Origin of the sequence: Spirosoma radiotolerans (assembly GCF_000974425.1) — a bacterium.
GTDB lineage: Bacteria > Bacteroidota > Bacteroidia > Cytophagales > Spirosomataceae > Spirosoma > Spirosoma radiotolerans.
The window spans coordinates 1,326,443-1,384,113 of the sequence record NZ_CP010429.1 but is presented as its reverse complement, the minus strand read 5'-3'; the positions used below and the strand labels follow the sequence as shown (position 1 = coordinate 1,384,113).

The following is a 57,671-nucleotide window of genomic DNA, read 5'->3' as shown; positions in this document are numbered from 1 at the left end:
GTTAAACGTCAGGTTTTCATTCCGTAAACGAAACCCTAGACCATAGCCCTGGTAGAGCGGCCCACTGAACAAAGGCCGATCAGGGAAACTAGTCAAGCCGAGATTAACGAACGTGATAAAGGCAACCCGGAAGCCAACCAGGTTCAGCCGGGAGAACAGGATATTTTCGTAATTGATGAGCCAGCGTTTAGTCCCTCGCAACGCATCACTATTAATACCTATGCCGTCGGTATTAAGGCCGCTACCGCTACTGCCTAACGTAATGTATTCGTTCGTAAATCGATTGATACCCGTTGTAAAACGGGTATTGAAAAAATGACGCATGTTTCCCCATTTCGTTTTCGACAGCTGACTAAAATAGTTCGATTCAAACGAAAAGACACCCTGTTCAATGTGGTTATTGCGAATGTAGCCGCCGATATTGACCAACCCATACAGGTACCCCAGGTGCCTGACGTACCTTCCCTGCGAAAAATTCAGGCCTATATACATTCGCCTACCCAATTCGGCATTATCATAGCCCGCAATGCCAGCCACGGTTTCTCCAATTGGCACGTCTTCCGTGCGGCCGAAGCCATAAATTAATACATCGCGCACGTATTTACGTCTGGAATAACCCACACTGAACAGAGTTGTGCGGCTATCCTGATAGATCTGATTCGTATCGGCGGTTACATCGGGGCGACGACTGTACGTATAGCGCGTATTGCGCAGGGCTACAATAAGGCGCGAACGCCCCTTTTCGTCTGACTCACGCTGTTTGTAAAATAAGCGAAACGAACGGCCAATCCAGACATCGGAATAATCATAACTAAGCGGCACCAGTAACACACTATCGTTGCGGGTAACCAGCCGATTGTTGATCTGTGTGTGGTTCAGTTCGATGGCTCCGGCATACTTCATGTCGGGCGTCAGGAAAGGACGATATAGTTTTATAGCTACCTGTTTCAGATCACGCAGGTACAACAAATCGGCTTCGGCCGTCAGGAAGGTTTTGCCGATAAAGGGAACCGTGTAGCGGGACTGGTATTCCAGTTTTTGTCGGGGATCAGTGCCCGAATAAGCCACCTGCGCAAAAAGATGGTGCCCCAGCCCCCGGAAATTAAGCTGATCGAACCCAACACTGAAATTAGTTAACCCACCAAAGCCACCGTTGGGCAACAGCGACCAGACATCCTGCGTAATGACGTAAACATCCACAAACTGCTTGCTATTCGGACGCGGCAGGACCAGAATACGCGCATCGTGGAAGATCGACGTAGTCCGTAGCAGTCGTTCGTTATCCCGTAACACGTTCGGGTCAAGTATATCGCCCTGCCGGAAAAGCAGATAGGAGTTTCGAATAACGTGCTCTCGGGTGTTAAAGTGCAGGCGATTCCCCGTTCGCTCGACCCAGTTGGCCGGTTTACGCAGGGTGTCATACACAGTCTGGCCAAATACGCCAAGCCGCCTGATGTAGATGTCGCCAATAATCTTGCCTTCAAATATTCGGAAGGGATTCACTTCAATCTGATTCACCTCCCCCGTTGCTGTCCGGCTGTTGTAAACATCCTGAAATATAGCATCGTACAGTTGCCGGGTTAGCCGGTGCTTGTACATTTTGGTTTTCAGGCGGCTATAAAAAACGCTGTCGCGCAGCATCAGTACACTATCTGCCTTTACTGAGTGTATAATGGCTAATGAATCCGGATAGCCCTGTTGAATTGGTTTGGGCGCTAGGGTGTCTACCTTAATCTGACCGGCTGGTGTGAGCGTTCCCTGCTTCGGACTTAGGTTCCGCTGACTACTATCGGGCTGAGCGACCACGCTGGCGGAGTATCCGACAATGCATATCAACCACACCATAGAATGGCGCAGGAACGATACATACATAGACAGATACTGCTTATTCATTACTTCATACAGATGCCTTATGCCATGTTTAGTTAACCACTACCTGGCAATAGTACTAATAAACTTACTTACCGCCTATACGATACTGCCTATACGACTCATTACTTGTTAATTTTACTTACGTATTCATACGGGCGGCAGTTAGAGCGAAACAGGAATCAATAGTTTAATCAACACCGTCGACAGTATAGGTCCGTTAGGCATCTAACTGTTTTTCAAGCCATAAGTCCCGTTGCCGTTCGGAGCCAAACTGAAAATAATGAAAGCCAAAGGGCTTAAAGCCCATCTTTTCGTAAAATGCTCTCGCCCGATAATTTCGCTCCCACACCCCCAGCCACACGGCCTTATAGCCCTGCATTCTGGCCCAGTCAGTACAATATTGTAATAACGTTCGACCCTGCCCCTGCCCTATCTGCGACTGCAATAAATAAATTCGCTGAATCTCTATAGCATTACGTTGTTTCATGCGTCTTGGTGGCGTATGCTTCCTTAATTTTGCATAACCAATCGGTATGCCATCGGGCAAAACCATCATAAAAAAAGTTGACCGGGCATCCAGCAGCTCAGCCTCCAGAATCGGTTGCGTAATGGACGAAGCAATGTATTCATCAACCAGTTCAGCCGGGTTATGGGGTGGACCGAAGGCCTCACGCATGGTGATGGCTGATAAGTCTGTAAGCACGGCCGCATCAGCAAGGGTAGCAGATCGGATAATCAAGTGCATGTGTGTTAACGGTGAATGATAAATTATAAATGATGAATCACGAATATAGCTTGAAATTTACCCGGTGCATGACTACGTCTGTGACCCAGTCATCCATTATAGTTCATAATTAATCGTTTGTTTACTCGTGTTAACCTTACGTTATCCTTTAATTCTAGCGTCGGGATCGCCCCGCCGAAAACAACTCATGACGGATGCGGGCTTTTCATTTACCATCGAAACGCGCCCTACCGATGAGCTATTCCCGGCAACGATGCCTGTCGATGAAGTTGCCGAATACCTCGCCCGGCAGAAGGCAGAGCAGTTTCTGACCGACACAACAGACAACCAGTTCCCGGCCCGAATTGTCCTTTGTGCCGACACGGTTGTCATCCTGGGCAATCAGATTCTGAATAAACCGCAGGATGAGGCCGACGCCCACCGAATGCTGCGCGCCCTGTCCGGAAACACACACCGCGTTCGTACAGGCGTTGCTATTCTGGCGCCCGATAACAACGGTGGCCCGCAAGTATACTCATTTACGGACGAAACCGTCGTACAGTTTTCCCCCCTCACCGACGATGAGATTTCGTACTATATCCGGGAATGTAAACCGTTCGATAAAGCCGGCTCGTACGGCGCTCAGGATTTTGTCGGCCTGGTTGGTATCGAACGGCTCGAAGGCTCCTTTTACACCGTGATGGGACTGCCGACTCATCGTGTATATCAGGCCTTAAAAGCCTACGCCGTGTACGCATAAAGCGAAGCGATATACGCTGGTGAAAAGTGTGCTGATTTACGTACATACACAACTCCCGCAAACTCATCAGCGACTTTCTCCGTTTGGTAGAAACTAGCAATCCTTCATTGAATGCAATCTGATTTTTCGAACATTACCACCTCACCGGCCAGCGCATCGGTCAACCCTGCATCCGTCAACCAACTCCGTACAGGCCGTTCGGGGGTTCATTACGAGATTTTCGTTCGTTCCTTTGCCGACTCCAATGGGGACGGCATCGGGGATCTGAACGGCGTTACGAGCAAGCTTGATTATTTAAAAGACCTCGGCGTTTCGGCCATCTGGCTCATGCCCATCAGCCCCTCGCCGACCTACCATAAATACGACGTTACAGACTATTATGGCATCGATCCGGAATACGGCACCATGGACGATTTCAGAAGGCTTATTACGGAAGCTCATCAGCGGGACATAGCCGTTATTATCGACTTGGTTCTGCACCACACCAGCATCCGCCATCCCTGGTTTCAGGAAGCAGCTAAAGGCCCTGACAACCCTTACTGGCACTACTATAAGTGGTTACGTCCCGACGAGATTAAACGGCGTAAGCTAGCCACCCGCGACATCACGGCCGATTCGGGCGAGAAGAACCCGTGGCACTCGGTGAAAGGAGCGAGCTACCCGGAGCAATATTATGGGATGTTTTGGAGCGGTATGCCCGACCTGAACTTCGACTACCGCCCGCTGCGTGAAGAGGTTTTTTCCATTGCCCGTTTCTGGCTTACCAATGTGGGTGTCGATGGCTTCCGGCTCGATGCCGCCCGGCACCTCTACCGTGAATCGGAAGAGCCCAAAAACCATGAATTCTGGCAGGAGTTCGGGCGCGTGGTCGAAGCAGCTAAACCAGGTGCCTACACAGTGGGGGAAGTATGGACCCGCCCCGAACGCATCGCACCGTATTTTCGAGGATTGAAAGCCAACTTCAATTTTGACCTTCAGTTGATGGTTGCCGAAATCGTTCGGCAGGAAGACGACACGGAGGATCTGGTTGAATTTCTGACGTATGTCCACAAAACATTCAGCAATGTCAACCCAGAATTTATCGACGCGCTGCTGTTGTCTAACCACGATCAGAACCGCATTGGCAGTATGCTGAAAGGCAACATTGCCCAGCTAAAAGTAGCGGCTAATCTGTTGCTTACCCTACCCGGCCTGCCGTATCTCTACTACGGTGAAGAAATTGGTATGCTGGGCGTAAAGCCCGACGAGAACATCCGCGAACCGTTTTTGTGGGACATCCGCGCCAATGATACGCAGCGTACCCGCTGGCGACGGGGTACGTACAGCACCAGCCAGACCGTACGACCACTAGCGCAGCAACAAGCCAATCCGGATTCCCTTTTCTCGCACTACAAACGCCTGATCGCCTACCGGAACAGCCATCCGGTTTTAACGGATAACCTCAGCCGGCTTTTCCCTACCGGTATTCGACAGAAAGGGATCGTCGCGTTCATTCGGCAGGCATCGACGGGAGACGCTCCCCTCGTACTGGTTGTTCATAACCTGACAAGAAAGCCCATTGAGGTCGTCTTTTCGCCGGATGAGTCCTGGTGTCGCTGCGTTGTTTTTGAGACCCTGCCGGGCAGTTCGTTCAACGATGACCGGGTAACTGTACCGGCCTATGGGTGCGTGGTGATAGAGTAAGAGCCGTTGTTAATCTATACGGATGATTGTAGTTTTTTTAAAACTCCAGATTGTGCTGACTCGTATTACTATTGATCCGAATATCTGCCACGGCAAGCCTACAATTTGAGGATCGCGGTTGCTAATTACGACTGCTCTAGAATTACTGGCGAGCGGAAAGACTTGGGATGAAATTCTGAATGACTACCCAGGTTTGGTACCAGACGATATTCAAGAGTGTCTGAATTATGCCGTACAACTGGCTCATTTTAGTACACCACCACTAACTGCATAAAGTTTCTTGTAGATGATCAATTACCTTATTTGCTACCAGATTGGCTACCAGAAAAGGAGTATGATGCTGTTCACGTCACCTCCCTTTTAACAGATGAGCGAATCCAAGATGGCTATAGCTGCGAGAGGAGCATGGTTGACTAGCGAGTAGTTATCACTAAAGATACTGACCTTTTCAATACATATCTAATTAAGCATCAGCCTTATAAGCTCATATACATAACAGCTGGCAACTTAAAAAAATCGTCAGTTACTTGATTTGTTCAGAGCCAGTTTGGATCAGTGAGTTGCTACGTTGAAAGCTACTCAAGTTATTGACGTTAATCAGCTAGCCATAAAAGTCTGCTTTTGATTTGTATCAATCCATCTTGTGACTTAAGCCATCTTTCTAAATGGTAGTCATCGCGATTCGTCTACCCAAATCAGCGTCCCCTAGTAATACGTGTTGCCTGTCATGCTGTTATCCAATATCTGACACGATAGGGGCACATTGTAAAAACTGATTAAACATATAGATAATCATTCATTAGAGGGGCCATAAGGCTTAGGGCCTCGTTAATCAATTAGGCTAAAGCCAACGCGCCTGATTTTCTGTGTTTGTCCCTACAAATCAGACATGTTTGCTCTAGGAAAGGAGTAATTCATAAAAAATGGTATCAATAAGCCGTATAACTTCCTCTTTGTGGCCTTTGGTAGTATAGAGTTCCCAATGCTTCCTCAACAATATGACTAGAACTATCGTATGCTTACTGCTTTTCATTTCCTGCCGGATACAGGCGCAAGCGCCCAAAGCCATCCGCCCAAACATCATCTTTATTTTGGCCGATGATCTGGGCTTTGGTGATGTGGGTATCAATGGGCAAAATCTGATTAAAACACCCACCCTCGACCGCATGGCGGCCGAAGGTATTCAGTTCAGGCAGTTCTACGCAGGCACGTCGGTTTGTGCGCCTTCCCGGTCGTCGCTCATGACCGGGCAACACACGGGCCACACGTATATAAGAGGCAACAAAGAGGTGCAGCCTGAAGGCCAGCAACCCCTTGCCGACTCGGTGGTAACCATGGCAGAGCTGCTGAAAAAAGCTGGATATGCAACGGCGGCATTTGGCAAGTGGGGTTTGGGGCCTGTCGGTTCGGAAGGCGACCCTACGAAACAGGGTTTCGACCAGTTTTACGGCTACAACTGCCAGGCGCTGGCGCACCGTTACTACCCCGATCACCTCTGGGATAATGACAAAAAGGTTGTGCTGGCGAACAACAAAAATTTGACGCAAACGAACGAGTTTGCGCCCGACATAATCCAGAAAAAAGCCTTAAAATACCTGGATACCCGTAAAAGTCAGCAGCCATTTTTCCTGTTTTTGCCGTACACCCTGCCGCACGCAGAGCTGGTTCCGCCTACCGATAGCCTGTTTGCCTATTACAAAGGAAAATTTGCCGAAACTCCATATACGGGTGCCAATTACGGCCCCAACGCAAAAACGGGCGGCTATGCTTCGCAAACCCATCCACATGCCGCTTATGCGGCCATGGTAGCCCGTCTGGACAGGTATGTGGGGCAAATTCTGGCCAAGTTGAAAGCAAAAGGGCTGGACAAAAACACGCTCGTTATCTTTTCGAGTGATAACGGCCCGCATAAAGAAGGCGGTGGCGATCCTGTTTTTTTCAATAGTAGTGGCGGCTTTCGCGGGGTTAAACGGGACCTCTATGAAGGAGGCATTCGGGAGCCATTTATTGCTCGTTGGCCCGGAGTCATCAAGTCCGCTACACAAAGCGATTTTGTAGGCGCCTTCTGGGATTTGCTGCCCACCTTTGCCGAACTGGCTGGGGCCAAAACACCCGCTAAAATTGACGGCATCTCGTTTGTGCCCTCCTTAATAGGAAAAGGGCAGCAGAAAACGCACGATTACCTCTACTGGGAATTTCATGAGGGCGGTGGCAAACAGGCGGTCCGACAGGGCAACTGGAAAGCTGTGCGGTTGCAGGCATCCAGCGATCCCAATGGCCCTATCGAACTCTACGACCTCTCGAAAGACCCCGCCGAAACGCACGACATAGCGGCCAAATATCCCGACAAGGTCAGATACCTCAGCAAGCTCATGGCCCAATCCCATACAGAATCGGCCTTGTTTCCCTTTGCCAAACGATAGAGCGCTCGCAGACGCTGAAGTAAGTTATTCACTAATTGCCAAATGGTTAGTAGATAACTATGCGCTCTTTACCCAGTAAGCCATTCGAGAAAGCCTATAAATTCTGATGGAATCGATAACCGACTAGTGTCGATCTTTCTATCTTTGCCCAATTTATAGGTATACTGCTCTCATGGCCCCATCGACCCATCGAACTTCCCTAAGTGTCCGCCATTTGGTGGGTATCAAAGACCTGACCGAGTCGGACATTCAATTAATTCTGGATACGGCCGCGCAATTTAAAGAAGTTATCAACCGCCCCATCAAGAAAGTCCCCTCGCTGCGTGATGTGACCATTGCCAACGTTTTTTTTGAAAATTCGACTCGCACCCGGTTATCGTTCGAACTGGCCGAAAAGCGCTTGTCAGCCGATGTCGTTAACTTTTCGGCATCAGGAAGCTCAGTCAAAAAAGGCGAAACCCTGCTGGACACGGTCAACAATATTCTGGCCATGAAGGTCGATATGGTTGTGATGCGCCACAGCAGTCCCGGCGCTCCTCATTACCTCACCAAACACATCAAGGCCAATGTCGTCAATGCGGGCGACGGCACCCATGAGCACCCTACCCAGGCCCTCCTGGACTCTTTCTCCATTCGCGAAAAATTGGGTGATGTGGCCGGAAAACGGGTGGCCATCATTGGCGATATTACCCACTCTCGCGTGGCCTTATCCAATATTTTTTGTTTGCAAAAACAGGGCGCAGAGGTCATGGTTTGCGGCCCCAAGACCCTCATTCCTAAATACATTGAAGCCCTTGGTGTGAAAGTAGGGCACGATGTCCGTCAGGCACTGGCCTGGTGCGATGTAGCCAACGTCCTGCGGATTCAGCTTGAGCGGCAACAGATAAAGTATTTCCCGTCGTTGCGCGAATACTCGCTTTACTTCGGCATTTCCAAGCAGATGCTCGACGAGCTGGATCGCCCTATCGTGCTCATGCACCCTGGCCCCATTAATCGGGGCGTTGAACTCACATCGGATGCCGCCGATTCGTCGCATTCCATTATTCTGGATCAGGTCGAAAATGGAGTTGCCGTGCGCATGGCGGTGCTGTATCTGCTTGCGCAACTGTAGGGCTATCTATCTGCGTGCCCTTCAGCCAACGAAAAGCCTACTACTGCCACCAATGGTGAGCGCAGCAGTAGGCTGATGACCAACAAGTTAACTTATTTATTTCAGAAAAATCTCGTCGTTATCCGTCACAAACATCCGCGTGCTTTCTGTATAGGTGCCACCCGTTGGCGCTTTATAGGTCAGGTCGACGTAAAATGCCCGGTAGCCCGATGCCGGATATACTTCATTGACAGAAAACGCAGCTTTGTTCTTGATGCCCAGGCTTTTGCCTTCCCATTTTTCATCCTGAAATATCATGTCCGTCGAATTCGCTGACCAGACCGTAACATTTTCGAGTTTATCAGGAGTTGCTTTCACCGTGATATCCACGCCTTTCTTGGTAGTCGACACATGCCATTGACAGGCTGGGTAAGGTTGCCGGGCTAAGGTGTTTCCGAAAAAGGCGTTCAGCGCTTCCAACGCCTGCCGCTTATCGCCCAGGTCATGACCAACGTTGGGAACATAATGAATGTAATTCTCGCCCGGAATCTGACCGATATAATGCTTGACGGCATCGACAGTCCAATACTCATCATTCGTGCCCATGAAAAGCATTTTGGGCATCGTTAATTTTTTACGGTACGAATAAGGATCAATCATTTCGTTGATGGCAGCGCCCTCTTTGGTATGCGCACTCTGCGGAATACCAATTTTTACATAATCATCAATCTGTTCGCTGTACTTGTTCCATACCTTCATTTGATAATCCAGATTGACGGGCATATTCAGGATATCAATTACCATCGGTGCAATGGCCGTAACCCGTTTATCGCTCGCTCCCGTTAGCCAGGTGGTCCAGCCGCGCTTAGAGGCCCCCGAGACAACAAAACGACTCACCTCTTTATGAAGCGTTTCGTTGGCAAATGCCTGAACCGCATCCATCGCCCGAACGGCACTTTTCACCATCGGAAACAGCAGCGGCCAGGAGTAGTCTCCGTCTTGTTTAAACTGGTGTAACGTATATGAAATCAGGGCATCTTCGGTTAAATTTCCGTATAACGGCTGGTTGGGCGTTTGACGCAGCACGGCTGCAATGGCGTTGTTCTTGGTAGCCAGCGTACTGATTGCCCGGTTAAAGCCGTCCTCCCGTTTGTTCCAGTTAGGTTCACCTTCTTTAAGGGATCCACCCGTAATAAACAGCAGCGCCCCATCGTGTTTGATTTCCTTCGGAACGAGTACCGTAAGCTGGTGCTTCCAGGTATGCTCCCGCCATTTCTGGGAAGTCAACAGGACTTCGTAGGCCGTAATGTCGCCATAGGTGTAGGTGTCTTTCACCTCCCACTTAAACGTCTTATCGCCATTGTGCAGGTAGCTTTCCAATGCCGTTGAGGGTGTAATGCCATCGGTTGGTTTTAAGGCATTAAATGAAAAAAGCGTGCCGACACTGATAAGGCCAAGAAAGGCAAGGGTTTTCAGGAAATAGGATTTCATGTTGTATCAGGGGTTAAATTCATATGTAGCGCGGGCAGCTTGCCCGCGCTACGTTAAGCCTATTCATCCGTTTGGGGTATTCGATAACCCGCTTTGTGCCGGTCGGCGGTGTTTTGACCGACACGCGTGCGGCTTACAGACAATCGGCTTGAACCGATTGTCAGGTTGCGCTAAAGCGGACAGCCAACCTAAAACCGAATACTAGAAACCAACGATAATTCATCTACCAGGGCTTACCGGTACCCTGAACCAGCCATGGTTTCGACCAGGCGCTGTTTTTACCATCAGACTGCGAGTTGGCCGTCACCTCCAGTTTGTCTAGGGCCGCAGTCGAATTGGTCTTGTTGAGGTTCAATTCATCCCGCATGTAATAGAACCGAAGCGGCAAGGCTTTCCGTTTAGCCGCGTAACCGGTTGCTAAGGCCGGCAAACCTGTCCGGCGATAATCGAACCAGGCTTCGGTAGCGTTCGTCCAGCTCGCAATCCACTTCTGGCCAATAAGTTGCGCCAGCGTTGCGTCGTAAGCGACCCCTTTCTGTGCCATAAACGCGGTATAGCTACTGGCCAGTCCCCAAGCCGTGAGCGAGGCTTTGACGGCCGCTTCGTAATGCGTTTTGGCATCTCCCGCTGCCCATCCCTTCTGGGCGGCCTCGGCCAGAATAAAATGTACTTCAGCGGCCGACACCAGCCGGGCTTTCAGCAAGGGTCCTTTAGCCTGCATGTAGATTTCATTCAGGTAGGAAACGTGCGGATTGTAGGATGTCTGGCCCGGCGTTGGGTTGAAGTTATAGCTGGACGGAAGCTGAGACACACTGGGCGGCAGACCAACATAATTGGGGTCTGTATCAATTTGAGTCGTTCCTACTTTATCCGGCGATAAATACCGAACACCGTTTACGATTTTATCCGTACCCGTCGGCAGCGTTGCATCGACAGCCAGGGGAACCTCCACTTTTTTGGCCCAGAGTGCCAACCGCGGATCGCTGGTGGCCTGCATGGGTTTGAGCAGTGTAGAACACATTTTGATCCGGCGGTAGTTGCTGCCACTGATGTCGAATACCGTATTGGACGGCCAGGAGTCGCCCGAGTTATTACCCACAAAAGCCATCGTTGCATCGGCAGACGCATCGTCGATGATAGGATACTGCGTCGGATTCGCTACAATTTTCTCAATGCCTGCCTTAGCCACTTCGGGTTGTTTGGCCGAAATGCGCATGTAATACCGAAGCTTGAGTGAATTGGCCAGCTTTTGCCATTTGGCCGGATCACCGGCGTAATACACATCCGCACTTTCAATAATACTGCCGTACGATGCTTTCGGTTTCGAGAGTAAGGTGCTGGCCTTATCCAGGTCAGCCAGAATACCGGCATAAATAACATCCTGGCTATCATATTTCGGTGCAATACCGCCCGACTCTCCTTTTAAGGCTTCGGTATAAGGCGCATCGCCCCATAAGTCGGTTATCAGGCCGAAGATCATCGACTTCATCACCAACGCCACACCTTGCTGAAACTGCATATCCAGCGCAACCGCACGCTGGTAGAGCAGGTCGTTGTTGCGGAGCAGATCATAATAAGTCGTCCAGCTCTGATCGCCCCCCCAGTCATAGTCGTTGTGCTCACTAAACCAGGCGTCTTTCTGCGTATGTTGCACCACACCAGCAATATTCTGAAAACCCAGGTTGACAAAGGCTTTGCCCGTTTCGGTCAATACAGTGGGCAGAACCAGGTTCGGGTTTACCGTTTCGGGCTGAACCCCATTGGGGTTTACGTTCAGATCGGTGAGGTCTTTACAGGAAAACAAGAGCGAGAGAAACAGAATGGGAAGGACCGTATTTTTTTTGAAAATAGTCATGGCTGCGTGTGTTTTGTCGTGCTTAGAACGTGAGACCTAGTTTAAAACCAACCGGGATAGTCCAGGGCGTTACGTTGTAGCGCTCGATACCTTGCTTAAACTGCGTACCTGCTTGTGGGCTTGACTGTGGCTGAAAGGCCATTTCGGGATCGACATTGATTTTGGCCGCTGTCCACAGAATGATGTTACGGCTATAGACCGAGAATGTAGCATTCTGTAAACCAATCGATTTGACAAATCTCGCGGGTATATCATAGCCCAGCGAAATTTCCCGCAGCTTAACGAACGACGCATCGAATGTAGCCGCCCGCGTGAAGCTCCAGGGGTAGTTATCACCGTAAGGAACGATTTTGGTGCCCGCTCCTCCCAGGTTTTCTGTGTAGCCGGTTATATTGCCCTGCGCATCATACTGGGCAATAACGCCTGGGTTGAATACACCATAGGCATAGGTCTTTCCGCCGAATTCAAAGGGGAACCCGCCATAAGCAGCCGTTGGCCCACCCACGATCGGAAAGAAATTATCATGAATTTTGATGTACTGATCCTGATTCTCGACCAGCCAGTTACGGAGCGCATCACCAGTCCGCCCGCCAGGGTTGATCAGGTTATCTAGGAACCGTTGCGAACGCAGATCGGATTCCATGTACCGGTAGGTTTGCGATACAAAATCGCCACCAGCCCGCCAATCGAGAGACACGTTCAGCGTGAAGCCTTTGTAGGATAGGGAGCTCTGAGCGCCCAGCATGAAGTTTGGGTTGAAGTTACCGATTTTATTCTTTGTATTGGTCGCGCTGGTGCTCTGCCAGGAGCCATCGTTGTCTAGAATTGGATACCCGTAATACGGTGATTTGGGGTCGGTTACGGTGACAACGGCTGCATCATAAATATCACCGACTTTATCGCCTACGTAGGTCCAGGCGCCCCCTTTGGCATCGGTCCACAAGGTGTAGTACGGTATCCCCTCGGCCAGTTCCTTGATGCGCGTCGTGTTCTTGGTAAAGTTGGTTGTCAAGTCCCAGCGCAGGCCGCCTTTGTCAATGATGGTACCACCCAGCGAGAGCTCCACACCCCGGCTTTCGAGCAGACCCGCATTGATATTTTTGGTTGTAAAGCCCGAAGACGGAGCAATTTGCGAGGGAAGAATCTGGTTGCGGTTGTCCGACATATAGTACGTTCCCGAAAAGCGGAACCGGTTCCGGAACATGTTGTAGTCGATGCCCACCTCATAGGAGGTTGCAATTTCAGGCTTCAGATTAGGCAGCAGAATACCGCCTGATTTATTCAGGCGTGTTACGCCATTCCAGGCACCGGCATCACCCAGTGTCGGATAGAGGCTGTACGGGTTAGCATCATTACCTACCTGCGCTACCCCGGCCCGTATTTTAAACAGATCGACAGCACGAGGCATATGGATCATTTCGTTGACCAACACGCTCAGGGAAGCCGACGGATAGAAATAAGACCGATTGTTGACCGGTAGTGTACTTGACCAGTCATTCCGAGCTGTCAGGTCCAGGTAAACCATGTCTTTAAATCCGAAATTCGCCGTTCCGTAGACGCTGTAAATCGCCTTCTTGTATAAATAATTGTTGTACTGGAGGTTGTTGGGGGCAATATTCTGAATGGTATAGAGACCAGGAATAATCAGTCCTGCGCCATTTTTGCTGCTGGTGCTTATATCCGTCGACTGCGAGTAGCGATTGTTTCCCCCGGCCGATACGACTACGCTCAGCGCGTTGAATCGCTTGGTATACGTAGCCAGGAAGTCAGCATTGCGCTCATAGCGTTTCAGGTTAATCAGCCCATAGGCCCCGTTGGGTTCGCCAGTATAGCTTTTGGCAATTTTCGTTTCCCGTTGTTCAGAATACGTATCCAGTGCATAGCGGCCCATCAATTTGATCTCCGGTGTGATCTGCCATTCGGCCCGCATGTTGCCAAATACCCGGTCCCGTACATAACTGTTGTTTACTTCATAGGCCAGGAAGTACGGGTTGTTATAGTTGCCGATACTTTGAGACCGCTGTTGCAGGCCCTCTTTACCCGGAACCCAGTAGTCCCGCAGTTCATTGATGTCGATATGTGATCCAACGGCGTAGGCCCATTGTAATGGGTTTGTTCCTCGTTCGCCAGCAGGCCGGTTGTTGGAATTGTTCCGACTAAAATCCAGGTTTGTGCTCAGTGTAAATTTGCTGTTTATCCGGGCCGTCGTGCTGATGGCCAAGGTGTTTTTGAACAAATCTGAATTGGGAACAATACCCCGGCTGCTCATATTGGAATAGGAAAGCCGGTAGGTGATTTTATCGGAGTTATTCGCAATCGATACACCGTTGGTGCTAGTAATGCCCGTTCGCACAAAATCCCGGATATTGTTCGGGTGCGAAACAAGGGGCGTTGGTATTGGCTTGCCATCCGGCCCGATCGGGCTGTTCCATTGAATGGCGTTATAGCCTTTGTCCAGTTCAGGGCCAACACCACCCGACGAGCTTTCATCGATTTGCAGAATGCCGCCCGGATACGGGTTGTTGTCGGGTGTAAAGGGCAGAATCCCCGTAGCAAACTTACTCGACATTTTCAGGTACTTGTAAGGCTGATCAAATACCGTATTTGATGTCACCGAGACTGTCATTTTCTGCGATTTCGAGCCACTTTTTGTGGTGATCAGCACCACGCCATTCCCCGCCCGTGAGCCATATAAGGCAGCCGCACTAGGCCCTTTCAGAATAGATATGTTCTCCACATCATCGGGGTTGATATCCGAAATGGCGTTACCGTAATCGACACGGTTGTCGTTACCAATCTGGCTTACGTTGTTCAGCGAGTTGGCTATCGGAACACCATCGACCACAAATAAGGGCTGGTTATCCGTGTTCAACGATTTAGCACCTCGAATGATCATGCTCACCGACGAGCCGGACGGCCCTGTCGAGCTGATCTGAACCCCTGGCACACGACCAGCCAGCGAATTCAGGACGTTTTCCTGCGCTACCCGGCTCAGGTCTTTTCCCTGAACTTCGCCCACCGCGTAACCGAGCGAGCGAGCTTCCCGCTTGATACCCAGTGCGGTAACGACAACTTCGCCCAGTACTTCGTTATTTTCAACTAACTCAACATTAATCACGGACTGATTACCAACCGTAATTTCCTGCGTTTTATGCCCGATAAACGAGAACACAAGAATCGCCGTGTTGCTGTTTACAGAAATCGAGTAGTTCCCCTTCTGATCGGTAACCGATCCGGTCTGTGTGCCTTTGATCAGGATGTTGGCCCCGGCAATCGGCTGATTATTAATGGCCAGCGTAACCGTCCCGGTTATGATTTTGGCCGGGCTACGCAGGGGCGTTCCTTTGGCCAACGCGTGCGAAAAACATAGACTAACCACGATAGCGATGGTCAGCGAATGCTTCAGAATCAACTGAAAAGTAGAAATTGGTTTCATGCGTGTTCAGTTATGAGATGGTCATTCAATCAAATACAAAGGTTAATCAGTAGGCCCTACACGGGCGTGGAGTTGGGCAGAGATGGTTTACTCCGGTTGTTTACCAGGTTCTGGCTGATATTCGTGTTGATTCAGTAATTCGGTGAAATAGGCTTCGAGTATGTCGGAGTAGGCCTGTCTCATTGCCGGATAATGCAGACTAGCCAACAATTCGTCAAATTCTTCTTTTGACAGCTTCTGGCGGATTAATTGCTCAATAAGATAGGTGATGCCTTGCCTTTCCATTCTCCTTGTGTTCAGGCAGTTTACACATAGTACTGGCAAGGCTAAAAAAGAGACTATTCGTCTATCTTATTTTATTTAAATCAGGACATAAACGACCACTGCTTAGCCAGCGAGATCGACCCGTTCCCGAAGCAGCTGCTTTGCCTTAACAAGCTGGTTTTTAACGGTATTCTTGGAAATCCGTAATGACTCCGCTATTTCCTGATAGGACTTCCCGCCTTCTACATTAAGCAGGAGGATCAGTTTACGTTTTTCAGATAGTGCATTGATGGCTGCCTGCAGAACCCGGCTGCGGATTTCAATTGCCTCCTGATCCTCCTCGGTAGCTCGCTCCATCCGTTCCATATACCGTTGCCGAAGTAACTGGCTCTTTTCCAGCTGCTTCAGGTAATCGAATATCATGTTCCGAAGGCAGGTGAACAGATAGGAACTGAAGTTAAGGTCAGGGTTGATAAGGGACCGTTTATCCCAGATTTTTATAAATACGTCATGGACCATATTTTCAGCCTCCTCTGTGTCCTTCAGGAGCGCGATACTGAATTTAAGGGCGGGCGTACGATAATGCTGATATACTTTAGCAAAAGCGATCTTATCGCCCTGGATGGCCTGGTGAATAATGGTTTCGGAGAGATTAGCCATGCGTATAGAGAAGTTAAGGTGAAAAGCTGGGCAGGAAAGAGGGCAATAACCAGTACGCGCACTACCAGGCCGTTTGATTAGACCCCGTATGGTTCGTTTTCTATATGGATTTATAAAAAGTTGAAAATTGAATTAATCTCAAAATTTTTATAAACTAATCCAGAAAATAACAGAATAGGCTTCTAAACTTGTAAAACGAAATTATTTTCCGTCAACTAACCAGGTTAGTTATCATTTAGTCTATGGGAGTGCTTTATCCGAAATAATATTTCGTTTATATCCGGTAGACTCAACAAATATAGACGAGTCGACCTCATTTCATTTTCGCTTATTGCGTAAAATTGCCTTCAATTTGCGCAAATCATTCAAATTTCATTTAGGGGTAATATTCCGGAAGGAGTCGGCATCGTTACGGCCACACTATCAGTCGTTTATGAAAAACCGTCTGTGTTGGCCAGAAGCGGCATAACGTTGGGTTAACGTACCCCAGATCGTCCGGAAACACCCCGCCGACAGGCTCCAGGTTGTCCTTGTTCAAGAAATTTACCAATCCCCGAATAGCCCGATACACCATCCGCAGCGTATATCAGAAACACGCTGCACACGCGGTTTAACCAGAAGGTTACCTGGGCAGCAGGGCGGATAGCCCTATTCCTAGTGCATAGATGTGCCCTTTATTGGCCCACCCGTGCCGGATAGGCGTCCGGTCAATGAGCTATCCCTTGTCACTATACGTACACCCTTGTACGCTGGCCTGAGAACCTACAAGCCGATACAGATACATGGCTGAAGTTAACTAAAACGTACCCAAAATTCTGATGATATGACCCACGTACTGATTCTACTTGTCCTTCTTTGCGGCACTATCGGCCACATAAATGCCCAGACCTATGCCGAGAAATTAGGCTGGCCGAAAGGATCGAAAGTGGTCATTTTCCACGTAGACGATGCTGGTATGTCGTATCCTTCTAATCAGGGAGCCATCAAATCGCTGGAGCAGGGAACAGCCACCTCCACGAGTATCATGATGCCCTGCCCCTGGTCGGCGAGTTTTGTGAACTACGCCCTGAAAACAGGCATCGACGCAGGCATTCATCTAACCTTAACTTCCGAATGGAAAAACTACCGCTGGAGTCCGCTGGCAGGTAGCAAACAGGTGCCCGGCCTGACAGACCCGGAAGGTGCTTTCTGGCCCGACGTACCTGATGTTATCAGGCACGCTACCGCCGACGAGGTCGAACTGGAAATGAAAGCGCAGATCGACCGGGCCATAGCGATGGGGCTGAAACCTACTCACCTCGACTCGCACATGGGAACACTCTTTGCCAACGAGTCCTACCTCGAACGCTACATCAGGGTGGGAATCGCCTATGGCATTCCGGTGATGTTTCCGGGTGGCAACAATAAGCTACTGATCGAATGCACAAATTACCCCCTCGTTGAACAACTAAAGGCTGAAGGCAAGTGGAAAGAGGGCACCCAATTACCCTTGCCGGAAAACCTGAAAAAAGCAAAAGCGGTAGGTGACATGATCTGGAAATCAGGCTTGCCCGTGCTCGATGATCTGCACACAATCAGTGGAAACTGGAAGCCCGCCACCACCGGCGTAACACCAGAAGCCTGGGGAACGTACAAAACCGCGCAGTTCAAAGACGCCCTGACCCGAATGGAGCCTGGCCTCGCCATGTTCATCATCCATAGTACAGATGCGTCCGGGGAATTCCATCAAATATCATCGTCGGGTGGCTCCCGCTATGCCGATATGCTTTCCATGACGGACCCCGACTTGAAAACCTATCTCCGCAAAGAAGGCATCATTCTTACCACCTGGCGAGAGGTCATGACGCGAAGAAAACAGGCTAAATAGGGCATCATGTCTATGGACATCTTATGAAGTAAACACCAATGAAAAAATCCGTTCTTCTGCTTGTAGCCCTTCTTCTGGTCACGAGAGCCCTTGTCGCGCAGGTATCCAATGCCGCCATTGTCCGCGAAATGCTCATTTTCCCGGCTCAGGAAAAACACGTACACGGCAGTAGTCTTGTTAGCCTGCCCAATGGTGATTTTCTGGCCGTCTGGTTTTATGGTAGTGGCGAACGCACTGCCGATGATGTCAAAATCATGGGAGCCCGTTTACAAAAAGGGCAAAAAGCCTGGAGCGAACCGTTCCTGATGGCCGACACGCCCGCCATTCCCGATTGCAATCCCGTCATTTTCCTGAATAGCCAGGGTAAGCTATTTCTGGTCTGGATTGCCGTTCAGGCCAACCAGTGGGAATATTCCATACTTCGTTATAAGACCTCAACCGATTATACTAAAAGTGGGCCACCCGTCTGGAACTGGCAGGACAATATCTTGCTCAAACCCGGTGACGGTTTTGCGCAGGAAGTAGCGGCAAAGTTTAAAGATCTACCACCCAGCACCGTTGGCTGGGCAGGTTATGCGCCCAAATACGACGACCTGATTTTGCAGGCCAGTCGTGATGCCAGCAAACGTAGCCTAGGCTGGATGACCCGCATCAAACCCCTGTTACTCGAAAAAGGCCGTATCCTTCTTCCTCTCTATTCCGATGGCTTCAATTTCTCGCTTATGGCCATTTCAGATGATGACGGCGCTAGCTGGCGACCCAGTCTGCCCGTAGTCGGCAGGGGCCCGATTCAACCGGCGCTGGCTCGCCGGAAAGACGGGACGATTGTCGCCCTTATGCGCGACAGTGGCGACCAACCCACTCGTGTGCATATCAGCCAGTCGACCGATGAGGGCGAAAGCTGGGCAGCCACGGCAAAAACAGACATCCCCAATACGGCCAGTGTTGAACTGCTGGTGCTGAAGGATGGCCGATGGGCCTTTCTGGGTAATGATCTGGCTGATGGTCGTTACCGGCTAAGTTTGTTTTTATCCGATGATGAAGGGAAAACCTGGAAATGGAAAACCCGCATCGAAGCACATCAGCCGGGGCAGGGCAATTATTCCTATCCCTCTCTCATTCAAACGTCCGATGGCTTGCTGCACATGACGTACTCGCATCATGGTGTCGGGAAAACGGATAAGTCAATCAAGTATGTTGTCGTGGATCCGCAACGCCTTACCAAATAAAGATAACCCAGCGACACCCGCGTTTTACCCCCTATATAACCTGTTCTCATTCATGATCATCCCCATTCGTTATATCCGATTAGCTGGTAGTCTACTGGCTTTCCTCTCGCTGGGTAACCAGTGGCTCAGCGCCCAAACCGTTTATCAGGATAAACCGTTCCAGCAGGACTACAGCGTCAAATACTACATCGATAAACCCACAATCAGCCTTACGGGCGTGGCCTGCGACCGCAATGGAATCATTCAGGTGGCTTCGTCCGAAGGGCTGCTACACCCCGCCAACGGCGAATTTCTGCATCCGGGCACCTTATTACCCGATCAGACGTACCGGTTCATGAAAGACATGAAGCTACAGGCAATCGGCTCCCAGAATCAGCAACTCGTTTATCTGAGTCAAAAGGCCATATTAAGTAATGCCTGGGCGGGGAAATTATATGCGGAACACGAGCTTCCGCAGGCAACGATCTTTACCGGAACACCCGACCACACCTTTCTCGTTTCCGATGGTCGTGCTGTACAACTTGTCAAGGATAGCAAGCTGCTTTGGAAAGGATCGCTCCCATCCGATGAAGTGATAGGTGCGCATTTCCAACCTGCCACCAACGTGTTCTGGATACTCGGCAGGAAGTCGCTATATACACTCTCGGGAGCCGATTTTACCCTGGCCAAAGTGCTTGGCGGTTCGGGATTCACCGCTTTTGCCCTGACACCCGATCAAAAGGTATTGATTGGCACCAACGATGGGTATATTGAAGTCGATGCGGTGAGCAAAAAGCAACTCGGCCCCATTCATCAGAAGCTCCCCTGGACTGACATCACCGCCGTGGCTGTCGTGTACGGCAAAACTTGGTTTGGTACCACAAAAGGAGCCTTTTCGCTGCGCCCTGATGGCAAATACGATTATTATTATGGCGAACGCTGGCTACCAGGCAATCAGGTAACAGCCATCTCGGAAGGGCCGAAAAACTCGGTTTTGATCCTGACCACGGCGGGCCTGGGCAAAATCTGTTTTAAGTCGATGACACTCTACGACAAAGCGATTTTCTATGAAGATCAGGTTCGAAGCCGGCACATTCGAAACGGCTTCAATGCCTCGCTGGATCGTATGGAAAAAGGCAATCTGGCTACGGGCTATATGGCTGATTCTGACAACGATGGCCTTTGGACATCCATGTATCTGGGCGGAGAAATTTTCCGCTATGCGGTCACCAAAGACAAGGAAGCGCTCCAAAATTGCCGTGAATCGCTCGATGCCATGGAGCGACTATACACCATCAATCCCGTAGCGGGCTTCCCTGCCCGCTCCTTCGAGCGAGCGGGTTACATCAATCAGTTGTCGGACCCGGAGCGCTGGCAGCATTCGCCACAGGCTGGCTGGGACTGGAAATCCACCACCAGCAGCGACGAAATTATTGGCCATATTTTCGCGTTCGGTGCGATGGCGGAATTGGTCGACGACAAAACCCTTCAACGCCGGGCCATTACGCTCATCGATACGGTCATGAGCCATATCCTGTCGCACAACCTGTACCTGATCGACTTTGACGGCAAGCCGACGATGTGGGGCAAATGGAATCCGGACTACGTAAATGCCTTTCCCATCAACGTGGGCGACCGGAAGCTGAATTCCTCGAACCTGACGGCCATGCTGCAAACGGCCTATCATTTCACCAAAAAAGAAAAGTATAAAAAGAAGGCGTTCGAATTACTCCAAAAACAAGGTTATCTCGAGAACCTGATGCGGCCGATGAGTATCATCGGGAAAGCACCTGACGATGCCGATGAGCATAGCAAACACATGTCGGATGGCTGGAATCACTCTGACGATGAGATGTATTTCGTTGGCTACTGGGGCCTATACCGCTACGCGTTCGATGAGGCCTTAAAGGCCAAATACAAAGCGGCCATTCTAGACCATTGGCAGGCTGAGCGGCCGGAAAAAGACGGGGCCTGGAATATATTCGCGGCAATGACCGGCGCCAAAAACGTCGACCTTCCCGAAGCGGTCTGGTATTTGCAGGAATATCCGCTCGATATGATCGACTGGTCCATCATGAACAGTCACCGGAAAGACATTACGACCATTGCTCCGAATTTCCGGAATCAAACCATTAAAGACGTACTTCCGCCCGACGAAACGCCCATTCAGCGCCACAACGGCAATCGATTTACGCTGGATCGTTCCAATGGTAGCAGTGGCACTTCCGAACACAGCGCGGGCGACATCTGGCTCCTGCCCTATTGGCTGGGCCGCTATCTGGGCGTGATCAGTGCCCCGGTCGGGAAGTGATTTGGCTGGTCTCCGAACTAAAGCGCGGCCCTACTAGCCTGAATCTCGCCTACGCCGTACTAGAATGACCTCAACCGAAAACGCTTCACATAAATGACGAACAGACAACCGGTACAAACCTGGTCGCTTGGCCTTCTGTTTTGGGGGCTAATCACCTCGAACCTGGTCATTGGCCAATCAACGGACAAGTTGGGTTCCGTAGCCGACTCCATCAAAAAGTACCGTACGCTTATGGCAGCTCGCTACCCTACAGGCGTTTCTGCCCATCGGGGAAATTCACAGCTCGCGCCCGAAAACACGCTTGCGACCTTTCGGGAAGTACTGAAGATGCAAGTCGACTACATTGAAATCGATGTTCGGACAACGCAGGATGGCCAGTTGATTATTTTGCATGATGGCAGCTTAAACCGCACATCGACGGGCACAGGTCCGGTCAGCGATCAGCCTCTGTCGGCCCTTAAAACACTATCGGCGGGCAAGGGCTTTGCCGATCGTTTTCAGACCGAACGAATCCCGACCCTGGCCGAAGTTTGTCAGCTGGTTGCTCACTGGAACGCAACTCATCCGACTCCCACAAACCTGTACGTCGATTGCAAAGCGGTAGCTCCAGCGCCTTTAGTGGAGACGTTGCAAACGTATGGGCTGCTAAAAAATGCGGTTTTTTATGGCTCCGACGACGCTTTGCTGGCCCTGAAACAGGTAGCGCCAACGGCCCGGCTGATGCCTTCGCTACGGAAGGCGGAAGAAATGCCCGATAAGATCAACAAGCTTAATCCGTACGCCTTCGATCTGAACTGGCTGGCAGTCAACGAAACGCTCATCCAACAAATTCATCAGCAGGGAGTCAAGGCATTTTCTGATTTGTTAGGCCCGCTGGATTCGCCCGAACAGTACCGAAAAGCGGCTCACATAGGCATCGATGTTATCCAGACCGATTATGTCATCTCTGTGTACCAAACCCTGGCTCAGTCCACAAAATAATGCCCAATGCGTTTTGACCGTATGAAACAACTTTTCTTTTTTCTTTTTGCTGCCCTAACCAGCTTATCTGCCAAAGCGCAGCTCCACAAACCATACCCTGCCACCCGTTATCCCGACCGGCTCATACTGGGTTGGCAGGGCGAGCCAGCCACCTCGCAGTCAGTTAACTGGCGCACCGATTCGACGGTTACGAACGCCGTTGGCGCCATTGCGGAAGCGGACCCATCCCCTGATTTCGTCAGAAATGCAACCCTCGTTCCGGCCACAAGTGAAACGATAGTGATGGATGGGAAACAGGTACGTTACCATTCCGTCCATTTCAAAAACCTAAAACCCGGCACGCAGTACAGTTACCGCGTGGGTGATGGCACTTACTGGAGTGAATGGTTTCAGTTCAAAACCGCTCAGGACAAACCCGCTCCGTTTTCTTTTTTGTATTTCGGTGATGCCCAGAATGACATTCGCTCGCTCTGGTCACGGGCCATACGGGGCGCTTACTCGACATTGCCTACGGTGAGTCTGATGGTTCATGCGGGCGATTTAATTACTACTTCAAATGCCGACTGGCAATGGGCCGAGTGGTTCGAAGCAGGCGGCTGGATCAATGGTATGGTGCCCACGCTGGCCACACCCGGCAATCACGAATATTTTAAGGATGAACAGGGCAAAGGTCGAGTGTCGAAGCACTGGCGGCCCTCTTTCGTATTACCCGAAAACGGGCCGAAGGGCCTCGAAGAAACGGCGTATTTCTTCGACTATCAGGGAACACGGTTTATTTCCCTGGATTCACAAGCCGCCCTGCTCGACTCGGCCGTTTTAACCACCCAGGCAGACTGGCTCGTTCGGGTGTTGGGCCAGAACCCAAACCGCTGGACGATCGTCGTTCATCATCACCCGATTTATTCAACCAAGCAGGGCCGCGACAACAATGAATGGCGGCTAAAAATGGAGCCCATTTACAAAAAATACGGCGTCGACCTGGTCTTGCAGGGGCATGATCATACCTATGGCCGTGGCCTGAACATGCCCCTGGGAAAGAGTCGAAAACATCCAGACGGCCCTATCTATGTGGTATCGGTGAGCGGCCCTAAAATGTATGATATTGGTTTGCAGGATTGGATGGATCGGGCGGGCTCAAACACGCAGCTCTATCAAACCGTGTCAATCGATGGCGACAAATTAGCATATCAGTCCTTTACCGTAACCGGGCAGAAATATGACTCATTCAGCCTGACAAAGAACAGAAATGGGCAGAATACCCTGGTCGATCAGGCACCGGCACTCCTGCCTGAGCGGCTGGATTTACCCGCCGAGTACCAGCAAAAGATGAAGCCTGAACAACTACAGGAATACCGGAACCGCTTTCAGGAGTATAAGGCCCGGAAACAACAGGCCAAGCCGTAGACATGAATTCTACAGAATTAACAGTAGTCATAGGTACTACAGAAATGGCTTGTATCCAAACACGGCTATAGCCCTCATTTTAAATTATATCGATTCATACGCCTGCTAATCCAAAATCTATGGCTATACGATCTACATCATCAGTCGAACCTGCTGTACTCCAGCCTGTCCCCGTTAAGCGCCTTCTCTCGCTCGATACCTTGCGGGGATTCGATATGTTCTGGATTATGGGTGGTGAAGAGATTTTTCAGGTTCTGGCCAAAACAACTGGCTGGGCCTGGGCTGTGCTCATCGCCGATCAGTTTACCCACCCCGACTGGAATGGCTTCCGGGCCTATGATCTGATTTTCCCGTTGTTTGTGTTTTTGGCGGGCGTATCCACGCCGTTTTCAATAGGATCGCGGTTAGAAAAAGGCGATGAAAAGGCGCAGATTGCCCGCAAGATTATTTCCCGTGGGCTTGTGCTGGTTTTGTTAGGCATCATTTATAACAATGGGCTATTTGTCAAAGCAATTCAGGATACCCGTTTCCCGAGTGTTCTGGGGCGTATCGGGCTGGCGGGCATGTCTGCTCAGTTGATTTTTCTGTATGTCAGACCGCGCACCCAATACCGCGTGTTTGTCGGGATTTTAATGGGTTACTGGGCCGCTCTGGCGCTGATACCTGTGCCGGGTTGCGGAGCGGGTGTGCTAACCATGGACTGTAATCTGGCCAGCTATATTGATCGCATGGTGGTACCGGGCCATCTCTACAAAACGATCCATGATCCGGAAGGCCTGTTCTCGACCATCCCTGCCATTGGCAACGCGCTGCTGGGCATTTTTGCCGGTTCATTTCTAAAAACGAACCATGAAACAGGTCGTCAGAAAGCGCTATACCTGCTCGGCGCGGGTGCCCTCTTTGTCCTGCTTGGCGTACTCTGGAATTTTATCTTCCCGATCAACAAAAACCTGTGGACCAGCTCGTTTGTGCTGGTTACCGGCGGTCTGAGCCTGAGTTTACTCAGTATCTTTTACTGGATCATCGACGTCAAGGGCATCAAAGGCTGGACGTTTTTCTTTACGGTTATCGGCATGAACTCCATCCTGATCTATGTGGCCGACGAGTTCATTGACTTCGCCTACGCATCCCACTTCTTCTTTGGCGGATTGATCAATCGTCTTTCATCAGGATGGGTAGCAGGCGTTCTGGGCGTGTTGGGCTACCTGGCCGTAAAGTGGGCGTTCCTCTACTTTCTATACAAGAAAAAGACATTTTTACGGGTTTGAGCCAGTTCACGTACAGCGAGCGGGAGCCCGGTTGCGTCAGCATCAGCATGCAAAAAAGCCTCTTTTGGCAATGGTATCTTTACTACTAATTTAAGTAATAAAGAAGGATACTTAACCTAAGGATTTATGCGATCTGCTTTTTTCACCATCCTCATCCTGTCGATCGGCGTTTGTATGAATGGCTGTCGATCAGGCAGCACACCCACTACGGAGGAAGCCAAACAGATCGCCGTTGGCTGGGAACTCGTCAGCAATTTCACAAAAATAGACACGGGCTTCGAAGCCCGCTTCAGCCTCACCAATGGCAGTAGCACCCCACTGACCGATGCCAATTGGGCCTTGTTTTTCAACATGTCTCCCCGGCCGCTCATTCCACCTCTGACCCCTCAGCCTGCCACCGTCCACCATATCAATGGCGACTGGTATAAACTCACCCCTAACCCAGGATTTACCCTGAAACCAGGTGCGACTATCCAAATTCGGTATGAAGGAACAGAAGCCGTCAATAAGCTGACGGATGCGCCAATGGGGCTATATTTCGTCTTTTACACGAAAGATGGCCGGGAAGAGCGTATCGTACAGGTAGCCAACTATAGCGTTACACCCTTTACCCGACGAGAGCAAATGCTGCGGGGCAAAATCGATAGCGAGCCGCTGTTTACGCCCGAACATACGTATCGGACCAATCTGACAGCTTCTTTGCTTCCCGCCGACAAACTTCAACAAATCATTCCATCGCCGGTCAAACTGACGCCGGGTAGGGGTACCTTGACACTCGATTCGTCATTACCGATTTACGCCGATAAAGGCCTCGAACGTGAAGCGGATTACCTGAGCCGGAAACTAAAAACTCTGACGGGCAGCAACTTTTCTGTAAGCACCGGAGCGCCAAAAGGACCCTGTATAGCCCTGAAAAAGGGTAACGTCAGCGTGAATGGCGTTGTCAACGAAGCATATCGATTAGGCATCGACGAAAACGGGGTGATCATTACCGGCAACGATGCCGCGGGGGTTTTCTATGGCGTTCAGAGTTTGCTGGCTCTCCTTCCGACTACAAGCTACTTGAAGCCTGCGGCTACTGTTGCCGTACGCTATGTACAGATCGAGGATGCCCCCCGCTTTGCCTTCCGGGGAATGCATCTGGATGTTAGCCGGAATTTTCAGACGAAAGAAACCATCCTGCGACTACTCGATCTGCTGGCATTTTATAAAGTCAATACGTTCCTGTTCTACACGACCGAAGACGAGGGCTGGCGACTCGAAATCGATGGATTGCCCGAGCTGACTCAAGTGGGGGCACAACGCGTGCATACGTCGGGAAAAGAAACGCCTGTGCTGCATCCGGCTTATGGCTCAGGGCCCAGGGCGTATGACGAAGGCAAATACGGCAGTGGGTATTATACAAAAGCGGATTTTATCGATATCCTGCAGTACGCCACTGAACGCCATATTAAAGTAATTCCTGAAATCAATTTACCGGGCCACGCCCGAGCGGCCATCAAAGCCATGGAGGCCCGCTACGAACGGTTGATGAAGGAAGGAAAAGAGAAAGAAGCCAGGGAATACCGGCTGATCGATCCCGATGACAAATCGGTGTACCTGTCGGCGCAGGGCTATACCGATAATGTGGTGAGCGTTGGCCAGGAGTCCACGTATCATTTTTGCGAAAAGGTGGTCGATGAGCTGACGAAGATGTATAAAGCAGCCGGTTTACCGATGGATGTCCTGCATACGGGTGGGGATGAAGTGCCCGAAGGTGCCTGGACAAAATCGCCCGTAGCGGCCAGGGTGTTAAGCAACAATCCAACGATCAAAGACCCCAAAAATCTGCAGACCTATTTCTTCCGGAACCTCGTCAAGCGGCTCAAAAAGCGTAACCTGGAAATACACGGTTGGGAAGAAGCGGTATTGGCCAAAGCTACTGACGGAAAATTAGTGTTAAATCCTGAATTTGTTGGCCAGGGCGTGGTTCCCTATGTATGGAACAATCTGTTCGACATGGATCTGGGTAATCGAATGGCGAATGCGGGCTATCCGGTGGTGCTGTGCAACGTATCGAATTTTTATTTCGATATGGCTTATACCAACGATCCGCAGGAGCCGGGTTTGTATTGGGCAGGCTATGTCGATACGAAAAATAACTGGGCATTTGCGCCTTTCGATATGGTCAAGACAACCAACAAAACGTCGATGGGCAAGCCATTAAAGTATGCAGGCCTGGAAAAAATGAAGCTCAGTGCCCGCAAAAACATCCGGGGTGTAGAAGCCCAGCTCTGGAGTGAAACGATTAAAGGCCGCGCCATGGCTGAGTACGCCATGCTGCCTAAACTGCTGGGCTTCGCCGAAAGTGCCTGGGCACCGGAACGACCCTGGGAAACCATCGAGAATAAGCAGGCGCGCGAAGCGTCAATGCGAATAGGCTGGAATGTTTTTGCCAATACCTTGGCTCAGAAAGACTTACCCCGACTGTCGACAATCAATGGCGGTTATACCTATCGGTTACCGCTGCCCGGTGCCCTTATCGAAAAGGGTATGCTCAAGGCGAATGTAGAACTTCCCGGTCTGGCCATTCGGTACACGACGAATGGAACGGAACCCACGGCTCAGTCCGCGTTGTATGCAGGTCCGGTGAAAGCCGCAGGTACATTAACATTAAAAAGCTTCGATGCATCGGGTAGATCGAGCAGGTCGGTTGTCCTTAAGGTACCATAATATTCCTGGCGAAGCTTAGTACATACACCAGGCGAACACACTAACAAACTGAATGCAACAAATGACTATTGGGGTCGACTTAGGAGGGACGAACGTGCGGGCCGGGCTTGTGCAGAATGGATTAATTGTCCACCAGAAGAGTGGTCTGTTACACCAAAAAGAATCACTTTCCGCTACTTTATCACAACTGATTGGGCTGATTCGTCCCCTGGCCGACTCGTCTGTCAGTAGTATCGGCATTGGCGTGCCATCGGTGGTCGATGTGGGCCGGGGCATCGTTTACAATGTTGCCAATATTCCCTCCTGGAAAGAGGTGGCTCTGCGCGACATTCTGGAGGCAGAGTTCGCCGTTCCTGTATTTGTCAACAATGATGTGAATTGTTTCACCCTGGGCGAGCATCAGTTTGGGCAGGCGAAATCCTACCATTCGGTGGTTGGCATGTCTATTGGCACCGGACTCGGCTCGGGAATTATCATGAACAATCAACTTTTTGCGGGCTCAAATTGTGGCGCGGGCGAAATCGGCTTACTGCCTTACCGGGACAAAAATTTCGAGTATTATGCCTCTGCTGAGTTTTTCAAAGCGGTTCACGGAACAACGGCCCTGGAAGCCAGCCAGGCGGCTCAACTGGGTGAAGAAAAGGCACTACAACTATGGGTCGAATTTGGCCGTCACTTTGGTTGGGCCATCAAAGCAGTCCTGTATGCCTATGATCCGGAAGTCATTGTATTGGGGGGTTCCATCGCCAAAGCGTATCCTTTCTTTAAAGCCGGGATGCTCGAGAGCATGCAGGATTTTGCCTATCCAATGACCCTGAAACGGCTGAAGATTTTCCAATCAGAAAAAGAAGGCATTGCGCTCTTGGGCGCTGCGGCTCTGGTCGAGCAACGCGAGCACCTTTAAGGAGATTTTACAGAACTGCTTACGTATGAAAAACGCATTCCTTTGTTTTACTCCTAAGCACTAACTATGAACCGTAACACCCTGATTGTTGGCCTGATTCTACTTATTTTCTTTGTCATTTCGTTCCTGACTAACATTCTGGGGCCTATCATTCCCGATCTGGTCGACAGTTTTCAGTTGAGCATCGGCCTGGCGGGTTTTCTGCCGTTTGCTTTTTTTGTCGCCTACGCCGTGTCGGTACCGGCGGGCTTACTAGTCGAAAAACACCGGGAAAAGCGGGTGTTGCTTGGGGCTTTTTTTCTGGCGTTTCTGGGTGCGCTGCTGGTTGCGCTGCTTCCCCGTTTTTCGGTCGCGCTGGTCTCCCTCTTCTCCATTGGTGTAGGGATGGCTATATTACAGGTTGTCATCAATCCGCTGTTGCGGGTGGCGGGTGGCGAAGCCCATTTCGCCTTCAACTCAGTACTGGCTCAACTTTTCTCCGGAGCCGCTTCGTTTATCAGTCCTTTTTTATACAGTTATTTTGTCCTTAACCTTCACACAACGAACACCAGCCTTCCCATTGCCCTGCTCAACCGGCTGGTTCCTGTTCATCTCGAATGGGTATCATTATACTGGGTGTTCGCCCTCACGACACTCCTGATGATTGTGGTGGTGGCTCTGATCAACTTTCCGACCGTGGAGCTTAAGGATGACGAAAAGATAGAAGTGGGCACCACGCTGACGGAATTAGTGAACAATAAAACCGTACTTCTCTTTTTCGCGGGAATCTTTGCGTATGTCGGTACAGAACAGGGCATTGCCAACTGGATCTCAACGTTTCTCCAACTCTATCATGGTATTGATCCAGCCACTACCGGGGCTCAAGTGGTGGCTGCCTTCTGGGGACTGATGACGGTAGGCTGCGTTCTGGGCCTTGTTCTGTTAAAGCTGGCAGACAGCCGCTATGTGCTTATCCTGTTCACATTAGGTGCCATCATTGCCTTACTGGCTGGGCTGTTTGGCACGAAAGACGTGGCCCTGTATGCATTTCCGGCCACTGGCTTTTTTGCCTCCGTAATGTGGTCGATTATCTTCTCACTCGCCCTTAACTCAATCCCTCGGCATCACGGTACGTTTTCGGGCATCCTGTGTACGGGCATCGTTGGTGGAGCACTGGTACCGCTGATCATTGGCGGCCTGGCCGAACTAGTCGGCCTTCGCTGGGCGATGCTGGTTTTGTTACTTACTTTAAGCTATATTTTTAGCATCGGCCTCTGGGCTAAACCGCTGATTACAAATGCAACACTTAAATTAAAGAAGGAACGAGTGAATGAACGAGAGCGCGAACAAGCAGCCTGACGCGATAGCGCAACTTCGCCGTAGTTTTCACTCATTCACTCTCACTCGTTCTCTATGCACAAGATTATTCTGTTGATCGACTTCGCGGAGGATTACAGCAAGAGCCTCTTGAAAGGCATCACGAAATACTCGCGCGAACATGGTCCCTGGATTTTTTGTCGGATGCCGCTTTTTCACCGGGAAACGATGGGCATTGATGGCATTCTGAACTGGGCCCTCGAATGGGAAGCCGACGGCATTATCGGACAACTCTATAACGATGAGAACATCGGAAAAATCGTGCAGGCAGGCATTCCGCTCATTGCGCAGGACTTTAAGGAACGGTTCACCGAAATTCCTAACATAACGGGAGCTCACCACGAAACAGGTGCCATTGCCGCTGACTATTTCCTGAAAAAGGGCTTCAAAAACTTTGCCTTTTATGGGTTCTCCGACATCGTCTGGTCTCGGGAACGAGCGGAAGGATTCGAGGAAAGCATTTCCAGAGCGGGTTATGAAGTTCATTATTTCGAGAATAGAAATGCTGCACGTGCCAATGAATCGGAATTGTGGTATTATAAGCCTAGCTCGCTGAGCCAGTGGCTTCTATCCTTGCCCAGACCGGTTGCCATCATGGCTTGCGATGACCGCCTGGGGCAGCACATTACCGAAGCCTGCCGGCATTCGGGAATTCGCATCCCCGAAGAGGTGGCCGTGTTAGGGGTCGATAACGATGAAATGATTTGTGAGCTGTCGGACCCTCCCCTGTCAAGCATTGCGCAGGATGCCGAGAAGGGCGGCTATGATGCGGCCCGCCTGCTTGACCGTATGATCCGGAAAGAAACGGCCTCTTTTTATGACATCATCGTCAAGCCTACGCAGGTCATTACCCGCCAGTCGACCGACATTTATGCTACTCACGACGATTTCATTGCCGCTTCGCTGAAGTACATTCATCAGAACATCGACAAAAATCTCCAGGTCGATGCGCTGGTCAAACAAGTACCTTTATCGAGACGGTCGCTGGAGATGCGGTTTCAGCACGAGATCGGTTACCCCATCTATAAGTATATTCAGAATCTACGTATTGAGAAATTCTCAAAAAAACTGCTGGAAACAGACTTGACAGTTTTTGAGATTGCCCTGGAGCTCGGCCTGAACGACAGCAAAAACATTGCCCGGCAATTTAGGCAGGTAAAAGGCTGTACCCCACTCGAATACCGAAATCGGTACCTGGCAGGCAAGTAGTTTTTTACCCACCGAGACCCCTCATTTTTAAACCGGACTCCGTCAACCACTGACGGCCATTTGAATTTTCTGAATCGCCCGGACAAACGACTCCATATCGGCTCGGGTACCCAACATGGCCTGTTGAAAAATCCACACGGCTTCGTGGAGGCAGGCTTGCTCGGCTTCCGGGCAATATACCTGTGTATAATCGACCGACTCAGGAATAGCGTAGCACATAAAGTTTTTTTGCTGAAACACAGGCTGCTTATACAACGGATGCGGATACCCCGCCGAACAGGGGACCCCTTCGGCCAAGAGCATAGCAATAAATTCATTCTTGGGTAGCTGCCCAAATTTGGTTTTGTCGTACTTGACGATATAGAGGTGATAGCAATGCCGAACCGCGACTGCTCCCCGGCTCAAGGGCGTAATTCCGTCAACATCGGCCAGCAAGCTATCGAGATACAGGCCATTTTCGTTGCGGATAATGGTCTGCTCGTCCAGCCGTTTTAACTGCTCAGAAAGAAGCACTGCCTGGAGTTGCGTTATCCGGTAATTGCAGCCAGGATTGAAGTGGTCATACCACTGCCCACTGGGTAAACGACCTACATTTCGGAGCGAATTCATCGTTTCGTACAAGGCATCATCGTTGGTGATCACGATACCTCCTTCGCCACTGGTAAGGTTTTTGGAAGACTGGAAACTGAAGCTACCCGCGTCGCCGATTGAACCAAGTTTACGGCCTTTATACTCGGCCCCATGTGCATGGGCCGCATCTTCGATTACCCGCAGGTTGTACCGTTTGGCGATGTCCAGAATAGCTGCCATGTCGCAGGCTAAACCAGCAAAATGAACAGGAATGATTGCCCTTGTCTTCTCTGTAATCACAGCCTCGATCCGCTCAGGATCAAGATTATAGGTTCTCGGATCAATATCAACGAAGACGGGCACGCAGTTTATTTCCAGTACGACTGAGGCCGTTGCTATGAACGTGTAAGGCGGCACGATGACTTCATCGCCGGGCCGTAAGCCAGCGGCAATTAAAGCCAGCCGTAGCGATACCGACCCGTTTACACAGGTTACGGCATATTTGCTATCGCAATAGGCAGCAAACTCCTGCTCGAAGCGGGCTACTTCATCGGCACAGTCGGGATTGCCCCATTGGCCACTCCGCACCACGCTGGCCACGGCCTGTACGTCGGTTTCGTCGTAGATAGGCCAGGGGAAAATCTTTTCCACGGATTTTGGCCCGCCCACTATCGCCAATCGTTTTTTATTTATATCCATCATTCTGTACGGTCTTTTGGGACTATTCGTTTAACAAGCTGAACCCAATGCCAATATAGTACATGGATGAACCGGTTTCAGGCTATCGAACTACGTATTGACGTTGCCTTATAAGCTAGTCTGAACAGACCGAACAAATCCGCGAAACGCGCTGTTCTGACAATAGGTCGACGGCTTACGTCTAAACGACGCAGGGCATGACCATAGCAGCGAAAAAACACCAACCCAGGCATTCCAGGCCGTTCACCCGATAGCAAACCACTTTACCTATGAAAGGCTTTCAGTTTTCTGATTACGTACCACCCGAACAAAAAGAAGGCAGCAAGTTTGACCAGTTGCTGAATATTTTCCAGCAGCTGCTGCTCTTAACCTCCGGGGATGTTGAACAAGCCATGTCCTGGATGAGCCAGCTCGACCGCCAATATGGCCTCACCGATGACAAATATGGCATTGGTAATTTCTTCGATGATTTGAAAGAAAAAGGGTACCTGACAGAAGATAATCAGGAGGGTAAAATCGTGATGACGCCGAAGAGCGAGCAGACGATTCGCCGGAGCGCCCTCGAAGAAATATTTGGCAAACTTGAGCGATCCAAGTCCGGTGGCAATCACCAGACGCCGTATACCGGCACCGGCGACGAACTGAGCAGCGACATTCGCACGTATCAGTTTGGCGACTCGCTGGAACAAATCTCGATGACCGAATCCATACGCAACGCCCAGATCAACAGCGGTGTAGAGGATTTTACGCTTATGGAGCGTGACCTGGAAGTGACGCAAAAAGAGCAGAAAACGCAGACATCTACGGTGCTCATGATCGACATTAGTCACTCCATGATTCTGTATGGCGAAGACCGCATTACACCCGCGAAAAAAGTGGCGCTTGCGCTGGTTGAACTGATCAAGATCAAGTACCCCAAAGATACACTCGATATTGTGGTGTTCGGCAACGATGCCTGGCAGATTCAGGCCAAAGACCTGCCTTATCTGGAAGTTGGTCCCTATCATACCAATACGGTAGCGGGGTTGGAACTGGCGATGGATTTGCTGCGTCGGCGCAAGAATAAGAACAAGCAGATCTTCATGATCACTGACGGCAAACCGACTTGTTTGAAAGAAGGCATCAAATACTACAAGAACTCGTTCGGACTTGACCGCAAGGTGGTTAGCAAAACGCTGACCCTGGCCGCGCAGGCCCGCCGATTGGAGATTCCGATCACGACCTTTATGATTGCCTCTGACCCCTACCTGAAACAGTTTGTGCAAGAGTTTACGAAAGTTAACAATGGCCGGGCTTATTACAGCGGTTTGCAGGGATTAGGCAACATGATGTTCGAAGATTTTCAGCGGAACCGTCGCAAAAATATCAAGTAATGAATCTCCAATATCCCGTGTCCTCACAGACACGGGATATTGTTGTGTTGCCAGTTTTAAGAAACTGACAGCACTATGAGACGAGCTTAACATGAGGGCTGTGGTGAAGACACAGAATACATCAATAGAAAATCATTACATTCCCTTATCTAGTTCGAAAATACCAAACGAATGGGGTAAGTTCGTTAGTCTGTTGTACATACCCTTCCCCTGAATGACTACCTTCGCCAGTAAAGCTATTGCTTACTACAATGCCCTGGCAGCGCCTGCCAACCTCCCACCCGATATTGGTGTTTTGAATCCTTATCCACAACCGGCGGTTCAGGCCATTGTCAACGAGTTTTACACCAATTTCTTTAGCGACACAGCCCCACGCGTTTTTGTGCTGGGTATCAATCCAGGCCGGTTTGGGGCGGGCGTAACGGGAATTTCGTTTACAACACCCCAGAACCTGCGTCGATACTGCGGCATTGCCAATGACCTGCGCGATACGCCCGAACTGTCGAGTCGGTTTATCTACCAGGTTGTCGAAGCGTTTGGCGGGGCGAAGGCCTTTTATAGCCAGTTTTTTCTGACATCGCTGTTTCCACTGGCCCTCACCAAAAATGGTCCGGCCCGCAATGGCAAATCAGGCGGCCCTAAAAACTATAATTTCTACGACGACCGCGTAACCACCGAAGCACTGTGGCCCGCCATCACCGAAACAGTTCGTACACAGATTGACTTTGGTTGCAATAGAAGCGTAGCGGTGTGTCTGGGCCGTAAAAACGAAACATATTTGCGTCGGCTCAATGAGCAGCAGGGTTTCTTCGATCGCATTCTCACCCTCGACCATCCACGTTATATTTTGCAGTACAAGTCAAAAGACATAGCCATGTATCTTGACCGCTACATGGCTACATTACATGAGTGTGTGGAAAGCGCATAAAAAACGACTCGCCGTCGAGCAAGTCGTTTTTTATAAAGTATTTATGCTTTATTAGCCCTAGACCTTCGTCAGTTCCAGCGTAACGGTGTAGGCTTCTTCTTTGCCGTCACCGTCATAATCCTCCATTTCTTTGCCAGAAAGCTTCAGGGTGTTACCACTGATTACGGTATCATAGACAGTCACATCCGTTCCACTGGTCAGTGTCAATTTATTCCCATCTAATTTCCAGCTTGAATTTTCCTCAACGGGGTTCATGTCCGTTGTGGTCGAGCATTTAGAGCCTGCTGTTCCGCTAACTTTCCCATTGGCATTGAACGTAATCACGGAAGTGGTCAGGCACTCCACGGCATCATTTCCAATCCCTCCAGGTAATGACCGTAAATAGGCCAGCAAATCGTTGCTTTTTTGACCATTCCCCATAAAATCAACGCCGGGGTCAATCTTATAACCGGATATTTTCCAGCTGCCCTGTACGGATGACGTTGTTGGCGTTACAGCGTCATCACTACCTTTTTTACAGCTTCCGAACCACAGTGGCATGGCTACTACTAATGCCCAGGCCATGATCCGAGCGACATTCATCGTTTTCATAAAAGTATCCAATTGATTTGTTTTTAACGTGCTGCAAATCTATTGGGACCATTAAGCCGGATAAGTAACATACTGTGTGAACGGTCATATTTACTTAGTGAAGTGTATTTGTTAGCCAATGAATTGATTTCAGCGTTGTATGGCTAGTTCATAAAAAAACCGGCTCACGAATGAGCCGGCTGGTAAGAAGCATTGGTTCAAGTCCTTATTGCTTCTTCAGTTCCATAGTATATGTGTACATGGTTGAACTGGGTGTAGGGTAGTTCAACGTACCCTGCCACTGCAGTTTCAGGATAGCGCCTGTCCCTAAAACCGTATACGCCGTTTTAGTCCCATCTCCTTTTGTAACCGTCAGTTGATTTCCGCTCAGGCTCCACTTACTGGTGGCATCGATGCCGGTAAACGTACTGACCGGAACAGGAATACTTTGACAGGACATAGGGTTATCGGTCGTCGCATCCCCACCGGTCTTAAAGGTTATGGTAATGTCGTTCAAACAGGTGGTATTGTTAAAGAACAGTTTAGAGCCAGCTATTAAGTCGCTGTACAAGCCCAGCGCTTTCGGATCAATGGTTAACGTACTGATTTTGTAGTTTCCTTCAACTGTAGGCGTATCGACAATGGTTGGGTTATCATCTTTTGAACAACTGCCAAACCAGAGCGGAAGGGCGATAAGTAATGTCCAGGCGAATAAGCGGGATAAACGGAGGTCTTTCATCTGTTTCTGGTTGTAAAAGTTGATTAATTAGGTCATACCATACATTGGCTTACAAATAAAGACAGTTCTTCGATACAATGGTACGCGATCTACTCAACGGTGGTCAAGGATTATAAGTAAGCCCCTTACTTAAAAAGTAATAACCTTCCAGGCCTTGCAGTATGAATCGGGAGAAGCATGTAGTTCAGGGACCTAAAAATAAGTACCGGCGCTAAAATGTCATCTGATGCCTGTCGAAACGAACAACTGTATAACTTTACAACAGCAAGGGCCGAACAGGCTGTCACCTTACAATTTCTCCTTATGCTCGTAACGACTACTTCTAACATTGAAGGCAAACATATCATTAAATATGTAGGCCTGGTCAATGGTGAGGCCATTATCGGCGCCAATCTCGTTAAAGATTTTTTTACTACTATCAAGGATGTCGTCGGCGGTCATTCGGGAGCCTATGTACAGGCTCTGCGCGAAGCAAAAAGCATAGCCCTGAAAGAAATGATTGAGCAGGCTACTCGCCTGGGCGCTACGGCCATCATTGGTGTTGATCTGGATTACCAAACCATTGGCGGCAACGGCGCCATGCTCATGGTCAGCGCCAACGGCACAGCGGTCGTTGTCGAGTAAAGGCTAGTATTTATCAATAATGGGCTGTCATTTTCTGCTACGATAGCAGATTCACCAGCCCGTTAAAATACCAGGCTATTTATCTGCTTCTGATTGACAAAATCAAACTGGTAGGTACTTAGTTTCTGATCGGCCGACTCCACAATTCGATAGCCACTATACGGCGTACCCCAACTGCTGCCGAAATGTGCATCGAATAACAAGGCTGCTCCCTGGTAGATAATACTCTGATCTTTCGTATGATCATGCCCATGAAACACGGCCCGAACAGCCGGAAAATCAGCTAAAACGGCGACAATGGCGCTGCATACGTCCGTTCCCAGTAGGTTATGGATAAACGGAATATGCATAAACAGGAAAACGGGCACTGTAGTACGTACTGTTTTCAGCGTTTGCCGGAGCCACACGTCATCTCCGCACAATGTATCACCTGCTTCATTGGATGTATCAAGCAGAATAAGAGTTGCATTGTCACGCTCCACAACATGATTGGTGCCATATCCCCAAAGCTGCTGCCAGACATCCACGCTTACCCGGTCATGATTACCACGGGTTACATAGTAGGGAACGGGTAAGGTATCGAGATACGCTTTTGCCCTGGGCAGCAATCCATCGTTACCCTCGTGAATCAAATCACCATTAATGACAACGAACTGCAGTGGAGCTTTTTTATGGGCATCGGTCAGCGCTGCCAGCAAATCCGTATAGAATTGGTCCGAATCGGTAGACGGTTCGCCCAGATGCCCATCAGAAGCCACGGCAAATCGGAGGGGCGCTGGCGTTATGACAGTAGCCGTCTTAGTTTCTTTGCAGGAAGCCAGCAGCACTGATGACATACTACTCAGGGTAGCCTGTAAAAACAATCGACGATTGAGAGCGCTCATCGTAATACTAAGTCAATCCAAAGCCGTTAATTAAGTCTGGTCAAAGGACGCCTTTTCGCTCCCGAACAACATTAAGCCCTTGTTAAACTTTATTTACTGAGCAGAGTAGGCATAAAAAAAGGTGTTCGATGAACACCTTTTTTTATGCTAGTTAATAGTTTCACCGGTCTAGAACCGATCGTCGTCATCCTCTTCCTCCTCTTCACCAAAGCTGGTGCCGGGGTTAAACATCGAACCAAGCAGGTCTTTGAACGTCAGACCCGTGTCCATTGCTTTTTTGCCCACCAACGAGTGTTCGGCCAGGCCATGCAGAGCAAACTCCATCATGAATAGCTTTTCCGTTTTACTCAGGCGCGGATGAAACTGGTCAACCAGATCGTCGAGGCCATCGATGGTACGTAGCCGGGCTTCGTAATCCCGGTTGGTTAGTTCATTGAGGAAGTCCATGACGTTGCCATCACCAAACCAATCCGTAATTTTCTTGTACGGATTACCACGTTTGTCTTTTTTAGCTTTTTCAGGATTCGGGAAATAAGCCAGGAATTGATTCCGAATGGCTTTGCCGATCAGATTCTGGGCCACAATAACCGGTCCTTCTACCTCACCTTCATAAACCAGTTCTACCTTGCCACAAATGGCTGGTACTACGCCATATAGGTCGGCAATACGCACATAGGTATCTTTTTCGCCGTTGATCAGCGCCCGCCGTTCGGCCGAGGAAAGCAGGTTTTCGTAAGCCGAAATTGTCATCCGGGCCGATACACCACTTTTCGAATCGACGTATTCACTCTCGCGCGCTTCCAGGGCAATCTGCTCAATCAGGTCAGCAATCAGGTCATTGGTTTTCACCATGCCTTTCTGCTCGGTTTTCACGACCGCTTCCTGCATCGTAATTTTTTTCCCAATTTCGATTGATTTCGGATAGTGGGTCACAATCTGGGAGTCGATACGGTCTTTCAGGGGCGTCACGATACTGCCGCGGTTGGTGTAATCTTCCGGGTTGGCGGTAAAGACGAATTGAATATCCAGCGGCAACCGAAGCTTGAACCCACGAATCTGAATGTCGCCCTCCTGTAAGATATTGAACAGCGACACCTGAATACGGGCCTGAAGATCAGGCAACTCGTTGATGACGAAAATACAGCGGTGCGACCGAGGAATCAACCCATAGTGAATCGTCCGTTCGTCCGAGTAAGGCAGTTTAAGCGTAGCGGCTTTGATCGGGTCCACGTCCCCAATCAGGTCGGCGACCGATACATCGGGGGTGGCGAGCTTTTCAGTATAGCGGTCATTCCGGTGCAACCAGGTGATGGGCGTCTGATCGCCTTTCTCAGCAATCAGGTCGACGGCAAAACGGGACAGCGGCATGAGCGGATCATCGTTCAGTTCGGACCCGGCCACCACCGGAATATACTCATCCAACAGATTGACCATCAGGCGGGCAATACGCGTCTTGGCCTGCCCACGCAACCCTAATAAATTAATATGGTGCATGGAGAGGATGGCCCGTTCCACATCTGGAATAACCGTATCTTCATAGCCCCATATACCCGGAAAAACCACTTCCTTTTCCTTGATTCGGTCGATTAAATTGTCCCGCAGTTCCTGTTTGATTGAGCGGGTTTCATACCCGGCGGCTTTGAGTTCGCCAAGCGTAGAGATTGCCAGTAATTTAGATGCTTTCAGGCTGCGGTAGCTCATTTGTATTACGAATGGATGATAGTAATGAATAATGAGTTAGTCTTCATTTTGCATTATTCATCGTACACTGTTCTAACAGGCTTTCGAGAGAAATGGTTTTTAGACAGGCAAATTGACTAATTTTACCAATTATGCTCAGGAGTACAAACTCCGGTTGCCGTTTATGAAATCATTAGGATTACTTTTCTTTTTACTTAGTACGCTGATTGGTGTAACCAGTTGCCGCGTTCAGCACAGCCCGCCAGAACTAATCAAATTATCGGCATCCAAGGCTTATGTCGACCAGAGCCTGACCCTGACGGGCTACCAGTTTGGTAGTGAGCCAACGGTTATGTTTGGTGTAGGAGCCGGTGCTCTGTCGGCCCCTATGGGTAGTCATGACGAAACAACAATTCAGGTAACGGTCCCTCGTGTGGCACCCGGCAACACGCAGGTTAGGGTCCAGACGCAGGAGGGCACTTCTGATCCACTGCCCTTTACCGTTCTGCAACCCGCTCCAATTATAACGACGATTACGCCAGCCAATGGCCTTCAAGGACAGTCAATTACCGTAACCGGCGATTACCTCAATCAGCTCCAGCGGGTCCGCTTCAATGACATTGATGCCGTAGTGCAGGACAGCTCTGCTAAAAAAATTACCTTTCTTATACCCGCTACCGTACCCCGCGGTCCTCAGGCGCTGGCTATCGCAACCATCGGGGGCGAAGTTGTCAATCGATTTATTGTAGCCGGAACGCCCCAAATCACGAGCGTAAGTCCGGTGAACACAAAACCCGGTGCCGAACTGGTCATTCAGGGAAAAAATTTCACCGATGGTATTGTGAGCATCAATGGTCTGACGACTGATAAAACCTTAACAACGATCAAGGATACCGAAATTCGCACCATCATTCCAGCTACGGCAACATCGGGGCGGGTAACGGTGCAGGTTTTTGAAACATTAGTCGCCACCAGCACGGATACGGTAAAGATCTTCCAGCCACCATTCATTACTCACCTGCTTGCTCAGGATGGCATTGCCGGCGACAAGCTGGTCATAGAAGGTCGTAATATGAGCCAGATAACGTCGGTATCGATCGGGAACGCACCCGCTACATTCCGTATCCTCAGCGACACGCAGATAGAGGCCGTTGTACCGGCCTTACCCGCGTCGGCCCAAGTGTCGGTATCGGCAAGTGGGATTGGCGGAAATACAACGGCCACCGATCCGTTCTTTTTTTACCTGGGGCCATCCAACCTTGTCCTAAACCCAGCGCGGCAGCTTCGGGGAAAAACGCTTACGATTTCAGGCAAAAATCTTTACCGCATCACCGCCGTCAGCATCAGTGGAATTCCAGTGCCCATAACCAGCCGAAACGAAGGTATTGACCTACTGGTTGGCGTCCCAACAACAGCGGTTAGTGGTTCTGTTACGGTTACCAGCCGCGCGGGCACAGCATCGGCTCCCCTGGTTATTGTTCAGAAAGCGATTGTTTCGGATGTTATCCCGCTGACCGCCCGGCCTGGCGAACGGGTGGTTTTACGGGGCGACTATCTGAAGGACGCCCAGATTTTCTTCACTGGTTCCGCTGCGGCTGCAGTCGATGGTGGTAAAAATGAAGATACCGAACGCTGGGTAACCGTTCCTGCCGATGCCCAAACGGGACCGTTGCGCGTGACCAACCTCACCAATGAGACGACCACTACCGCTGCCTTTACCGTACTTCGGCTGATTTCCGGTGTAGATTTTACGCCAAAATCCGGAAAGGTTGGCGACGATATTATTTTAACGGGTCAGAATATAGCCACCGTTCAGGAGATTCGGTTTGGCAACGGTGCATCAACCGCAGCCAAATTTGCTATTGAAGGCGCAACCATTCGGGTTACAATTCCAACCGGCGCAACAACGGGCCAAATCTGCCTGACAAACGCAGCAGGCACCACCTGTACCAGTGCTAGTTTCACCGTTACCAAGTAGAGACGCATACTTGCGTCTCTACTTGCGCATCTGCCTGACTAACACTTCGTTGATTCGGACGTAGCTTTCGTGCGTCCAGCCAGCAATATGAGGAGTTAGAACAACTCGGTCTGACTGCCGAAGATAATCAAACGAGCGTTGCTGTTCGGGCGTAAGTTTGGCTAGTTTTTCGTTCTCCAGCACGTCCAGGCAAGCCCCCCGAATTTTACCGTTCTCCAACCCACGTACTACCGCCGACAGGGAGACAATTTCGCCACGGGCAATATTGATCAGGTAGAACGATTTCCCAAACTGATCGATAAATGTGTCGTTGATCAGCATTCGGGTATCGTCAGTTAATGGAATGTGCAGGCTTAACACGTCAGCTTCGACACAGATTTGCGCCAGGGTAGCTTCCTCGGCAAAAGCGTCTCCATAGTTGGTCAGGAATTTATCATAGGCTAACACCCGGCAGCCGAAACCACTCAACCGACGCGCTGTTGCGCGGCCGTTGTTACCATAACCGATCAGCCCTACGGTCAGGCTCCCCAGTTCATAACCCCGATTTCCTTCCCGATCCCAGATTCCCTGACGTACTTCCCGATCAGCCTTTAGAATATTCGCCAGTAAACCCAGTAACATACCGACCATATGTTCGGCAACAGCGTCGCGGTTTCCTTCGCCCGCGTGAAAAACCCGAATTCCCCGGCGCTCAACGGCCGCCAGGTCAATTAAATCCAGCCCGGCCCCTGCCCGGCCAATAAACTGGAGGTTGGGTGCTTGGGCCAGCACGTCTTCATCGACTGTGGTTTTGCTTCGAATAATAAGCCCTTCGTAGGGCGCTAGTGTGGTTAATAGCTCAGCCCGCGTGATTTTGGGCTGGTAATCATACCGAAAGCCAGCCTGATCGAGCATGGCAAAAAGCGACGGGTGCATTTCGTCGGCAATGAGAATAGACAGTTGATTCTGGGACATCCGTGGGGTTTTCGTAACTTGCAGGCAATTACAATGAAAAATGTAGAATGAAAAGTGATGAATAAACACGTGTTTTGTTTATTCCGTTTATTCATCACTTTTCATTCTACATTTTTTACTATTTGCTAACTCTTGGCGAAACTACAAAAAGTGCATGGAACAACGCCAATCCGAAGAATCGAACCCACACCGTATGAATGTGTCTGACGAATCCACGCCAGACCAACGGCCAGGTAATAAACAATTGGGTGAGACTGGACCAACAACTCCGCAGCAGGCGGGTAGTCAACCTGTAGACGACCGACAGGAAACGCCACAACGCGAAAACCGCAATGGCGGACTACGGAATAACGAGCAACGGAATAACGGATCACGCCCTGAACGAAACCGCGATGGCGGACCACGCGATGGCGGACCACGCGATGGCGGACCACGCGATGGCGGACCACGCGATGGCCAACAACGTAACGGCGCTCAGAACCAACGTGATAATCGCAATGGCGAACCACGCAATGGCGAACCACGCAATGGCGAACCACGCAATCAGAATAACCGGCAGAATCGCGACGAACGGCCGGCTGCTTCGGGAGCAACGCCAGTCGTTAACCCTGCGCCGACCGACCGACCGGAGCGGGGCCAACGACCGAATAATCAACGACCGAAACAGCAGCGTGAAGGACAACCTACGAACAATCCTCGACCAGTTGAGAACCGGCAACGCGATGATGCTCAACTTAGTCGGAACCGCCCGGTAACCGACAACCGACCTAATCAGCGTGATACAGATTTGACGGGTGCGGAACCGCATGAAAATACGGATCAATCGGGACAGACTACTGAAAGTGCGGGGCGCGACGACCGGTTAGTGATTGGCATTTCGCTCGGCGACTTCAATGGCATAGGCCCCGAAGTAATTCTGAAAGCGTTGCAATACAACCGTTTACAGAAAATCTGTACGCCCGTCATTTACGGCTCCATGCGGATTTTGAACCGATACCGCAATCTGCTGAACCTGAAAGACTGGAACCTGAACGGTGCCCAGACAATAGGCCAGATCAGTCATAAGCTCACTAATGTTATTACCTGCTGGCCCGATCAAAACCAGGAGATTCAGCCCGGTCAGGTAACTCCCGAAGCGGGGCAAGCGGCCCTGGCGTGTTTGCAGCGTGCCGTCGATGACCTTAAAGCGGGCAAATTGGATGCGCTGGTGACAGCCCCCATCAACAAAAATAACATCCAGTCGGAGGAGTTTAAGTTTCCGGGGCATACCGAATACCTGGCCGAAGAGTTTGGCGTAACGGACAACCTGATGTTTTTGGTGAGCCAGACCCTGCGCGTGGGCGTTGTAACGGGTCATGTTCCCCTGGGCCGTGTCCGTCAGAATGTCACCCGCGAACGGATTGCGCAAAAGCTCACCCTGATGATGCAATCACTGAAGCAGGACTTTGGCATCGAAAAACCGAAAATTGCCGTATTGGGTCTAAATCCCCACGCAGGTGAAGAAGGATTGCTGGGTACGGAAGAAAATGAGATCATAAAACCGCTCATTACCGAGTGGCGCAACAAAGGCCAGTTGGTGTTTGGCCCCTACCCCGCCGATGGTTTCTTCGGGACACGCGCTTACTCAAAGTTCGACGCCGTCCTGGCTATGTATCACGACCAGGGTTTGATTCCATTTAAAGCGATTGCGTTTGAAGAGGGCGTCAACTTTACGGCAGGCATGCCCGCCGTTCGTACATCGCCCGATCATGGTACGGCCTATGACATCGCGGGAAAAGATCTGGCAGACGAAACCTCTATGTTACAGGCAATTTATACCGCCATCGACGTGGCCCGTAATCGGAAAGAATTTCTGGAACTGGAAGCAGGTGCCCTGAAATAGTCTACGGTTTCCCGTTTACGGCTGGCTGACGCAAACGTTATGGACCCGCCAGCCAACTCTAAACGGGAAACTAAAAAATATAAACGATAAATTATGCTTAAATCAATGACCGGCTTCGGCAACGCAACGGTGGAAGCTGGTGGCCTGTCGGTGACAGCGGAAGTAAAAACGCTGAACTCTAAATTTCTGGATATTTATTGCCGGATGCCCCGCCAGTTTTCCGACAAGGAAATTGAACTTCGGGCTTTACTGACGCAGCAATTAGAACGAGGTAAAGTTGAGCTCTCGCTCAACCTGACTCGCGTCAATGCCGTTCGGCCCGGCGTTACCATCAACCGGCCGCTGGTGTTGGCCTATGTTTCGGACCTTAAAGAAACCGCCAATACAATGCTGATGAGCATTCCAGACAGCGATGTCCTGCAACTGGCCCTGCAGCAACCCAATGCCTATCTTACGGAATCGAACGATACGACAGCTGACTCTTCCGACTGGGAAACGGTACTGGCAGCCGTGAAAGAAGCAATCCAACGGTGCGATGGCTTTCGTAAGCAGGACGGGGCAGTTCTGGAAAGTAAATTTCAGGAATACATCCAGATCATTACCGATCGGCTGGCCGATATCGAAGAACATGACGTTCGGCGGATTCCGGCGGTACGCGACCGGATGCGGAATTCGGTGCGGGAATTGCTCGACAGTGAATCCTTCGATCAAAACCGCTTCGAACAGGAATTGGTCTATTATGTTGAGAAGTTCGACATTTCGGAAGAGAAAGTCCGGTTGAATAATCACCTGAACTACTTTCTGGAAGTACTGGCCACGGAAGAAGCCAACGGCAAAAAACTTAACTTCATTTCGCAGGAAATTGGCCGGGAGATCAACACGATCGGTTCCAAAGCCAATGACTCCTCCATTCAGCGGTTTGTGGTACAAATGAAAGATGAACTGGAGAAAATTAAGGAACAGACCATGAATGTGATCTAGCACGTATGCCTAAACTTCCTCTTGATTTCTACCAGAACCACGATACGCTAACGCTTGCTCAGCTTTTACTCGGTTGCGAACTGGTGCATGAATCTGCCGACGAAGGCACCACGGCGGGAATTATCGTCGAAACGGAGGCTTACCTGATCGATGATCCGGCCTGCCATGCGTACCGTCGGCAAACGCCCCGCAATTCGGCTATGTTTGGTCCGGCGGGAACGCTTTATGTCTACCAAATCTACAATCACTACAACTGCATCAATATCGTAGCGGGGCCGGAGGGCGTGGGCGAAGCCGTCCTGATCCGCGCTCTCGAACCAACGGAAGGGCTTGAGTTGATGGGTATCCGACGCAACGAAGCCTTCAAAACGGGCTTTGCCCGATATCGTAACAACACCATCGACCCAACAACCGCCGATGGAGAACGTAATCTGGCCAACGGGCCGGGTAAACTCACCATTGCGCTGGGCATTAGCCGAAGCGAGCATAACTTCTCATCGCTAACTACCGGAGCCATTTCAATTCGTGGCCCCGTTCTGCATGATTTCGATATGGTTACAACCACCCGCATTGGCCTGACGCATGGCGCCGATTTGCCCTATCGCTTTTACGTGAAAGGCAATTCCTACATCAGTAAGAAATAGCTACCCGATCACGATATCGTATTTAGTCAACAAACCCGGCAAGCTATGAAGCGAGAATTTCGTCTTCTTTAGTTTATTCCCATCGGGGTCCAGCGTAAGGTTATAGGAGGTAGAGAAATCTACCTGAGTCAGGGTATTACTGGCAAACAAAGTCAGTTCAAGGTCGCAGTTTTTAAATAATGCTCCGCTCAGGTCGCAACTCATAAAGCGGGCCTCTTTCAGCGAACAATCCACAAAGCGGGTTTTCTTAAGGTTACGACTCAAAAAACTGGTATAGTCCAGGCGGCACTCCTGAAAATCGACATGAAAGCCGAAGCTGCTGCACTGCCCAAAATTGAGCGATCTTAAGATGCAGTTGCTGAATATGACATCGTCTAGTTTAGTCCCCTCGATCACGGCCATTTCCAGATTACACGTTTCAAAACGGCAGTTCGTAAAGCTGGTATTAGCCAGTATCGCTTTTGATAAATCAAGGTTTTTGAACGTACACTGTTCAAACTCGTGACGGGTCCATTGATCTACAAGGCTTGAGTTCTGATCAAAAAGTTGCTGATGAAAATCCATTTATTATCTTTTTTCAACTCCTTACTGCATTGGGGGCTTACTGGCCGCAGTCCAATTTTAATTGCACAAAATTAGCCGGAGTATTGAGCCAATCACGCCTTCCTGTACAAGAAAAACTTAGCTGGCGAACGTGTCTTGCTAAGCCTCGGTAAAACGCTGTTTCAGAGATCACTGATACCGCTGAATAGTTGGAACGGTTACAATTCAGAGCACCTGATGTATACTACTTAACATAAAGAGATACCAATAATTTCCATATCATCTACTTATTAAATCAATATTCAGGACAAACTACCGAATAATAAATATTTTTTGATTCCGTTTTTAAAATAATACTCCTCTTTTTTAACAAAAACTATGTTCAATTTAGTACGTTGGGGTGGTGTAGTAGCCGTAACTACACCCCTCTTGCTGATGGGCTGTGATCGCTCGGATGTTCAACCAGATTCCACAGCTGCCCTGAAGAGGGCGGAATCATCTTCTCTCAAAAGAATGTCGATAGAGCAGTTAAGGGGCCTTAGAAATGCGGCCACCCCAGACAGCATCTACTTGTCGGATGAAGACAAAATGGGCGTTTTCGCTTTGGACGTCAATGATAAACAAAGCAAGGACAACACAGGGCTCACCTTAGTTACGGCCAATGGGCTTCGCTACAAACGTGTGTATGCCGGAGCCGCCAATGCCGCCTGGTTCAACGTAACCACTTCCGATCCAGACATCGGTCCAGAGCTTCAGAATGCAGTTAATTCGACTGATCTGGTCGTTATTCCAGATGGCGAATACACTCAGCTCACGAAAGTAGTCCTCAGAAGCAATGTAACGATAAGGGCCAATCCGGGTAAAGTGACGCTGAAATTGACGGGAAATGAATACATTTCTTTTCAGAACTACTGGCAGGAGCAAAACCTGCAGAATGTAACAATCGATGGGATAAACTGGCTCGTTGCATCAACAGCCCGTGTAGAAGGCTCGTACGGACCCATCACCATCGATGGCCCTTCGGTTAAAAACCTGACCGTTCAGAACTGCCGCAGCGTTCATACTTCGCCAACGGCTAATGTGAACTGGTTTTTCCTGAAAGTACAGCCGGGAAAAGTAACCGACAATATCGTCATAACCAATAACTATGCGACGGGTGCGCGCATGGGTGCCGAGTTTATCAGCCAGCGTCAGCCCGTTCCCTATCTTGGCAAGGACATCAACGTGACAAACAACCGATTCGAAAATTGTGGCTTTGGCATATCTGTCGCTGGCTCGTTCGACGGTGTCGATGTCAGCAGTAATTACCTGAAAGACTGCCCGACTTATGGTATTGAGTTTGCCGGTTGGCTACACAACGCCCGCTTGGGGAACAATCGGTTTGAGGGACGGTTTATTTCGCTTTTTGCCGGGAACTGGGAAAACGATGGCGATGGAACCATCAGCAGCCCTGGCATGCACGTCTATGACAACGCAACTGTAGGTACGTGCACAGGAAAATGGCAGGTCCGCAATGGCTACAATATGTTCATGGAGAACAACTTCCTGACCATGACTGGTCTGCTGGATCTATCAGGGGCAACGAACAACGCCCAGTTTGTTAATAACAGGATTGTCAGTATCACTGAAAATAAGGTTATCCAGATCAATGATGTGAGCAACCTGACATTTGCCGGGAATTACATTAGCAATGAAAATGTAAATAACAGCTGGCTGACAATTATTGTGAACGGCAGAACAGCGACGAATAATGTTTTTTATAACAACATTATTGTGAAAAGCTCCGGGAGCCTGATTGGCGCCGGAAACGGAGCAACCTACAGATTCTACAATAACTTTGATAGAAATGGAGCCTTGTTAACGCTGTAGGTTACAATAATTTAGGCTAGAATAGCCTGCGAGCCTTTCGTTAACTTTTGTTTCTCTATTACACAACTGGCATCGGGTTGCTGCTTACGAATGCGGCAACCCGATGCTGTTTATCTAAGCTACCCTAACGATCAGAGCGGCTTGTTGAGCGCTTTTTCCAGTTCACTTTCTTCATTTGCAGACGTAGGCTTTGGCTGGGTACGTTCTACTGTCTGACCAGCAGCTTTTTTGCCAGCTTCCCGACGACGCACATTCGTGCGCGTAGAGACAGTCGGCTCTTCCGACGAGACAGTTGCCTGCTCTGTACCCGGTTTATCAACCGGAAACGAGTGCTGCAACCGGGATAACGAATCAATTACCTGCGTTAAATTTTTTTGCGCCCTTTCGGGATGATAAACGGCTTTGGTTCCACTGTCTGGTAAGCTTCCGGAAGCTGTTGATTCATACGGCAACGGGTTTTTCACCAGCGTTGTCTTTGGGGTTGTATCCTGACAAAGACTCGGAAAAAGCTGACATTTGTGGGTGTAGCCCGCATACCCTAACCCACTTATACCGACGAGTATCGCCAGGGCAACCCAGTTCCCGGTCCGACGGGCGGGGTTAGACGATTCCAGTGTCGGCTGGCTAAGGGATGCCGTCAGCCCGGATTTCCTGGACAGCCATCCTGTCCGCCTACCCTGAAGTGCAACCGTCTGGGAATCATAAGGCGTCTGAATCGTCAATTGTCCCTTATGCAAGCCTGGCTTACTGGCAGCATAGCGAATATGCACATGAAACTTCGGGGCGGGTGACACCACCGTTAAGGCGGAACCAAAATACGGGCGACTATCGCTGGCCAGTTGAAAATATCCTGGCGCATCGGTTGTAAGCGTAACGGGCGTATCGACGAGTGGCTGCGTAATCGTCAACAACAGATAGGCGGGTTTATCGCCCGCTGTCTGTGTAAACGAAAGTTCGGACTCACTGATCGTCAGTTGGGGGTTTCTGGTCAGCGCGGTTGTTACCTCAATTGGTAAAACGACCGTTTCTGCCGCTGAATTCTGGATTGTTAGTACACCATTTTTAGGGTAATTCCCGACATACGCTAAGGTAACGGTACCGCTGGCAACCCATTGCCGATTAAGTTGTTGTATGTGTTCAAAGGCTTGCTCCCTACGAGGTTGGCTGGTTAACGAAGTGGTCATATAATACCCATCCGATACCGTCACGACCAGATCTCTATGGCTTGCGGGTAGGTCTTCTACTACCGACTCTACCGTGAAGCTAAACGCCTTATCGTGGAAGTCTTCGGCTCGAATGCGCGCCTGAACAGACTGTTTAATAGGCATATGTAAGTTCTATGGATTAAAGAGGCTCTTACGGCACTAACGGCCCGATGTGTACCCGACAATTCAGGTCTGGAACGACAGCTTAACTTTGTGTACCGAATAGTAAATTCCTCGGTAAACACATGAATAAACTGGCTTGAAATGAGTAAAATTCCGGCTTAGAATCAGACGAGTAGGTAGTGGTGTTCTGAACGGTTCTTGCGATTTGTTTGAAAACCGAACGTAAAGGCACTACGTATATAAAACCAACTCAACAAACTCTCTATGAAAACTATTCAACTAGTCGGCCACTCGCCGGCGGTTTTGGTTCAATCCATTACGTGGCTGGAAGGAGATGCTAACTATACTCGAGTTCATTTTCAGGACGGTTCCATTAAATTAATTACCCAATCGCTTCATTGGTTTGAAAAAAATCTGGACTTTGTTCGGGTTCATCGCTCGGCCATCATCAATCCTTCTTACGTTCAGGAGTTCAGTCAAAAAAAAGGCCGGTCCGGCTGGATACGATTAGCCGATAACACGCGCATCCCTGTTTCGCGAGACCGTCTGGAGTATACGGCTACCCAGCTTTCGCTAACAAACGAACATCAATCGCCTTCTGAAGAGGTGTAAGGTAAATTAGGTTCATTTCCATTCCAGAAGTCAGGTGCTACCTCGTAGCCTGGTTCATTATGGCTTTTTCTGTGGAATATTCGTTCACATATTATCCATAATTGCGTTCCTGAATTTCTATACGAAATTAAGCACTCATCTCAGAAATAAAGCACTTATTGTACAGATAATCGAGTTAATTTCTTAGCTGGTATAACTGAGAATAATTACATTTCTAACCAAGGTCATTCTATATAAATGTTACCGTATTCAACTATATATAAATAAGGTATCATCATACAACCGAATACGTTCATACAGCTGGCAGTTTAGTTTAATATTGCTACTTCTCATATCAGCTTCTGCTTTTTGATTAAGCAAACTCCCCCTTTAGTTTTATAGTAGATATAACGGTAGGCGGCCTCAACAGGCGCATCGCTTTCCGACCGTTACTTCTCATAAACTGGGCAAGCTACCAGTTCCTAACCTTACTTGAACAACACCTACCTTGATGTCGAAGCCCAGCTAGTATAGCGGGACGATGTCGCTGGATCGATCAGGTGATTACGCGTCAACTCGTCACGTTTGGGCATATCGCCACGTAGCGATTGATCGGCCCGATACAAGTACTTACTCGCTACATAAGCATATTATTTTCTAATAGGCAGCATCACCAACGTACGAACAGGTCCTTAATTCACCCAGCACACTCGCAACGAACTGGCTTAGTTACGCCAACAAAAACTTAGTTTACTCAACCGTTTATTATATGAATGCACCGGTAATTCTATTTGCCTACAAGCGTCCCCATGAATTAAAGGCAACCATCCAAGCTCTTGAAGCCAATTATTTAGCTTCGGAAAGTGATCTGTACATTTTTGCCGATGCGCCAAAGCGCCCGGCGGATGCCCCCAAAGTAGCAGAGGTTCGTCACCTGCTGGATGCCATTTCAGGCTTTAAAACCATCCATCGGGACTACGCGGAGACTAACATCGGCTGTGCTAATTCGGTTATCCGAGGTATCTCTCAGGTGCTGGCCAACCACCCCACGGCTATCATTGTCGAGGATGATTTGGTAACGTCGCCTAATTTTCTGGACTTCATGAATCAGGGCTTACGTCAGTATGCCCAGAACAAGCGGGTTTATTCCGTCGCGGGGTACACATTTCCATTTCAGAAACCAGCAAATCATGAATCGGATGCTTACTTTATTCCCCGGCATAGTCCCTGGGGATGGGCTACCTGGGCCGACCGCTGGCAGTCGATCGATTGGGATATGGCCGACTACCCGGCTTTTACGCAAGACAAAGCCGAACAGCGATTGTTCATGCAGGGTGGCTCCGACCTACTGGGTATGCTCCGCGATCAGATGGAAGGGCGGGCCGATGCGTGGGATATCCGCTTCTGCTTTAACCGCTTCAAAAACAACGGCTTAACCGTTTATCCAACTATTTCGAAAGTTGAAAATATCGGTTTTGGCGAAGAGGCTACCCACACCAATATTTACAACCGCTACAAAACCCAGTTGGATGATGGGACGCAACGAGTCTTTACGCTTCCCAGAATCGTTCAGTCTACGGAGTACTACCAGCAACAGACGCTTCGCCGATACAGCGTTCCAATTCGGATTTTTAACCGACTAAAAACGCTTGCTGGCATGCGTTAACCCTGTTCTACCCGCCCCGTTAGTGTTTAGCGGGGCGTTTTTTTACCCCTATTTATTTTTAGATCGCTCATCGTAATGACATATTCAGGCATTTTTAAATCCATGATGCTGGTCGCTTCGTTCACCGTCCTGGCCTATTGCAAACCATCCGATCCGGAACCGGATGTCTTCGTTGAACGCGAAGATGCGCTATCGATTGCTCAGGTCAGAGCCTTCACGGCGAGTTCGGTTCCTACGCGCATCCGGATCACGGACGCGGGCAAAGAGGGCGTGTTCAAACTGGACCAGACCGACCATACCAGTACCGACAATATGGGCATCACGCTGGTCACGATTAAAGGCTATCGATACAAACGGGAGTTCACTGGATCAGCCAACGGGTATTGGTTCGGCATAACGGAATCCGACGATGACATCGGCCCTGAGTTGCAGGTAGCTATAACCGCTACCGATGACATTACTATTCCAGATGGCACCTACACTCAGATCACCAATGCGAACCTGAGAAGTAATTTGACCTTACGGGCTAATCCTGGCAAAGCAATTATCCGGCTACCCAAATCCCATGTTTCTTTGGGAGCACTTGTCAGCGCAACAGATCCTAATGCGTCGTTGGATAATGTGATGATTGATGGCTTAAGCTGGGTGGTATCCTCGCAGGAGGTTGGCAACTATGGTACCATTTCGATTGATGGCCCATCCGTGTCGAACCTAACGATCCAGAACTGTAACGGAGATGACAGCGCAGCCAAGGACAGCACCAACTGGCTTACGCTAAAAATTCAGGCCGGACGAACGGCCTCGAATATCATCGTTCGCAATAACACCGTACAGGCCAAACGTATGGCTTGTGAGATTTTCAATCATGACAACTTCAATGTTTACGCGGGAAAAAACATCGTTGTGAGTGGCAATACGTTCTACAATTGTCACTTCGGCATCTCGTTGTCCGGGCCGCTGGATCAGCTTACGGTGGATAACAACTACATAAAAAACTGTAGCCTGTTTGGGATCGAAATAGCTGGGGCGGCTCAGCATGTGACGATCACGAATAACAAATTTGAAGGTGTATTCGATAAATTCCTCGAAGGGTCCAACGACGGTGGCGGTAATGGTTCGATCGTGGGCGGCATGGTTATCAGTGGCAACTCGACAGTTGGCCTGTGCACAGGAGGCATTCAGCTCTTCAATGGAGGAACCGTTCAGTTCACCAAGAACGTACTCAAAATGACGGGAATGATCGAGTTGTTCTCTTCGACGGCGGGCGGCACCTTTACCGACAACGTAATCGAGAGCTCAGCTACCAAAGCCATCATTTGTGACAACTCTCCCAATAACACGTTCGCCAACAATACCATTTCGAACAAAACGAACGCGGTCAATCAGGCTACATTTCTGGCGTACGGCAGCAAAGCAACAAACAATGTCCTGACGGGTAACAAACTGATCCAGGGAGTGGGCGGAAAGCCCTATGACGCTGTGCTGGGCGCTAGTTGCAAGGCGTCTATGAACTACGACGGGGCCGGCAATCCGATCCCTTAAAAAGCAGCTTACGGCAACCGTTTCAATGGCTGTATATCTGGTTATTTCTGACTAGGTATCGTGCTAAACATTCTTTTCTTGTCCTGCCCGTCGGTATTCTGTTGCTGACGGGCAGTTTGCATTTAGCTGCTGAAACACGTCTGATTGACGATTGAGTGAAGTATGCTACCGGGGATAGATTGAGTCAACCTTACTTATGTAAAAAGTAACACATGCGTCATCTGGTAATAATACAAATCCGTATTTATAAAGCGCTAGAGTTTATTTTTAACTATTCCTATCAATGATATAACTATCCCTATAAACAGGCAAAATAAGAAGTTAATTTCTTAACAGGTATTACTTGATTGCTTTATAGAATACATGATATGAATCCCATATTTTTATTACTCTAGACGTTACAACCAGTCTAATTTGTTACTACAAAAGCCAAAACAATAACCAATACAAAGAATTTGTTTACAAGCCAAAGAAGGTAGTGAATTGAGAAATCCTTTGTCTTCATAAATCAACATTCTACTTTCGAGTTATAATAGTACAACGGACGATCGTTAAGTTCATCCGCTATGTGCTCCACCGTGCACCCATCTTCTTAGTACTTCAACAGTACACGCTACAGGCCTCTTTTGGTATAAAACTGTAGAACACAATTAATCTGATTATCAGTCAAATTAACTTACCAAAAGTATAGTACCGCAAAAAGGACGTACGAACGAGTATTGATTGTCAAATTAGGTTAAACCTATTCACTATACTAATTAGGATTACCAAGCCATACGCACGAATGAGCAAAAAGAGCATAACACCACACCTAACCCATTGGATAAGCATATTGGCCATTACCCTGTCTGTAGTATCACTGGAAGGCTGTACATCGGCCAAAAAGCTGGTTTATTTTCAGGGGGCCACCACAACTGATGATACTGTCAATATAGCTGAACCCTTTATTCCAACTATAAAAAAAGGCGATATCTTATCGGTTCAGGTGAGTAGCCTCAACGCCGAAGCATCAGCGTATTTTAACCCTGTTTCTATGGCCGAGGCCACCGCTGTAACCGCCATCGCTAACCCACTGGCCCGCACGGTAGGGTATGCTGTAGCCGACGATGGTACCATCAAACTGCCGCTTATTGGCCAGTTGAGCGTGGTAGGTCTGACCAATACCAAAGCAAGTGAACTCATTACCAGTAAGCTCAAAAGTTATCTGAAAGAACCAACCGTTAATGTTCGAAACCTGAATTTCAGAATTTCGGTGCTCGGTGAGGTAAGCCGCCCGGCCTTATTTACCATTCCAAATGAACAGATAACCTTACCGGAGGCCTTAGGATTGGCTGGTGACCTGACAATTTACGGCCGCCGTGACAATGTTCTTGTCATTCGGGAAGAGGGGACAAAACGTGTTTTCGCCCGTCTTGACCTTACTCGACGGGATGCCTTTCGCTCGCCTTACTACTCGCTTCATCCTAACGATGTCGTTTACATAGAACCAGGAAAAGCCCGCGTAACCAGCGTTGACAGAGCCTACCAACTCACCCCCGTAGTCACCGGTATTCTGTCTCTGATAGCCATTATCGCAACCCGGCGTTAACCAAAATTACTCACAACTCTCAACGTAATTTTCTTTATTTATGAATTCACGGTCATCTCAATCATATGTTCCCTACCAAGTTGTCGATTCCGGCAGTTCGGTGCTCAGGACACATATACTGCCATACCTCCGCTACTGGCCCTGGTTTGTTTTATCGGTAGGTTTAGCCCTGGCTGGCGCCTACGTATACCTACTGTACAAACAACCGATTTACAAGATTCAGGCCAGCCTCTTGCTGCAGGATGAAAAGAGAGGAAGTGGTCAGGATAACCCTCTGAAAGAACTGGAGGTATACTCGCCTAAAAAGGTGGTCGAAAACGAACTCGAAGTGCTGCATTCGTCCACTCTGATGGACCGGGTCGTGACGAACCTGCACCTGGACAGTCAGTATTTCCGGAAAACGAAATTCGGGAAACGGGAAATCTACGCCGATTCACCCGTCTGGCTGCTGGTTGAAGAAGCAGATCCAAGTCTGTACAAGACTCCGCTGGCTCTTTCGTTCGTGAATGCAGAAACGGTACGAATTAACGATAAGACATATCCGCTTAACCAGCGCCTGAAGACGCCCTACGGCCAGCTTCGTGTGCTGACCCGGAAAGACGTTAGTAGCAAGAGCGAGCCTATAACCGTTCAGGTGATGCCCCAGGCGGCTGCCGTTGGCATGTATCTGGATAAGTTAAAAACCGAGCCAACCAGCAAAACTTCGACTGTCATTCACCTTACGCTCGAAGACGCCGTTCCTGAAAAGGGTGAGGCCGTGCTGAATAGCCTGATCAATGAATACAACCAGGCCGCTATTGCCGACAAAAACAAGGTAGCATCCAATACCCTCCGATTCGTTGAAAACCGGCTTCGTATGGTATCGGGCGAACTGTCTTCGGTCGAACGCAATGTGGAGCAATACAAATCGACCATGGGTATCACCGATCTGAGTGCTCAGGCGCAATCGTTTCTGCAAACAACCCAACAGAACGACGCTCAGCTCAACCAAGTGAACATCCAACTGGCGGTGCTCAACGATCTGGAAAACTTCATCAGCACCCAATCAGACAAGCGTGGTAGCACACCAGCCACGGTTGGCATCAGTGATCCGGTTCTGTTGAATCAAATTGACAAGCTTTCGCAGCTCGAACTGCAACGCGACGAAATCCGGCAGACTAGCGGGGATGAAAACCCAAGACTGCAATCGCTGGATAACCAGATCAAAAACACCAAGCATAACATCGACCAGAACATTCGGACCATGAAGTCCATGCTGACCAGTTCGAAGGAACAGTATGTGGCGAAGAACGAAAAACTGGAAAATGTGATCAAAACCGTCCCTAAACAGGAACGTGCACTGATGGACATCACCCGCCAGCAGACGATCAAAAACAACCTGTATACCTACCTCCTCCAGAAGCGCGAAGAGATGGCCGTTACCTTTGCGGCTGCCATTTCGGACAGCCGGACAATCGACGCAGCGAAAAGTAGCCTCAGTCCTGTGAAGCCAGTAGGCATTGTTATCTACGCCCTCTTCGGACTGGTCGGTCTGTTACTGCCTACAGCCGCGATTGCGGGCAAGGGCGCTCTGAACACCAAAGTATCCCGCCGGGGCGATGTCGAAGACGTTACGCAGGTGCCTATTCTGGGTGAGATCATGAGCAAGCGGCAGCGCGATGTGCTGATCGTTGGGCCCAACAACCGCTCCGTGATTGCCGAACAGATCCGGACCATCCGCACCAACCTGTACATTGGCAAAGGTGAGATGGACGATAGCCAAGTGCTCTTATTTACGTCCAGCATCAGTGGCGAGGGCAAGTCCTTTATTTCGATGAACCTGGGCGCGAGCATGGCTTTGCTCAAACAGCCAACCGTCATTCTGGAAATGGATATGCGGTTACCTCGCCTGCACCAACTGTTCGACATCGACAATTCAGTTGGGATCAGCACCTATCTGAACGGAGAAGCGACGTTAGCCGATATTCTGAAACCCGTTCCGGGTTACCCGAATTACTTTATTATTCCAAGTGGACCTCTTCCTCCAGATCCTTCGGAATTACTGAGTGGGCCTAACCTGAAACAGTTGATCGGTGAATTGCGCGAGAAGTTCCGCTATGTGATCATTGACGCCCCCCCAATTGGTATCGTTACCGACGCACAGGCCATTGCTCCTTACTCCGACGCCACCCTGTTTGTCGTCCGTCATGGCGTAACGCCGAAAGAAAGCCTGAAAATTCTGGACATGCTTCACCGTGAGCAGCGCTTCCAGAACATGCGCATCATTCTGAACGCCGTTGGAAGTGGTCATGGGTATCATTTCAACAATGGCTACAAGAACAGTTACTCGTACCGGTAAGACCATTGACGCCATGAAGGCGGTTTTACTTCGGATGATACCTAAGGCAACTCTTCATCCATACCTGTAAATAGACACGATCATGCAGGCTTCTACCAACGGAAAAACATTTCATTTATATCTAAGCTACGATGATGAGGCTAGGCCTTATACAACGAAGCGTGTGCTCAGGAGCCTTAAAAAGCGGGGATTTGACTTATTGATTGCGAGTATCGTTGTGGC

General features: G+C 49.6%; 44 protein-coding genes (2 of these 44 running past the window's edge). 29 read left to right on the top strand and 15 right to left on the bottom strand.

What is annotated here, in order from left to right; translation table 11 throughout:
• Both SD10_RS05320 and SD10_RS05315 read right to left on the bottom strand, forming a co-directional pair.
• A protein-coding gene (locus tag SD10_RS05320) for a hypothetical protein (RefSeq protein WP_046376012.1) crosses the window boundary here: on the bottom strand, positions 1 to 1,893 show its 5' portion. 138 nt of this gene lie to the left of the window's left edge; 1,893 of the gene's 2,031 nt are visible here — the first part of the coding sequence; it begins with the start codon at positions 1,891 to 1,893; its stop codon lies off the left edge, out of view.
• A 196-nt stretch (positions 1,894 to 2,089) separates the two neighbouring features.
• Positions 2,090 to 2,617, bottom strand: coding sequence for a GNAT family N-acetyltransferase (locus SD10_RS05315; RefSeq protein ID WP_316933128.1), 528 nt, complete (start codon positions 2,615 to 2,617; stop codon positions 2,090 to 2,092).
• A gap of 187 nt (positions 2,618 to 2,804) precedes the next feature.
• On the opposite strand from SD10_RS05315, the gene SD10_RS05310 reads away from it, so the two are divergent.
• The 5 genes from SD10_RS05310 to SD10_RS05295 all read left to right on the top strand — a co-directional run bounded on the left by SD10_RS05310 (position 2,805) and on the right by SD10_RS05295 (position 8,573).
• On the top strand, positions 2,805 to 3,356 hold the full coding sequence (locus SD10_RS05310) for a Maf family protein (RefSeq protein WP_046376011.1): 552 nt from the start codon (positions 2,805 to 2,807) through the stop codon (positions 3,354 to 3,356).
• Between the two features lie 111 nt (positions 3,357 to 3,467).
• On the top strand, positions 3,468 to 5,039 hold the full coding sequence (locus tag SD10_RS05305; RefSeq protein ID WP_046376010.1) for an alpha-amylase family glycosyl hydrolase: 1,572 nt from the start codon (positions 3,468 to 3,470) through the stop codon (positions 5,037 to 5,039).
• Between the two features lie 118 nt (positions 5,040 to 5,157).
• Positions 5,158 to 5,313: a DUF433 domain-containing protein gene (locus tag SD10_RS30435; RefSeq protein WP_227699150.1), complete on the top strand. Its 156-nt coding sequence runs from the start codon at positions 5,158 to 5,160 to the stop codon at positions 5,311 to 5,313.
• A gap of 724 nt (positions 5,314 to 6,037) precedes the next feature.
• Positions 6,038 to 7,462 (top strand): arylsulfatase, encoded by a 1,425-nt coding sequence (locus SD10_RS05300; protein ID WP_046376009.1) that lies wholly within the window; start codon positions 6,038 to 6,040, stop codon positions 7,460 to 7,462.
• A gap of 172 nt (positions 7,463 to 7,634) precedes the next feature.
• Positions 7,635 to 8,573, top strand: a complete 939-nt coding sequence (locus tag SD10_RS05295) for an aspartate carbamoyltransferase catalytic subunit (RefSeq protein ID WP_046376008.1) — start codon at positions 7,635 to 7,637, stop codon at positions 8,571 to 8,573.
• Positions 8,574 to 8,669: 96 nt separating this feature from the next.
• On the opposite strand, the gene SD10_RS05290 is transcribed toward SD10_RS05295, so the two are convergent.
• The 5 genes from SD10_RS05290 to SD10_RS05270 all read right to left on the bottom strand — a co-directional run bounded on the left by SD10_RS05290 (position 8,670) and on the right by SD10_RS05270 (position 16,258).
• A complete protein-coding gene (locus SD10_RS05290) occupies positions 8,670 to 10,043 on the bottom strand; it encodes a PhoPQ-activated pathogenicity-related family protein (protein ID WP_046376007.1) in 1,374 nt (457 codons plus the stop codon).
• A gap of 223 nt (positions 10,044 to 10,266) precedes the next feature.
• On the bottom strand, positions 10,267 to 11,898 hold the full coding sequence (locus SD10_RS05285) for a SusD/RagB family nutrient-binding outer membrane lipoprotein (RefSeq protein ID WP_046376006.1): 1,632 nt from the start codon (positions 11,896 to 11,898) through the stop codon (positions 10,267 to 10,269).
• A gap of 22 nt (positions 11,899 to 11,920) precedes the next feature.
• Positions 11,921 to 15,334: a SusC/RagA family TonB-linked outer membrane protein gene (locus SD10_RS05280; RefSeq protein WP_046376005.1), complete on the bottom strand. Its 3,414-nt coding sequence runs from the start codon at positions 15,332 to 15,334 to the stop codon at positions 11,921 to 11,923.
• Between the two features lie 87 nt (positions 15,335 to 15,421).
• Positions 15,422 to 15,619, bottom strand: coding sequence for a hypothetical protein (locus SD10_RS05275; protein WP_046376004.1), 198 nt, complete (start codon positions 15,617 to 15,619; stop codon positions 15,422 to 15,424).
• A gap of 102 nt (positions 15,620 to 15,721) precedes the next feature.
• Complete coding sequence (locus SD10_RS05270) at positions 15,722 to 16,258, bottom strand: RNA polymerase sigma factor (protein ID WP_046376003.1); 537 nt, start codon at positions 16,256 to 16,258, stop codon at positions 15,722 to 15,724.
• A gap of 823 nt (positions 16,259 to 17,081) precedes the next feature.
• On the opposite strand from SD10_RS05270, the gene SD10_RS05265 reads away from it, so the two are divergent.
• From SD10_RS05265 to SD10_RS05220, 10 genes are all read left to right on the top strand, one after another.
• On the top strand, positions 17,082 to 18,125 hold the full coding sequence (locus SD10_RS05265) for a polysaccharide deacetylase family protein (RefSeq protein ID WP_046376002.1): 1,044 nt from the start codon (positions 17,082 to 17,084) through the stop codon (positions 18,123 to 18,125).
• Positions 18,126 to 18,163: 38 nt separating this feature from the next.
• The gene (locus SD10_RS05260) at positions 18,164 to 19,354 is read left to right on the top strand and encodes a sialidase family protein (protein ID WP_046376001.1); all 1,191 of its coding nucleotides are present in this window, start codon (positions 18,164 to 18,166) and stop codon (positions 19,352 to 19,354) included.
• 52 nt (positions 19,355 to 19,406) lie between these two features.
• Complete coding sequence (locus SD10_RS05255; protein WP_046579079.1) at positions 19,407 to 21,644, top strand: hypothetical protein; 2,238 nt, start codon at positions 19,407 to 19,409, stop codon at positions 21,642 to 21,644.
• Positions 21,645 to 21,737: 93 nt separating this feature from the next.
• Positions 21,738 to 22,625 carry a glycerophosphodiester phosphodiesterase gene (locus SD10_RS05250; RefSeq protein WP_046376000.1) on the top strand — a complete coding sequence of 296 codons (888 nt, stop codon included), beginning with the start codon at positions 21,738 to 21,740 and terminating at the stop codon, positions 22,623 to 22,625.
• A gap of 21 nt (positions 22,626 to 22,646) precedes the next feature.
• Entirely contained in the window at positions 22,647 to 24,029 is a 1,383-nt protein-coding gene (locus SD10_RS05245; RefSeq protein ID WP_046579078.1) for a purple acid phosphatase family protein, read from the top strand.
• Positions 24,030 to 24,148: 119 nt separating this feature from the next.
• Positions 24,149 to 25,297, top strand: a complete 1,149-nt coding sequence (locus SD10_RS05240) for an acyltransferase family protein (RefSeq protein ID WP_046375999.1) — start codon at positions 24,149 to 24,151, stop codon at positions 25,295 to 25,297.
• 126 nt (positions 25,298 to 25,423) lie between these two features.
• Complete coding sequence (locus SD10_RS05235; RefSeq protein WP_046375998.1) at positions 25,424 to 28,009, top strand: family 20 glycosylhydrolase; 2,586 nt, start codon at positions 25,424 to 25,426, stop codon at positions 28,007 to 28,009.
• A gap of 61 nt (positions 28,010 to 28,070) precedes the next feature.
• Positions 28,071 to 28,913 (top strand): ROK family protein, encoded by an 843-nt coding sequence (locus SD10_RS05230; protein ID WP_046375997.1) that lies wholly within the window; start codon positions 28,071 to 28,073, stop codon positions 28,911 to 28,913.
• A 66-nt stretch (positions 28,914 to 28,979) separates the two neighbouring features.
• Positions 28,980 to 30,251, top strand: coding sequence for an MFS transporter (locus SD10_RS05225; RefSeq protein ID WP_046375996.1), 1,272 nt, complete (start codon positions 28,980 to 28,982; stop codon positions 30,249 to 30,251).
• A 54-nt stretch (positions 30,252 to 30,305) separates the two neighbouring features.
• On the top strand, positions 30,306 to 31,478 hold the full coding sequence (locus tag SD10_RS05220; protein ID WP_046375995.1) for an AraC family transcriptional regulator: 1,173 nt from the start codon (positions 30,306 to 30,308) through the stop codon (positions 31,476 to 31,478).
• 42 nt (positions 31,479 to 31,520) lie between these two features.
• Here SD10_RS05220 and SD10_RS05215 read toward each other — a convergent pair whose 3' ends face one another.
• Positions 31,521 to 32,750, bottom strand: a complete 1,230-nt coding sequence (locus SD10_RS05215) for a DegT/DnrJ/EryC1/StrS family aminotransferase (RefSeq protein ID WP_227699149.1) — start codon at positions 32,748 to 32,750, stop codon at positions 31,521 to 31,523.
• 266 nt (positions 32,751 to 33,016) lie between these two features.
• Between SD10_RS05215 and SD10_RS05210 the strand changes: the two genes are divergently transcribed.
• Both SD10_RS05210 and SD10_RS05205 read left to right on the top strand, forming a co-directional pair.
• Positions 33,017 to 34,120 carry a vWA domain-containing protein gene (locus tag SD10_RS05210; RefSeq protein ID WP_046375993.1) on the top strand — a complete coding sequence of 368 codons (1,104 nt, stop codon included), beginning with the start codon at positions 33,017 to 33,019 and terminating at the stop codon, positions 34,118 to 34,120.
• Between the two features lie 214 nt (positions 34,121 to 34,334).
• Positions 34,335 to 35,048 carry a uracil-DNA glycosylase family protein gene (locus SD10_RS05205; RefSeq protein ID WP_046375992.1) on the top strand — a complete coding sequence of 238 codons (714 nt, stop codon included), beginning with the start codon at positions 34,335 to 34,337 and terminating at the stop codon, positions 35,046 to 35,048.
• A gap of 57 nt (positions 35,049 to 35,105) precedes the next feature.
• On the opposite strand, the gene SD10_RS05200 is transcribed toward SD10_RS05205, so the two are convergent.
• Positions 35,106 to 35,639 carry a lipocalin-like domain-containing protein gene (locus tag SD10_RS05200; protein WP_046375991.1) on the bottom strand — a complete coding sequence of 178 codons (534 nt, stop codon included), beginning with the start codon at positions 35,637 to 35,639 and terminating at the stop codon, positions 35,106 to 35,108.
• 205 nt (positions 35,640 to 35,844) lie between these two features.
• Complete coding sequence (locus SD10_RS05195) at positions 35,845 to 36,357, bottom strand: lipocalin family protein (protein ID WP_046375990.1); 513 nt, start codon at positions 36,355 to 36,357, stop codon at positions 35,845 to 35,847.
• Positions 36,358 to 36,660: 303 nt separating this feature from the next.
• Between SD10_RS05195 and SD10_RS05190 the strand changes: the two genes are divergently transcribed.
• Complete coding sequence (locus SD10_RS05190; protein ID WP_046579077.1) at positions 36,661 to 36,981, top strand: heavy metal-binding domain-containing protein; 321 nt, start codon at positions 36,661 to 36,663, stop codon at positions 36,979 to 36,981.
• 62 nt (positions 36,982 to 37,043) lie between these two features.
• On the opposite strand, the gene SD10_RS05185 is transcribed toward SD10_RS05190, so the two are convergent.
• Together SD10_RS05185 and SD10_RS05180 are read right to left on the bottom strand one after the other, a co-directional pair.
• On the bottom strand, positions 37,044 to 37,865 hold the full coding sequence (locus SD10_RS05185; protein ID WP_082111525.1) for a metallophosphoesterase family protein: 822 nt from the start codon (positions 37,863 to 37,865) through the stop codon (positions 37,044 to 37,046).
• 168 nt (positions 37,866 to 38,033) lie between these two features.
• Positions 38,034 to 39,566 (bottom strand): P-loop NTPase family protein, encoded by a 1,533-nt coding sequence (locus tag SD10_RS05180; RefSeq protein WP_046375988.1) that lies wholly within the window; start codon positions 39,564 to 39,566, stop codon positions 38,034 to 38,036.
• A gap of 163 nt (positions 39,567 to 39,729) precedes the next feature.
• Here SD10_RS05180 and SD10_RS05175 point away from each other — a divergent pair, with 163 nt between their 5' ends.
• On the top strand, positions 39,730 to 41,523 hold the full coding sequence (locus tag SD10_RS05175; RefSeq protein ID WP_046579076.1) for an IPT/TIG domain-containing protein: 1,794 nt from the start codon (positions 39,730 to 39,732) through the stop codon (positions 41,521 to 41,523).
• A gap of 18 nt (positions 41,524 to 41,541) precedes the next feature.
• Here SD10_RS05175 and SD10_RS05170 read toward each other — a convergent pair whose 3' ends face one another.
• Complete coding sequence (locus tag SD10_RS05170) at positions 41,542 to 42,477, bottom strand: 2-hydroxyacid dehydrogenase (RefSeq protein WP_052731080.1); 936 nt, start codon at positions 42,475 to 42,477, stop codon at positions 41,542 to 41,544.
• Between the two features lie 154 nt (positions 42,478 to 42,631).
• Here SD10_RS05170 and pdxA point away from each other — a divergent pair, with 154 nt between their 5' ends.
• From pdxA to SD10_RS05155, 3 genes are all read left to right on the top strand, one after another.
• A complete protein-coding gene (gene pdxA / locus SD10_RS05165) occupies positions 42,632 to 44,359 on the top strand; it encodes a 4-hydroxythreonine-4-phosphate dehydrogenase PdxA (RefSeq protein ID WP_046375987.1) in 1,728 nt (575 codons plus the stop codon).
• A gap of 93 nt (positions 44,360 to 44,452) precedes the next feature.
• Positions 44,453 to 45,340 (top strand): YicC/YloC family endoribonuclease, encoded by an 888-nt coding sequence (locus SD10_RS05160; protein WP_046375986.1) that lies wholly within the window; start codon positions 44,453 to 44,455, stop codon positions 45,338 to 45,340.
• A gap of 5 nt (positions 45,341 to 45,345) precedes the next feature.
• A complete protein-coding gene (locus tag SD10_RS05155) occupies positions 45,346 to 45,984 on the top strand; it encodes a DNA-3-methyladenine glycosylase (protein ID WP_046375985.1) in 639 nt (212 codons plus the stop codon).
• On the opposite strand, the gene SD10_RS05150 is transcribed toward SD10_RS05155, so the two are convergent.
• Positions 45,985 to 46,548, bottom strand: a complete 564-nt coding sequence (locus SD10_RS05150; protein ID WP_046375984.1) for a pentapeptide repeat-containing protein — start codon at positions 46,546 to 46,548, stop codon at positions 45,985 to 45,987.
• Between the two features lie 357 nt (positions 46,549 to 46,905).
• Here SD10_RS05150 and SD10_RS05145 point away from each other — a divergent pair, with 357 nt between their 5' ends.
• Positions 46,906 to 48,396, top strand: a complete 1,491-nt coding sequence (locus tag SD10_RS05145) for a right-handed parallel beta-helix repeat-containing protein (protein ID WP_148562382.1) — start codon at positions 46,906 to 46,908, stop codon at positions 48,394 to 48,396.
• 131 nt (positions 48,397 to 48,527) lie between these two features.
• Here the strand turns inward: SD10_RS05145 and SD10_RS05140 are convergent, their stop codons facing one another.
• Positions 48,528 to 49,724 (bottom strand): hypothetical protein, encoded by a 1,197-nt coding sequence (locus SD10_RS05140; protein WP_046375982.1) that lies wholly within the window; start codon positions 49,722 to 49,724, stop codon positions 48,528 to 48,530.
• A 264-nt stretch (positions 49,725 to 49,988) separates the two neighbouring features.
• On the opposite strand from SD10_RS05140, the gene SD10_RS05135 reads away from it, so the two are divergent.
• From SD10_RS05135 to SD10_RS05110, 6 genes are all read left to right on the top strand, one after another.
• Positions 49,989 to 50,336: a LytR/AlgR family response regulator transcription factor gene (locus tag SD10_RS05135; RefSeq protein ID WP_052731079.1), complete on the top strand. Its 348-nt coding sequence runs from the start codon at positions 49,989 to 49,991 to the stop codon at positions 50,334 to 50,336.
• A 748-nt stretch (positions 50,337 to 51,084) separates the two neighbouring features.
• Positions 51,085 to 51,981 carry a glycosyltransferase family protein gene (locus tag SD10_RS05130; RefSeq protein WP_046375981.1) on the top strand — a complete coding sequence of 299 codons (897 nt, stop codon included), beginning with the start codon at positions 51,085 to 51,087 and terminating at the stop codon, positions 51,979 to 51,981.
• Positions 51,982 to 52,056: 75 nt separating this feature from the next.
• Positions 52,057 to 53,523, top strand: a complete 1,467-nt coding sequence (locus SD10_RS05125) for a right-handed parallel beta-helix repeat-containing protein (RefSeq protein ID WP_046375980.1) — start codon at positions 52,057 to 52,059, stop codon at positions 53,521 to 53,523.
• Positions 53,524 to 54,307: 784 nt separating this feature from the next.
• Positions 54,308 to 55,111: a polysaccharide biosynthesis/export family protein gene (locus SD10_RS05120; RefSeq protein WP_052731078.1), complete on the top strand. Its 804-nt coding sequence runs from the start codon at positions 54,308 to 54,310 to the stop codon at positions 55,109 to 55,111.
• A 40-nt stretch (positions 55,112 to 55,151) separates the two neighbouring features.
• Positions 55,152 to 57,449 carry a GumC family protein gene (locus SD10_RS05115; RefSeq protein ID WP_046375979.1) on the top strand — a complete coding sequence of 766 codons (2,298 nt, stop codon included), beginning with the start codon at positions 55,152 to 55,154 and terminating at the stop codon, positions 57,447 to 57,449.
• Between the two features lie 82 nt (positions 57,450 to 57,531).
• Positions 57,532 to 57,671, top strand: the 5' end (the start) of a protein-coding gene (locus SD10_RS05110; RefSeq protein ID WP_046375978.1) for a sugar transferase. The gene runs 538 nt beyond the window's last position; only the first 140 of its 678 coding nucleotides appear in the window; the start codon lies at positions 57,532 to 57,534; the stop codon falls past the right edge of the window.

Bases quoted from the DNA above. Each gene is read 5' to 3' on its own strand.
- SD10_RS05315 (WP_316933128.1), bottom strand. From the start codon at position 2,617: ATGCACTTGATTATCCGATCTGCTACCCTTGCTGATGCGGCCGTGCTT.
- SD10_RS05310 (WP_046376011.1), top strand. From the start codon at position 2,805: ATGACGGATGCGGGCTTTTCATTTACCATCGAAACGCGCCCTACCGAT.
- SD10_RS05305 (WP_046376010.1), top strand. From the start codon at position 3,468: ATGCAATCTGATTTTTCGAACATTACCACCTCACCGGCCAGCGCATCG.
- SD10_RS05300 (WP_046376009.1), top strand. From the start codon at position 6,038: ATGACTAGAACTATCGTATGCTTACTGCTTTTCATTTCCTGCCGGATA.
- SD10_RS05295 (WP_046376008.1), top strand. From the start codon at position 7,635: ATGGCCCCATCGACCCATCGAACTTCCCTAAGTGTCCGCCATTTGGTG.
- SD10_RS05290 (WP_046376007.1), bottom strand. From the start codon at position 10,043: ATGAAATCCTATTTCCTGAAAACCCTTGCCTTTCTTGGCCTTATCAGT.
- SD10_RS05285 (WP_046376006.1), bottom strand. From the start codon at position 11,898: ATGACTATTTTCAAAAAAAATACGGTCCTTCCCATTCTGTTTCTCTCG.
- SD10_RS05280 (WP_046376005.1), bottom strand. From the start codon at position 15,334: ATGAAACCAATTTCTACTTTTCAGTTGATTCTGAAGCATTCGCTGACC.
- SD10_RS05275 (WP_046376004.1), bottom strand. From the start codon at position 15,619: ATGGAAAGGCAAGGCATCACCTATCTTATTGAGCAATTAATCCGCCAG.
- SD10_RS05270 (WP_046376003.1), bottom strand. From the start codon at position 16,258: ATGGCTAATCTCTCCGAAACCATTATTCACCAGGCCATCCAGGGCGAT.
- SD10_RS05265 (WP_046376002.1), top strand. From the start codon at position 17,082: ATGACCCACGTACTGATTCTACTTGTCCTTCTTTGCGGCACTATCGGC.
- SD10_RS05260 (WP_046376001.1), top strand. From the start codon at position 18,164: ATGAAAAAATCCGTTCTTCTGCTTGTAGCCCTTCTTCTGGTCACGAGA.
- SD10_RS05255 (WP_046579079.1), top strand. From the start codon at position 19,407: ATGATCATCCCCATTCGTTATATCCGATTAGCTGGTAGTCTACTGGCT.
- SD10_RS05250 (WP_046376000.1), top strand. From the start codon at position 21,738: ATGACGAACAGACAACCGGTACAAACCTGGTCGCTTGGCCTTCTGTTT.
- SD10_RS05245 (WP_046579078.1), top strand. From the start codon at position 22,647: ATGAAACAACTTTTCTTTTTTCTTTTTGCTGCCCTAACCAGCTTATCT.
- SD10_RS05240 (WP_046375999.1), top strand. From the start codon at position 24,149: ATGGCTATACGATCTACATCATCAGTCGAACCTGCTGTACTCCAGCCT.
- SD10_RS05235 (WP_046375998.1), top strand. From the start codon at position 25,424: ATGCGATCTGCTTTTTTCACCATCCTCATCCTGTCGATCGGCGTTTGT.
- SD10_RS05230 (WP_046375997.1), top strand. From the start codon at position 28,071: ATGACTATTGGGGTCGACTTAGGAGGGACGAACGTGCGGGCCGGGCTT.
- SD10_RS05225 (WP_046375996.1), top strand. From the start codon at position 28,980: ATGAACCGTAACACCCTGATTGTTGGCCTGATTCTACTTATTTTCTTT.
- SD10_RS05220 (WP_046375995.1), top strand. From the start codon at position 30,306: ATGCACAAGATTATTCTGTTGATCGACTTCGCGGAGGATTACAGCAAG.
- SD10_RS05215 (WP_227699149.1), bottom strand. From the start codon at position 32,750: ATGATGGATATAAATAAAAAACGATTGGCGATAGTGGGCGGGCCAAAA.
- SD10_RS05210 (WP_046375993.1), top strand. From the start codon at position 33,017: ATGAAAGGCTTTCAGTTTTCTGATTACGTACCACCCGAACAAAAAGAA.
- SD10_RS05205 (WP_046375992.1), top strand. From the start codon at position 34,335: ATGACTACCTTCGCCAGTAAAGCTATTGCTTACTACAATGCCCTGGCA.
- SD10_RS05200 (WP_046375991.1), bottom strand. From the start codon at position 35,639: ATGAAAACGATGAATGTCGCTCGGATCATGGCCTGGGCATTAGTAGTA.
- SD10_RS05195 (WP_046375990.1), bottom strand. From the start codon at position 36,357: ATGAAAGACCTCCGTTTATCCCGCTTATTCGCCTGGACATTACTTATC.
- SD10_RS05190 (WP_046579077.1), top strand. From the start codon at position 36,661: ATGCTCGTAACGACTACTTCTAACATTGAAGGCAAACATATCATTAAA.
- SD10_RS05185 (WP_082111525.1), bottom strand. From the start codon at position 37,865: ATGAGCGCTCTCAATCGTCGATTGTTTTTACAGGCTACCCTGAGTAGT.
- SD10_RS05180 (WP_046375988.1), bottom strand. From the start codon at position 39,566: ATGAGCTACCGCAGCCTGAAAGCATCTAAATTACTGGCAATCTCTACG.
- SD10_RS05175 (WP_046579076.1), top strand. From the start codon at position 39,730: ATGAAATCATTAGGATTACTTTTCTTTTTACTTAGTACGCTGATTGGT.
- SD10_RS05170 (WP_052731080.1), bottom strand. From the start codon at position 42,477: ATGTCCCAGAATCAACTGTCTATTCTCATTGCCGACGAAATGCACCCG.
- pdxA (WP_046375987.1), top strand. From the start codon at position 42,632: ATGGAACAACGCCAATCCGAAGAATCGAACCCACACCGTATGAATGTG.
- SD10_RS05160 (WP_046375986.1), top strand. From the start codon at position 44,453: ATGCTTAAATCAATGACCGGCTTCGGCAACGCAACGGTGGAAGCTGGT.
- SD10_RS05155 (WP_046375985.1), top strand. From the start codon at position 45,346: ATGCCTAAACTTCCTCTTGATTTCTACCAGAACCACGATACGCTAACG.
- SD10_RS05150 (WP_046375984.1), bottom strand. From the start codon at position 46,548: ATGGATTTTCATCAGCAACTTTTTGATCAGAACTCAAGCCTTGTAGAT.
- SD10_RS05145 (WP_148562382.1), top strand. From the start codon at position 46,906: ATGTTCAATTTAGTACGTTGGGGTGGTGTAGTAGCCGTAACTACACCC.
- SD10_RS05140 (WP_046375982.1), bottom strand. From the start codon at position 49,724: ATGCCTATTAAACAGTCTGTTCAGGCGCGCATTCGAGCCGAAGACTTC.
- SD10_RS05135 (WP_052731079.1), top strand. From the start codon at position 49,989: ATGAAAACTATTCAACTAGTCGGCCACTCGCCGGCGGTTTTGGTTCAA.
- SD10_RS05130 (WP_046375981.1), top strand. From the start codon at position 51,085: ATGAATGCACCGGTAATTCTATTTGCCTACAAGCGTCCCCATGAATTA.
- SD10_RS05125 (WP_046375980.1), top strand. From the start codon at position 52,057: ATGACATATTCAGGCATTTTTAAATCCATGATGCTGGTCGCTTCGTTC.
- SD10_RS05120 (WP_052731078.1), top strand. From the start codon at position 54,308: ATGAGCAAAAAGAGCATAACACCACACCTAACCCATTGGATAAGCATA.
- SD10_RS05115 (WP_046375979.1), top strand. From the start codon at position 55,152: ATGAATTCACGGTCATCTCAATCATATGTTCCCTACCAAGTTGTCGAT.